The sequence below is a fragment of the Kribbella koreensis genome (genome assembly GCF_039525325.1).
GTDB lineage: Bacteria > Actinomycetota > Actinomycetes > Propionibacteriales > Kribbellaceae > Kribbella > Kribbella koreensis.
Genome location: NZ_BAAAHK010000002.1, coordinates 1 through 57,671, shown reverse-complemented (window position 1 = coordinate 57,671; position 57,671 = coordinate 1). Strand labels below are relative to the sequence as shown.

Below are 57,671 nucleotides of genomic sequence, written 5' to 3'. Positions count from 1 at the left end.
CGCTCTGCCCGTCCCAGTCGTCGTACGTTCCACCGGCGGCACCCTCGGTCAGGTATTGGGTGTCGGTGAAGTGCGCGATCGAGAAGTCATAGGTCGACGGGTCCTCGAAATGGTCCTTGTCGTTCTGCGCCGAGGCATCCCGGGGCGACAGGTCATCGGCGAAGGGGTCCTCGCCAGTGATCAGCACATGCGCCACGTTGCCGTCGCGGTACTGATCGTCCAACTGCGCAGTCAGTACCGTGCTCTGGCCGGTCTTGCCCCGGGAACTGGTCAGCGCGACCCACTTCTGTGTCGCCTTGTCCCAGACGCGGAGTGCCGCGACGCGGGCCGGGTCGATCGTGCCCTCCCATCTGATGGTGGGGGTCTGTGCGGTGGTACCGAGGTTGAGGTCGTAGCGCTGGAAGACCACGTCCCGCGCGGACTGCGTGTCGATCGTCTTGCCGTCGAGCGGCTTGAGCGAGTCGACCTGCACCGATCCGTCGTGGGTGATGTCGAGCGTGGTCGGTACCGCGCTGGCGATGCCTTGGTACCCGTTGGACGGCAGTACGACATCCGCCTTGGTGAAGGTCGCCTTGAGCGCCACCCCGTCCTCGCCGGGGATCTTGGCAGCGAGGGTCGCAGACGGCGCATTGCGGCCGGCGATCGTCGCCTTCAGATCGGTCGGTACGTCCGGGATGCTCGCGCTGGTGAAGTGCACCTGCCTCGTCGCGGTGTTGCCGAGCGAGTCGGTGGCGGTGACCGCGATCGTGTGCGCACCGGCGGGCAGCCCGTGGCCGATCTGATCGCCTTGCTTGACCGCCTTGCCGTCGAGGGTGATGGCCGGCGTACCGACGATTGCCGAAGCGTCCTTGACCTTGACGGTGAGCGCGACGGTCGAGGTCAGCTTCTGACCCTCGGCCGGAACACTGCTGTCGATCTCCGGCGCGGTGTTGTCGACGGAGAAGCGGCGGGTCGAGGTCTTGTCGCCGACGACGGCCTCGAGCGTGTGGGCGCCGTCCGCGATCGTCTTGGTGTCGACGTCGGCGCGCAGGCCTCGCGCTGACGCCGGGATGCCGTCGGCGGCCGTCACGTCGAAGAGGATCGCCTTGTCCAGCACGGAGTTGAAGCTGTTGCCGCAGGTGCCGTCGCCGATGTAGATGGTGACCGGGGTGCCGACCGGGTAGCTCGCCGAGCCGATCGTGACGGTGGTACCGGCGGTCTGCTTGGTCAGCTGGGTCGCCTTGATCGCTGGTGCCTGGAGGTCCAGGTCTCTGATCGTGAAGTCGTCGTAGTTGTCGCAGCCGCCGGCGTTGGCGCTGCCGTGGTCGCTGCCGGCGACGAACTCGATCGTGTTGACGCCCGGCACGAGCCACTCGTTCGGGAAGGCGAGGTCGGCGGTCTCCTTCTCCCAGATGCCGAGCTTGAGCGGGATGCCGTTGATCAGCACGCGGTTGTCGTAGCCGTTGTCGGAACCGTTGCCGCCGATGAACAGCTTCAGGTGGGCGTCGCCACCACTGCCCAGCGTCTCGATCGTGCGCGTCGTCGGCGCATCGGCGATCGTGAAGTGGAACTCGGCCTCCTTGTTCGGGCCGCAAGTGCCATCGCCCAGCGCGAGCGATGCGTCCGTGGTCGGCGTCTTGGTGACCGTCGATCCGGTCGTGGTGACCAGGTACGTCGTACCGGGGGCGACCGTGCCTGCGGTGCTCAGCGCGAGCGCTGCGGAGGTACGGGTGAGCTTGAAGTCGTCGTGGTTCGCACAGGTCGCGCCGGCCGATGTGCCGTTGTAGTCGCCGGTCTTGACCTGGACCGTGTTGTCGCCGGGCTTGAGGAAGCGCTGCGGGAGCTTGAGACTGATCGCTTCCGCGCCATTGACGCCGTAGTCGCCACCGAGGTCGACACGGTTGCCGTTGACCAGCAGATAGTTGTGGTACTTCGCTTCGGCGGAGTTGCCGGCCTCGATCGTGAGGTTGAGGGTTGCAGTCCCCTGGGCCAGGGTCTCCGCGTTCTGGGCCGGCTGGCCGTCGATCGCCAGCGACTCGACCTGGTCCTGGCCGCCGTTCGGGAGGGCGGCGATGATCGGCTGGGTGCTCTTGAGCAGCGCGCCGTCGGCCGGGGTCAGCTCGGCGGCGCCGGCCGGGGAGTTGTTGACCTCGATGCTGACGGTCTGAGCCTTGCCCGACTTGCTGGTCGCCGTGACGGTATGGGTGCCGTTGGCAAGCGTCGTGGTGTCGAGATCCTTGCTCAGGCCGGCTGTGCCGCCCGGTTCCCCGGAGAGTACGAAGGTGAGGTCCTGGGTGAGGAGGTGCTTCGAGCTGCCGCAGGTACCGTCGCCGAAGCTGTAGCTGAACGCGTTCTGCTCGCCGTCGATGACCACGCCGAGCAGGCTCAGGCTGAGGCTCGTCAACGGGAAGTCGTCGTAGTTGGGGCAGCGCGCGCCTTCACCGTTCGGCAGTACTTCGTACCCGACCGCGGCGGTGTTCGTCGTGTCGACCCAGTTCGCGCCGGCGTGGACAGTGACCGTGTTGACGCCGTTCTTCAGCCAGTCGCCTGGCAGGTCGAGCGTGCCTGCGCGACCGCCGGGGATGTCGGGGAAGAAGATGCGGTCGGCGTCGGAGGTGTGGCCGTTGACGGTGATGTAGTTGTGGTACCGGGCCTCGGTGCCGTTGCCGCCCATGTCGAAGCTGAGGTGCGCCGTGCCGGCTGTCTTGTCGGCGTCGAGCAAAGTGTCGTCGATGGTGATCGAGTCGACCGAGTCGTTCTCGGTGGCCGGCTCGGCCTGGACCTTGACCGTGCCTTCCAGCGTTTGGCCGGCGCGCAGGTTGAGGGTCGGGGCGGTAGTACTGGGTGGCGCATCCTCGGCACCTGCGGTGGACGGGACGATCGCGGCACCGGAGCCGGCTATCAGCGCTGTCGCTGCCAGTGCGATCAGGACACGTGTTCGCCGGCCTGGGCGCAGTCGGGGTGTCATGTTTGTTCGGTGTCTCCTTCAGAGGACAGCGGTGAGGTGGAGAGCAGCTAGGACGGTCATGCCTAGTCCGGCGATCGTTAGGCCGGCGGCGGCTAGTACGGGGGCTACGCGGGTGGCGAGGCGTAGTACTGACTGGGTCTGGGCGCCGCGGACGACGACGGTGCTGCCGGCGATGGCGAGCAGCCCTACGCCGAAGAGCACAACGGCCATACCGACGCCGAAGCTGATCACGAGCAGCAGCGCGAAGCCGGCCCGCCCGATGAACAACCCAGCCACCAGCACGAGAAACGCTGCAGGGGAAGGGGTGAGGCCGCCGGAGATCCCCAACATCAGCAGCCCTGGTCGCTTTGCTTCCCCATGCCCATGGCCGTGCCCGTGACCGTGTCCATGTCCGTGGGTCGCGGATCGGAAGTGGCGGCGTGCCAGGTACAGCCCGGTGGCGGAAACCAATATCCCGGCGATCAACTGCAAGGCTGTCGTGAGCTGCTGCATCTGCACCACCTCGGCCAGCGACAGAAAGGTCCAGGCCAAGGCAATGACCAACACAGAAACCGTGTGCATCACAGCCACCGACCCACCCAGCCAGGCAGCGTCCTTGACCTTCCCCTGGGAGCCGACAAGATAGGCGGCCGCAAGACTCTTCCCATGCCCCGGCATCACCGCATGCCCAGCCCCCGCCAGAAACGCCAGCCCAAACGCAACCGGCGGCACCCCAGGCGAGTTGACAAAGTTCTGCAACTGATCGGACATTGCCAGCGCGATCACGCGGCGACCTCCTGCCGCCGCGCACGTACTCGTCGTACTACGACCAGACCTACTGCCGCGACGAGTGCTACTCCCCCGACCACCACCGAAAGCTGGATCGCCGCACTCCGCCCGGCACGCTTTTGTGTGACTGCCGTTCCGCTACCGAACGACCAGTCGTAGGTGTCTTTGTCGGTGGAGTAGACCGTGCGGTCGCCGTTGGGGCCGGTGGCCAGGGTTCGGTAGGCGGGGTTGAGGTCGGTCAGCGTGCGGACGGTGATATCGGCCTTCGCGATCGGCTCCGGACAGGTGAACGCGACGGCGACGCCGGTCTTGGCCAGTTCCTTCGGCGGCTCGACGACCCCGGCGCACTCGTGCCCGTTGGCGCGTACCTTGATCTGCCGCAACAAGTAGGCACTGAACTTCGCCGACGGACCGACCGCCATCGCATCCGCCGGCTCGAAGAAGGCGGCTCCATCGAGCATCACCCGGCTCTGCGGCAGTACCCCGAGCGCGACACCGAGCAGCGTCAGATCGTCAAGCCCGCCGACCTTCCAGCGCACCCGGACCACATCGGCCCGCCCCGCATCGAGGCTGATCGCAGCGGTCTGCGGATCCCCGAACGGATGCGCCTGCGCCGGCGCAGCTGTGACCCCCGCTCCCAACCCAACCGCGGCAAGCACGCCAACGACGGCGAGCGTACGCAGTACCGGCTGGCGCACGTGCGGCCCGCCCAGCTCCCGCCGGACCAGCCGGCCCCGCGCCGGCAGCCGGACTGGGCGCAGCAAATGAAGCACCAACGCCCCCACCCCTCAGCCCCGAGCGCGTCGATCAACGCAACCCCCGGACTTTCCCGCCGCAGCGAAAACACCAATGCGTCTCTTGGTGATCCCCAAGAGACGCATTGGTGAACGATTAACAGCAAGCTTCTAGCGATGGTGAGCAACAAACCCCGAAGGGTGACGGCCTCGCGGCCGAACGAGCGGCGACCTCAGAGGCTGAAGGCGATCGACCGCACGATCAGCGCCGCCACGAACACGATCGTGAACGCCAGATCGAACGCGATCCCGCCCGCGCGCACCGGCCGCACGCGACGCCGTACCGGCTCGAGCACCGGCTCCGTCCAGGCGTGCGTCAACGTCCGCGCCTTCACGGCCCAGGCCGGCCCGCGACCGACCACACCGCCCCAGTCCAGCAACATCCGGGCAATCAGTACCAGCAGAAACGCTGACAACGCGTACCCGACAAGGGCTCCAAGCAAGCTCATGACCAACTCCTTTGTTCCATCCTGCCAGGAACAACGAAGCAGCCAACCCTGAAATGTCCCCCATTCAGACTTCTTAGCTGACTATCAGTTACAGCCCGAAGACCCGTTGGGCGTTGCGGCCGAGGAACAGGTCGGTCGCTTCCTCGTCGAGCTGGAGGCTTGCGAGGTCCTGCAACGCCTTGGCCGGGCTGATCATCGGGTAGTTCGAGCCGAAGAGGACCTTGCGGCGGCCGTGGGCGCGCAGGTACTCGACCAGCGCGGCCGGGTAGCGCTTCGTGGTGTACGCCGAGGTGTCGATGAAGACGTTCTCGTGCTTGGTGGCGACCGCGATCGCCTCGTCCGTCCACGGGTAGCCGAGGTGGCCGCCGACGATCTTCAACTCCGGGAAGTCGAGCGCGACCTGGTCGAGGTAGATCGGGCGGCCGACCTCGGACGGCATCAGCGGACCGGTGTGGCCGATCTGGGTACAGAACGGGACATCAGCTTCGCAACAGGCGACATACACCGGATAGAACCTGCGATCCGTCGGCGGCACCTCCCACAGCCACGGCAGCACCCGGATCCCCTTGAACCCAAGCTCTTCCACGCACCTGCGGATCTCCCTGACCGCCTCCATCGGCTTCCTGATGTCGACCGACCCAACCCCCACCAACCGACCGGCCGCCTGCTCGACAAACCCGGCAACCTCATCGTTGGAGATCATCACGTTCCCCGGCGCAACCCAGGCCGAGATCAGCGACTTGTCAATCCCGGCCTCGTCCATCGCCTCAACCGTCGTTCTGACCGGCTGCTCCTCCAGCGGAATCCCCGGCTGCCACCGCCGCAACGAATCCAGCATCGGATCAGCCAAGTGCCTGGTCGTCGAATGCTGTGCCCAAGCGTCGATGATCATTTCTACTCCTGGTTCTCCAGCGCGATGGTGGTCAGCAGGGTGTTGAACTTCTTGGCTTCTTCGAAGGGCATGAAGTGGGCCGAGTTCTCGAACCAGTGCAGTTGTTTGGACGGTGCTTCGATCGCCTCGAAGTACTCGACCGCCTGCTCGGCGGGGGTGACCTGGTCGTACCGGCCGACGACGAGGTGGACGGGGATCTCGAACCTGCGATTGGTCTGCAGCAGGTCGGTCTCGAAGGTCTCCGGCATCAGGTGCCGGAACGAGAACTCCTGGGCGATGTCCCGGAGCGTACCGAAGTACTCCCGCAGCAGGGCCGGCTCGATCCGCGCGAACAACGCCTCATGACTGCCGTTCACCGTGCCGCCGAAGTACTGGACCCAAGCACGATGGACGACCGCGTTGGCGAACGTCGGCCCTCCGTCGGCAGCCGACTGCTGCATCTCTTGGAGAGCGCTGACGGCCTCGTCGTGCTGCTGCTCGGTCGCCTTCCGCAAAGCGAACTCGTACGCCGTCCGCGCCGCCCGCCGCCCGGACACCAACTGGCCGGCCCCGACGTACGCGTGCACCTTCTCCGGATACTCGCCAGCGATCATCGCGCCAAGCAACGTCCCCCACGAGTGCGCAACCAGATAAACCTTCTTCTGCCCGAACTCCCCGGTCAGCAGCTCAATCAACTCGACCGCGTCGGCAACAAACTGCCGCAACGTCATCGACTCAGCCGGGATCCCAGCGTCGTACGACCGCCCCGCGCCCCGCTGATCCCAATGCGCCACCAGAAAGTGCCGCTCCAGCTCGGAGTTGTACGCCGCAAACAACGGCATCTCAGCCAACCCCGGCCCACCATGCAGCACAAGCAACAACGGATTGCCCGAGTCATCCCCCCGAACAGAAACCTCCTGCCCAAACCCCCCAAGCACCACCCGCCGCCGAAACTCCACTCCCTCAGCCACCCACCGACTCTAACCGGACGCAGGGCGCCAAAAGCCCACTCGCCCGTTTTGAACGCTCCCTCCGTCGCGCGTCTCGCCAGAGCGTCGGCGGCCGACCACACCAGGTAGACACCAAACAACCGAGTTGTCGCCGACCCGCGAGCTCCGCCGAGGAGTCGGCCGAGCCCAGCCCTGTCCACTCCCACCCGGGTCCAGCAGTTCACAGAACCCCCAAGCGAACTGACCCTACGATCGACCTCCAAGGGGGCCTCCTGCAACTCCTCTACATACCCGAATGCTCACTCTCGCGACTAGCCGACCATGGCGAATACGGCTCCGCCCCCTCAACCCCAGGCCAGTCGCAATCCCCACTGGCATACCTTCCGGCGCCGCACGCGTAGTCATCACCGGCAGCACCCGCTAGCCGCCTCCATATACGGCTCCCCCAGTTCACTACGAAATGACCACCCATCAACGGCCAACTGCGGGACTAAGATCTTCGTCTGGACGGTTCTTGCGTTCATCAAGGTCCCCGAATCCGAGGAGTTCGGGGTCGATCCGACCGCGGCGCACTGCAACGTTCCTCGCCGTGCGGCGACGTCCTTAGGAAACACCGACCGTGGCTTCGAGCGGTCGGCCCCCTCCTGCGGCACCAAGAAGTCAGTAGATGACGAAGTCCACGGCTACGCGTTCCAAACACATGGGCGCCGCCTCAGGCGAGACAGCCCAGACATCAACTCGAGCACCAGATCAGCGGACACCTTAACTCAATTGGTCACATCGGGGAACCGAGACCACCAGTTCGGAAAATCCGCGCAATTTGGCGACTGCACACCTCTGAAGATCGTCATCACACAATCCCCATAGCCGAAGAATGCTTGGGTATCAAAGGGTCTCCACATGCCAGGCCGGCCATCGACATGCCACGGTGTCCGGCCAAGGTTCTACCGCCGTAACGAACCGGCAGACAAGTTGCGCGACCGCTGCTGAGCCGCACTCGCAGCCAAGGCCTCATCTCTACACAACAGCCGACCTGTCAGCTACCCTCTGCATGTGCCGCGGCTATCAGGAGGCTCTGCAGAGCACCACCCAGCCATCTTCATTTCGTGCGCCTTCCCTCCCGGAGGCCTGGCACAACTGACGGCACAGATGGCATCCGCTCTCGGCTTTGACCCGATCTTCGCGGACAAAGAAGCCCCCGCAAACCCGCGGGACAAAGTCCTCGAACTGATGCGCCGCTGCCAAGCAACGATTTTCGTCGCCGATCTAGACAAAGAGCCACCGAGTTCATGGCAAAGCGCAGAGCTCGGCTACGCACTGTCACTAAGCCACCATATAGCATTCATATACGCCTCAGCGGGCGAACTGGATACCGATCTTCATTTGCCGGCACGCGACATTGAGCCTCTTCGTTTAACTAAAAACCCCACATCCACCGAAAACCACATCGCCATTGCATCATACTTGTCATCTTTAAAGGATAGCATTCTACGCCACCCTGCACCCGAGCGTAAAGATCTCGCCCCACTACGCTACGACTCAGTTGTGTGGAGTGTCCATGTGGATGCGATGGGCCACTTTAAGTACAATTGCCGCTTCGAATGCGTTGCGCAAGCAGACAATGTCGGCGACCTTGACCACTGGATGAACAGAAACCCGCGCCTACCCGACCCGATCGAACCCAAACCACGTTCGGTCGAACTTATCCCCACTAGCGACCAAGGACGAGTGTTAACCTTGCGGTCGCCTAGTGGCGATGACCGCGTCTTCCGATTTGGATGGGAAATAGATCCACCGCTCAAGTACGGCGACCGACTGTCTTACGTCTATCAAGTCAGCCCGAACAACGGCCCCATAACTAGAGAGTGGTGGAATACAAGGCAATATCCAATCATGCACATGTACAACGTCACCCTACCAATGCACTCGCTACGCATAGCTGTCACGTCGGATCTCGGCGTTGGGTTCTCAGTCGTGGACGCGAAGGCATATGTAGGGCAACGCATGGACAATTGGACAGAGAACAGGCGAGAATCCGCTCGCACACGAGAGGGAATATATCAACTCTTTGCAGGCGACAGCGCAGTGGCAAGTATCGATGTAAATCAGCCTCTAATGGGTCACACTTATGCTCTCGAGTGGGGACCGGACTGGAGTTAGCTATGCGTATACCGACTAGTACACTACATGAAGCGCTTGTTGATCTACTGACATCAGCGGGCGCCGACGTTCCACGTGCGACGGCCGTCGCAGACGAGATAACATATGCCGAGGCTTGCGGCATCAAATCGCATGGTCTTCCCATGCTCGACGCCATGCTCGGACGCGCTATGAACGATGCCGAGCCAACAGTGAAAAAGAACACGGGAACAATAACCACCGTCGTCGGCAACGGTACCCTAGGTCCTTATGCGGCCAAGATCGCCATGGACGCCGCTATAGGCTCTGCTCGCTCTCATGGTCTCGGTATGGCAACCCTGCTTAACGCCTCAACTTTCCTAACTACTGGATATAGCCCGTGGAGGGCGGCCAATGCCGGCCTCATTGGCTTCTGCACATCAGCGGCGGCTGCAAAGGTGGCGCCCTATGGTTCCATTGATCCGATCTTCGGCACAAATCCGCTGGCTATGGGCTTCCCTACTGCTGATGGACCGATCGTCGTAGATATGGCAATTACAAACCTACCCGCAGCCGAAGTCCGCGAAGCCGCCGCAACTGGAGAGTCCCTGCCCGCCGGCGTCGCCATCACACGCGATGGGCAGCCAACTCGGGACCCTAGCGAAGCTCTCGCGGGAGCAATGTTGACTTTCGGCGGCTACAAAGGATCCGCTCTGGCATTCATGATCGAATGCCTGTCTGGTGCACTAATAACTGGCGCCAAATATGGGATTCACGACGCCGACCGCGGCATGCTCTTCCTCGCGATCGACCCAAGTACCTTCGGCGATGGGGAAGCGTTAGCTGAACGAATCGCCGAAGTTGCCAGCAATATCGCAAACTCCAGACCAACTATTGCAGGCGAGTCACCGAGGGCGCCGGGCGTACAGGCCCGTAACAATTGGGAGCGGGCTCAAAGTTTTGGCGTCGAAGTCAGCGAATCTTTTGCATCACGTCTCGGGATCGCATGAGGAGTTACGATCTCTGACAGCGCCCCTCCAATACCCGATGAGTTGCGCGATATTGGCGGCGCCGACCAGGCAAAGAGAATTCGAAACCTTCCATGGTTTTTGCGGGAGGCCTACTACCGTTATCTTGCAGTAAAGATATCACTCGACGAGGACCATAAAATGTCTCGTAGCGTTGGTCACCTCGCACGACAAACATTCCTAGGGATACTGTATGCCCACTCTTCTCGGGACGAGCTATATCAGGGCACCACCCGAGGACTCACGCGCCCCAGCAACAAGATCGGCCATTACTTGGAATACGCGCGACGGTTCGAGTATCGCGAGCTCTGTAGCTCTCCCGAGGCTCTCTCACTGCTTGACAATAAGCTCCGAACCAAACAAGTGGCAGATCTGGCTCGTATACCGACTACTCGCCTGGTCGGTGTATCCAGTCTTGGCCGCCTTTGGAACGTCGATAGCGGTACATTCGCCGAAATCCGACGCCCGACCGAATTCTTACAGCACGTTCCCGCAAGCTCAAGCCTGTTATCCAAGCCGATCAACTCTAGATGGGGTCAAGGCGTTCAGATCAGCAGCCGCGACACGCTAAGGCAGAATGCGACTCAAGCAGCGAGCGCATCTCCTACGATGATCGAGGTCCGCGAGAAGTCAGCATTCTCTCGGACCTTCCCCGGGCCAGTTCCGACACTCAGAGTAATGACCTACAGTCCACGATCCACTACCGCAGCCGATGTCGAGGTTCTCGGCTGTGTCCTGCGCTTCGGTCGGCAAGATGCCATTGTGGATAACATGTCATCTGGTGGAGCGGTCTTCCATGTCAACCGGCAAACGGGCATGATCACAGGAGGAATAGACGCGAACATGCAGCCAACGAACATATCTGCGCCGGCCCGCATTCCTCCCGACCTGATTGCGGAGGCGATCAGCATGAGTATATCGATGCATATGAGGGTGCCCGGCTTAGGCAGCGCAGGGTGGGATGTCGGGCTAACTACACGGGGGCCTCTTCTGATCGAAGGCAATGGAGATTGGGGAATCGAGCTACTACAGGCGGTCGAGAAACGCAGCATGCGCCTAACGATGAGGCCAGCTCGGCGGCTTCCGTGATATCAATCTTGCGCCACGACCTTTCCGATGTTGTCTATCGTTTGGCCGACGATGTTGCCTCGCTCGAGGTCCACCGTGACGGAGTCAGCAAACATGTAGCCCTATGGATAGACGAACCCAGCACTCGTAACAGGGTCTCGGTAGCTCGCGCATGCTCGGACCTCAACTTTAAAATACTTGATAGCTCGCCGTCCTCCGGTCTCTCAATCGCGAAGGGTGAATCGCTCCAGGATACCTTTATGGTGCTGAGCAGATATACTGACCTATTCGCAATCCGAACACGAGTTGTTTCACTGCCACTGCGGATCTACGCGTGGACCGGCCTTCCGGTCCTAAATCTCGGAGACGGCTGGAACGAGCACCCTTCTCAGGCGCTTTCGACGCTCATCGCCATGCACCAATCTGACATTGCGTCCGATAAGGCGACAGTAGCAATATATGGAGACTTTGACCGCTCCAGAACTGTTCGTTCGGTTGCGCTCGGCGTTGCTTCACTGGGCGGCACGGTGATCCTTGTGGATCCAGCCTTTGTCAACGCTCCGCGTTTGGCCAGTCTGCCATCCGAGCTCGGACTCCCAGGCTCGATCTCCGTGGCCGCGGACATAAGCAAGGTAGAAGCCGATATGCTTTACGTATGCCGGCCCCAGAGAGAGCGATGGAACTCTAGCCAAGCATCTCCGCCACCATTGCGGGTTCAAGAAGTCGCGCGTTTTAAGATGGTTCTTCATCCGCTGCCACGGGGCGAGGAGTTGAGTACTGACGCATGGGAGTTCATACGCGAACAAGCACTGAACCATGTCACTCGCTCCTATTTAACGAGAAGAGCGCTGCTAGCCGCGCTGATGTCTGGAGCCTTGGCCAGCTCTGATGAGGAGCGATATCAACCTAATCTGCCTACCAACGCGCGTTGTTCCGCCGATGACTGCACTTTTCGAGATGGCTGCCTTGCTACACTGAGACTCGCCAGTGGCACGCTCTGCTGCTCAGGATGCTTTGCACCCTGTGCATAAACATCTCATAGTCATGCTGGACCGATAGTGTTGCACGACAGGAGGCACTCCATGCCCGATGAGAAGTGGTCCACGGACGAAGCTATAGACCGAGCATACGACGATTTCATTTCACGGGTGCCAGATTTCGTGGAGCCGTACGCCCATGGAATAGGTCTGATACGGCCTTCGTCTGCAGCATGGTTTCCGCTCGTAAATGTCGCCGAGCAGATGCTGCCGGCCATAGTGGTTTCGTCGATCGTAGCTCATTCTAAGGGAACAGAAGCAATTTTGATCACACCGACGCAACTGATCGAAGCCATTTCAGCGCTTAGCCCGGCGGAGTCTCATCCAACTCTCAAGCACGTCAACCTTGCGGCATGGCGCAGACTCGTTGCAGTTGCTCAGGAGTCGGACTGCGAATTGCGGGCAGTTTTCCTGGATCAAGAAGAAGATACTTTGCCAGAATATTTAAGTACAGCATTCATGTGCGCGCTCGCCAGGCGCCGGGAAGAAAAGAATGCCACCAGTGCGTGCGAGGGCTAAAGTACCGTATTGCATCCAAAGCCGGCACGCAGTCCAAGCACCGTCCCTGCGAGCAGACCCGCGCCACCAGGATAGTTCTCGCTGAAGATTCCACCAACTGCTTCTCCAGCTGCGAATAGCCCGGGAATTTTCTGACCGTCTTCGTCCAGTATATTCGCTTGTCGATCGACCTGCAGGCCTCCGAATGTAAACGTCAAGCCGCACGCTACCTTCAGACCGAGGAAAGGCGGCATTGTTGAGCCATAAGAAAGTCCCCAGTGTTTCAACGACGCACTTTCCTGGATCGCGTCCGCAAAGGCACGGGTTAGAGAATAGCGCGGTAAACCAAACGAAGCCTCCAAGTCCTCCAATGAGTCACCATGGACGACAGTAGAGTCTTTTCGGTAGCCCTCATGAAGCTTACCGATTTCATTTCCGGCAAATACTTGCAGAGCCCATTTGCCGGGCTGTTCCAAAATGCTGCGGCCAAGTTTGGCATAGGTCAAATTCCCTACCGCCGACCTTTCATCCACGAACCGCTGTCCATTCCGGTTCACCATAACTCCAAGCGGGTACATATAGCGCGTAGCCGCCTGAGCCTCCGCGATCTGCCCGGGCAGCCGATATGGTGGTGCGTCATAGGCATAAGGCACCGCGTGGCATCCCGTCCAGTTTCCAGCTTTCGCTGCGCCTATTGCGTGGACTGAGCGCGACACTGTTCCGTCGTTATACCGTACTCCTCTCAAGCGCACTCCCTCCCAGGAGGACCCAAGAGCCCGAGAAATTTCCTGCTGATTCGCCTGAAAGCCACCGCTAGCAATGACGACCGCGTTGAATCTCCGGGAGGTGCGCCCCCTGGCGACAGTCCAGCCGGCGGCTGATCGTCTGAGCGTTTCGATCTTCGTCGCGTACCTGAACTCGATGCCAAGTTTCTCGGCAATGGTGAAATTATGATGTTGCATCGCCGCCCCGCCGCCATGTAGGTCGAGCGGCAGAGCACCTTCAAGACAGCTTGAGGTGGGAGTCCACTGATGACCTATGCGTCGCAGCCAACGCATGGCCTTGTCGCCGTCCGAGATGATTGAAGAGACAAGCGCTTCGTCTACTCCGTCCCCTGAGATTCCCAACCAGTCTCTCAAGTACTGCTCTTTCGTGTATGGGGCGGCGCGTCTTACTAACTCTGGGTCCTTACGTTCAGCTTGACCTAGATAGTAGAACAGTTCGACGGAGTCCGAGTAGGGAAAGCGGATATTCTTTGTAAGGGAACTATTGCCGCCTCGTAGGCCTTTGGGAGCCGCTTCGAAGACCGTTACTTGCGCTCCTTGGAGCCTCGCGGATATTGCCGCCGTCATACCTGCATGGCCTCCGCCTATAATCGCGACACTGATGTTCTTCATGATTGGCCTACTGTAGCCCAAGAAAATACTCGCAGCTCACCTGATCTTCCTTTATTGTCGATCGAGCCAGTGATCAGTGGCTCGATCGACAAGGGTGCAGAGTCGAGCCACTCCTTTACTCTTCGTATCTCCGGATCCGCAGGTCCGGAGATAAAGAGGACTGGCTGGGCGAACTTATGCCACCAGGGGAGATTGCGATCGTCTTTTATCACTGACCACCCGTCGGCCGTATTAATTAGACGCATCATCTTCTCCTGATCCCCTTGCTCGACCCGCACCGGCGCCGTGCTATCTGCCACACTGCCGCCTCCGACGGAATACAAATTGGTTCTCGATAGCAGATGTTCAGGGATAGACAGGGCACCTATGCGGACGCACTGATTCTTGTAGACCGACTCCAGGTCCCATACGGTCGCGCCTCGTCGATCTCCGGGCGAGGATTGGCGCCTCGCCGCCTCGCGAGCGAAGGCCAGGTCCAGGTCATGAAATGTTGAGTTGGGTACGCTCGGGTCAGCCAGTGGATCAATTAGACCTGCAGCGAGGTGGGGAGGTACCCAAGAGCGAGGGCGAGTGCCAAATGTTAATTGATGGGCAATGGCCGCTGGCGCAACCGATCTTCCAGGAACATGAACCTCGGTAATTTTCGGCTCACGGCCGTCGAGGAACATGAAGTCAATTGCAACCAGGAAGGTGTGTTTGGTCCGCGACGGCAGTGCGATGCTCTCCAGTTCCAAGAAGCCGCGTAACGCCATAAAACAGGAATTTGCATAATCCAAAGATACTTTCGGCGTTTCGAGTTCGGTGTCGGTGTCAACTAGCACCTCGTAATGCTCGATGCCCGACTGTTTCGTCGACTCTCGCGCCTCACCAATTGATACATCGCATCCTCGAACATCGCTCCACCAGTCCAAGGGTTCGTGTGACGCCTCACGGGAATAGCGAAGCTGGACGGGCGCAACCCCTCCCTTGCGGCCCGTATGGTGACCTAAGTGGAGACTCAAGATTAGGGACCGCGCATACCGCAGTTGCCTATGGGTGGACGAGTTGTCCGGGCGATTTGCTAGTTCCAGATGATGGCCGGCGGGCCTCTTGGTCAGGTCATCTAGAACCAAGCAAATTGGAGGCCTTTCTTGCAGGAAGGATCTGACGGCCACTTTCCATCGGTCTGGTTCGCCAAATGTCGACAGAGGTAAGCTCGCATATCGTTGAGTAGAGAATCGCCACGAGGCCTTGTCTGAAATCTGCAGTTCTATCAACTTTATCTATTCTCCATTTCAGAGCCTCGATCTTGCATTTGGTCGCTGCGATGGGCTTGATTTGCGCCTCCTCTGTCTGCCCGTCAGACCTCTTCGTGGCTTACCATCTATAGCCAGCAGGGATGCCTGCCCGTGACCAGCATTGGCGGTAAGCCAAACGCTTGATATGCGGGCGCTTGCGCCTTGGCTTCTGCGCTGCAGGCTAGTCGTTGCCCTATATTGTCTCATTCAGCACACAATCAGAAGGGGTCATGCATTTCTACGGCCGACGTCTCATACGCCTGATCTACATCCCGTTCGACACTCGGGACGGACAGAGATCGAAATTGCTAGAAGAGGCCGGAGGGTGTCACCATCGAGATCAACAGAACCAGAGTCCCGTAAGACACACGGAGGCTTCCGGCTCAGCGTAGCCTCCGAGTTCTTCCTCCGGGCCGTGGATTTCCCCTTACGCTCCGGTCGGCCGCGGGCACAAGGTCCGGGCCCACTGACGTCAAGCGTTGTCTAGACCGGTACGGGTCGGAGGCTCACCGTCGGTTTCCCAGCGATTACCAGGAGGGCCGTCCCCGAACAGCCAGGGCGAAGGAGATCTCACCCACTGCTTCGGCTGTCCGCTATCTGACATAGTTCGTCGACCAGATGAACTATGAGTGGGTGGACTTCGGCAAGAGTTATCCGGACCACGACTACCTGATGACTGGGCGATTGGCCGACCGATGCCCTCAAAAGACGAGGGCCGCTCAGATCGGTAGCCTGCGACTGGGCGACCGAGGGATAGTTCTTTCGCAGGCGGAAGAGGGATCATCGCGGCGCCATAAGTTGCGGCCTGACTTTAGTGCCCGACGCTCTGGGGCTTCGCGACGGATGCACCAACGCCCGGACAGCGGATGGGAACAGGCTCTGAGTGGGGCGAGGCACGGGCTGAGCCTGTTGTCAGCGTTGGGCGGTTGCATTGGTCAGGCCGGTGGCGAGGAGCGGTGACGGGCAATTGGAGGTGGTTGCGAGCTAGGGCGCTCGCCGATCAGGGGCTCTCGCAGCAGCGCGATGAGGGAAGCGGATACCACGGGGTGGGCGGGAACCTGCGACGCAGTAGCGAGCGAGCTGCAGGCGCCACGAAAGACAGGGCCTACGCGAACGAAGGCCCGGACCAATGGTCCGGGCCTTCTATCAGTAGCGGGGGCAGGATTTGAACCTGCGACCTCTGGGTTATGAGCCCAGCGAGCTACCGAGCTGCTCCACCCCGCGCCGCTGTCTTACGAGTACAAGTCTAGGTCATGGCTGTTGAGGGTCCAAATCGGGGTGCCGGTCTGCAGGCGGGCCGCGAGCTTGGCGGGTGGTGCCGTGAGGGGCAGCTTGGGTAGATCGTGAATGACGAAGGCCCTCCGGATGAGTTGCCTCGTCCGAAGGGCCTTCTTTGGTAGCGGGGGCAGGATTTGAACCTGCGACCTCTGGGTTATGAGCCCAGCGAGCTACCGAGCTGCTCCACCCCGCGCCGCCTTGCTGTGTTCAGATTAGGGGATCTGGGCTGAGAGTCCAAATCGGGGGCGGGGAAGGAAAAGGTGTGTCGTGGACGGTGGGGTGCGGCGTAGCGTTTCGGTATGAGCAATGGGGTGGTTCGGGAGTTCCAGAGTGGGGATCTGGGGGCGGCTGCGCGGTTGCTGGCTGAGCGGCAAGGCCGGCATCGGGTCCGGCATCCGTTGTTGCCGGCGGAGTATGAGGATCCGAAGGTTGCGCTGGTCGAGGTGACTGCCGCCTGGGAGACCGAGGGTGCGTCGGGAGCCGTGCTGGTGGAGGGCGGGGAGGTCACCGGATATTTGCTGGGGGCCCCTAAGAGTTCGCCGGTATGGGGCGAGAACGTTTGGGTGGAGCGGGCGGGGCATGCGGTAAGGGAACCCGAGAAGGTTCGGGATCTCTACGCTGTCGCGGCAACGAAGTGGGTGGCGGACGGGAAGACAGCTCAGTACGCGTTGGTGCCTGATGATCCGGAGTTGGTGGATGCCTGGTTCCGGTTGGGGTTCGGGGGGCAGCATGCGCATGCGGTGATGCCGGCGCCGAGCGAGCCGTTGCCGCCGCGGCCGGGGGTGACGGTGCGGCGGGCTGGGCGTGGGGATATCCGGGTGCTGGCTGAGCTGGATCTTGTATTGCCTCGGCATCAGGGGTTGGCGCCGACGTTCAGTTCCGGGGAGATGCCGACGCTCGAGGAGGCGCTTGCGGACTGGGAGGAGTCGATCGACGACCAGGACTACGCCACCTTTGTTGCTGAGAGCAACGGGAAGGTGATCGGGTCGTCGATCGGGTGCTCGCTGGAGAAGTCGAGTGCGCACAGCGGACTGGCGCAGCCTGACAACGCAGGTTTCCTTGCCTATGCGGCAGTGTTCCCGGAGGCTCGTGGCGCGGGGGCCGGAAGGGCGCTGGGCGAGGCAGTGATCAACTGGGCTGCGGGAGTCGGCTACACCTCCGTGGTGACGGACTGGCGGGTGACGAATCTGCTCTCGTCCAGGGCCTGGCCGCGGCTCGGATTCGCGCAGACATTCCATCGTCTGCATCGGCTGATCGGGCACTGATCAAGCCATCGTTTGCATCGCGCAACGACAGCCGCCTAATCAAACGCTCTGTACACAAGGGCTTACGGTGAGCTATTGCCAATCGCTGATTGCGCATGTTTGCATTCCCCCAGTAATCGTTCCTAAGGATCGTTTCCTTAAAGGGGGGAATCCGATGCCACGTCCGTCTTTGCTTGCCCGCCTCCTAGCATGTGTGTTGATGCTGGCGGGGGCCCTCACGATCATCCAGCCCGCGAACGCCGCCGTCCCGGACCGCAAGGCCTGGGTGCTGTGGAACCAGACCGCGAGCACCGTCATCCCGACCGGCACCTGGCCTGCGCCCAGCAGCGTCATCCCGGTGGCCTTCGGCCGGTACCAACTCAAGTTCCCCGGACAGGGTGCGCCCGGTGGGGTCGTGCACGTCACGGCGATCAACAACGCGCCGCACTGGTGCCAGGCCGAGAACTGGTTCCAGTCCGGGCCGGACGAGATCGTCAACATCCGCTGCTACCGCGTCGGCGGTGCGCTCGACGTGACGAGCTTCAGCGCGTTCTTCGTCAGTGCGTCCGGCGGCCCGGCGCCAGGTCTGTTCGGGTACGTCGATTCGCAACCGAACGGCGCACTCGTCAGCACGTACAACTCCGCCGGTGCTCCGAATACCTCGACGCCGCTCGGTGTCGGGCAATGGCAGGTGAAGTTCCCCGGGCTGGTGGCCGGCGGGACTCTCGACGGCAGTCTGCAAGCCACTGCCGTCAACCCGCAGCAAGGCGCGCGCTGCAAGGTCCGCGTCTGGAGCTCCAGCGGTGCGGGTCAGGACGTGAGGGTGCTCTGCTTCGACGCCGGCGGCGCCTTGCTGAACACGCGGTTCACGCTCACCTACCAGTACAAGGCCTCCCTGTACGGAGCTGCCGTCCCGCCGAAGTACTTCGGCTTCTTCCTCAACCAGCCGCCGGCCGGTCCGCCGAGCACCAACATGAACTCGGTCCTCGGGCTCGGTGCGAACACGATCCTGCCGGCTGGTGTCGGATTGTCGATGGTGACGTTCCCGAAGATCGCCTTCACCCAGAACACGGTTCAGGTGACCGCGTACGGGTCCAACTCGAACTTCTGCGGGTTGAACACGTTCTGGACCAACAGCACCTCGGGTCCGGACCTGATCGTGCGGGACGTCAACTGCTTCACCAACGCCGGAGCACTGGTGAACACCGGCTTCACGGTCAGCGCGAACTCGATCCTGTGAGCTGACAACAGCCGCTGACGCGAGGGCTGTGGGCCCACACCGGCAACGCTCGGTGTGGGCCCTGTGCCCTGTCAGGCGGTGTCCTCCGGGTGGAAGCCCATTGCTGTGGCGAGCAGGTCGTCGTCGGTGAAACGGGTGCGGTCGATCGAGACCTCGGCGGCGATTCCTGGCGAGACGAAGAAGAAGACCTGGTCATCGGCGCGGTAGCCGCCGTAGCCGGCGACGTCGATCGCGGTCAGCTCCCAGGTTGCCGGGTCGTGCTCGTGGTACTCGGTCAGGAAGGTGCGCAGGGACTCGAGGTCGATGATTTTCTCGCCGCGGATGGTCTTGACGGTGAGGTCGACCTTGGTGGCGCCCTCGGGGTCCGGGCCGGTCTCCCAGACCCGGCTGTGGAAGACGACCTCCTCCCACTCGTACTCGAAGTCGCTCGGCGTGCCGATGCCGCCGGGCAGGTGGTCGATGGCGAATCCGTCCAAGATGCACGCCCTCTGCTGGGTCGATGGGGTCGTCCGGTGCAGGCCGGACGGTGTCGCTGGTGCCACTGCGTTGGCCGCGGCGGTCGGGAGCAGAACAGTCACTGCGGCCGCGCCGCCGATCACGATACGGCGGGTGGCGGGGCGGACGGCGGACCAGGACAACGAAAACGACATAGCTGCCTCCTCAGACGAAGTGCGGGGTTCCTTGTCAGAGAAGGTGCCGCGGGTTTGGCCGGAAGCCGGAGTGAGTTTGTTGCCTGTGGAAAAGCAGATCCGGCCGGCGACACCTTGGGTGTCGCCGGCCGGATCAAGAAACGCGGGGAGTCAGCCCGTTGGAGAACTCGGTGGGCTGGTCGGGGTCGTGGGGGTTGAAGGAGTGCCTGACGGTGGGACTGTCGGGTTGGTGACCGGGGCGTTGCCGGCGGCTACCGCTCTGTCGAGGGCGGCCTTCACGAGGTCGAGTTGCTTCTGGTACTCGCCCAGGTTTCCGGTCTTCAGGGCTGCCTGGGCCGCGTTCCACGCGGTCTGGGCCTCCGCCAGTGCCTGCTTCACCGTCTGGTTGGCCGGTGGGGTCGTCGGCGTCTCGCCCGGCGGTTTCTCGCCGGTGTCGACGTTGGCGTTGAAGACCTTGTCGAGGGCTTCCTTCAGAGTCGTGCCGTAGGCGACCCGGTCACCGAAGCCGACCAGCACGTACCGGAGGACCGGATAGCTGCCCTGACCGCTCGTCCGCGACGAGTAGACCGGCTGCACATAGAGCAGACCACCACCCAGTGGCAGCGTCAGCAGGTTGCCGAACTGGGCTCTGGCGCCGCTGGACGGCTGGTTGATCGGCAGCAGCGCCAACCGGATGCTCTCGTCGGTCTGGAACTTGTTCGAGACCTGCCCAGGTCCGGGTATCTGTACGTTGCCAGGCAGCTTCAAGATCCGGAACTGCCCGTAGTCCGGCGACGAGGCCTCGGAATCGACCGCCAGGAAGCCGGTCAGGTTCTCCCGGTTCGCGTTCGGCACGTAGACCGAGGTCAGCGAGAACTTCGTGTCGGTCTGGTCCGGCATCCGCAGCGACAGGTAGAACGGCGGCTGGTCCGGCGTCGGCGAGTCCGAACCGCCGGGGCTGACGGTCGGGTCGGCCGGCACCCGCCACAGGTCGCTGTTCTGGTACCAGGTCGTCGAGTCGGTGACGTGGTACTTCGCGAGCAGGTCGCGCTGCACCTTGAACATGTCCTCGGGGTAGCGCAGGTGCGACATCAGCGCGGGCGAGATGTCCGAGCGCGGCTTGACCGTGTTCGGGAAGGCCTTCATCCAGGTCTTCAGCAGCGGGTCGCTCTCGTCCCACGCGTACAGGTCGACCGAACCGTCATAAGCGTTGACGACGGCCTTGACCGAGTTGCGGATGTAGTTGATCTCCTCGCTCGGCTGCGAAGCGACCGTGCCACGACCGGTGGTGGTGTCACGGGTGCTGTCGTCCAGCGCGACCTTCTGCGAGTACGGGTAGTTGCCCGAGGTGGTGTAGCCGTCGACGATCCAGACCACCTGGCCGTCGACGATGGCCGGGTACGGGTCGCCGTCCAGGGTCAGCCACGGAGCGGCCTTCTGGACCCGCTCGCGCGGGCCGCGGTCGTACAGGATCTTGGAGTCGCTGTTCACCCGGCTGGACAGCAGGATGTTCGCGTCGCGGAACTTGGTGGCGTAGAGCAACTTGTTGCCGAACGAGCCGAGCGAGACGCCGCCCTTGCCCTCGTACGTGTTCAGCGTGGGCGGGCCACCGTCCTTGCCCTCCGGCGTGTCCAGCTCGACCGCGGAGGAGCCCTTCGGGCCACCGACGATCGAGTAGTTCGGGGACTGCTCGCCGAAGTAGATCCGCGGCTCGTAGTCGCCCAGCTGTCCCTCGGGCGGCAGGTCCTGCTCGGACCAGACCGGCGTACCGTCCGACTTGCGCTGGTTGCCGTTCGCGGCGACGACGCCGTAGCCGTGGGTGTAGACCGTGTGGTCGTTGTTCCAGTTGCGCTGGCCGGCCGGCAGCCGGTCGATCTCGACCTCGCGGACCGCGATGACGGTGTCGCGGACCTCCTTGCCGATCTTGTACCGGTCGACGTCCAGGTCCGTCGGGAAGGCGTAGAAACCACGGACCTGCTGGAGCTGCTCGAAGGTCGGCCCGACGACGCTCGGGTCGATCAGCCGGATGCCCGGCAGGACACCGGCGTCAGCGACCAGCTGCTCCGACGTCGCCTGGGTCTTGGCCTCGTAGTTGATGACCTTGGTCTTCTCCAGGCCGTAGGCCGCTCGGGTCGCCTCGATGTTCTTGGTGATGTACGACGCTTCCTTCACCGGCTCGCTCGGACGCACCCGCAACTGCTGCAGGGCAGCCGGCCAGAGCGCACCGAGCAGGATCGCCGACAGCACCAGTACTACGGTGCCGACGCCCGGCAGCAGCCAGGTCTTGCGGACCACATTGGCGAAGAAGAGCCCGGCACAGATCACCGCGATGACGGCCAGGATCTCCTTGCTGGGCAGGACCGCGTTGTCCCCGGTGTAGGAGATACCGGTGAAGAGTCTGCTGTCGGAGGTCGCGAGCCCGAAGCGGTCGAGCCAGTAGCTGAACGCCTTCAGCAGGACCAGCAGGCCGAGCAGCACCGAGAACTGCACCTGCGCGGCACCGGAGGCCTTCTGCCCCTTCGCCGACGGGCGGAAGCCGCCGTACAGGTAGTGCGTGATGATCGCGGCGACGAGCGACAGCAGGACGATCGAGTAGCCGAAGCCGAGCAGGACGCGCAGCCACGGGTAGTCGAAGACGAAGAACGAGATGTCCTTGCCGAAGTGCTTGTCGGCGACACCGAACGGGGTCCGGTTGCGCCAGGCCAGGAAGACCTTCCACTCCCCCGACGCGGCTGAGCCGCCGAAGACCAGCATCAGGGTGGCGAGCACGCCGATGGCGATCTTGCCGCGTTGCTGCAGCAGGTCGCCGTACCGCTCGAAGCCCGGGCTGGGCGACGGCGCGAGGGCGACCCGCGGCCGGGTCCGGAAGGCGACGATCACGTTCGCCACCACGGCGGCGGCCATCAGCAGGCCGACCACGACGAACAACAGCACCCGGGTGCCGAGCACGGTGCCGAACACCGACCCGAGGTCGAGAGACCGGTACCAGAGTCGCTGGGTCCACACGTCGGTGAAGACGCTGAACAGGATGAGCAGCACGATCAGGGTGGCGATCGTGGGCAGCAGAGCCCGCGGGCGCTGGCCGGGCGTACGCCGCGACCGCCTCGGCTCCTCCGGCATGTCGTAGACGCCGTCACTCATGGCAGCTTCTCCTCGTTGTCACTCGTACCGCCGAGCACAGAGCCGGGACCGCCCGCGGTCGTCGGCTCGAATGTCAATGACAGTACTTGGCAAAGCGTAGGGACCAAGTCGACGCCGGTGAGTACCGCGCTGTCCTCGTCGTGAGTACGCAACCGGACGGCGCCGAACCGGTCCCCGTCCCGCAGGACCGCGGCCACCATCCGTACTTCGTGACGCCGCGGATCCGATCCCGCCAGGCGGGCCAGTTCGGCATCGGTGTCAGCGCCCGTCTCGGCCGACGCCGGCAACACGATCCGCTCGACCGCGACGGCGCAACCACTGACGCCGTCCGGCCACTCGATCCGGGCCAGCGCGTCGGCAAGGTGCTCGTCGTCGCCACCGGGCAGCTCGCCTTGAGCGACCGGGGTGAGCGGCTGGGACGCGTCGTCCGCACCCAGCTCGGCGGCCAGCTGCGGCTCAGCCGCGAGCAGCTCGGCGGTCGGGACCAACGCGAACAGCTGCGCCGGCTGATCCCAGCCCGCGCTGCTGACGTGCCGCTCGATCTCGATCACCGCCCGGCCGAGCGCGTCCGAAGGGATGGTGCTGTCAGGGCCTACTTCGTGCATGCCGGGACGTCTCCAGTTCCACTGGCCAGTGCTTTCAATGCGCCGATCGCCTCGTGCAGGGTGGTGATCTTCACCAGGCGGATGCCGTCCACGCCTGCGTGCAGGGCGGCTTCACAGTTCGGTTCGGGGACCAGGAAGACGGTGGCGCCGTCGTTCTTGGCGCCGGCGATCTTCTGCTGGATGCCGCCGATCGCGCCGACCTGGCCGAGTGCGTCGATGGTGCCGGTTCCCGCGACGTGCTTGCCTGCCAGCAGGTCGCCGTCGGTCAGCTTGTCGTAGATGGCCAGCGCGAACGCAGTACCGGCGCTCGGCCCGCCGATGTCCTGGCCGAGGTTCACCGTCACCTTGACCGGCGACTCGACGCCGATCGTGATGCCGACCATCGGCCGGGTCTTGTCGCCCGGGGTCGCGGCGGTCTTCAGGACGACCGTCTGCTCCTTGCCACCGCGGCTGATCAGGAAGCTGACGTCCTCGCCGACCTTGTGCTTGCGGACCAGCTCGCCGACCTGCGGGACCTGGGTCGGCGTGGTGCCGTCGACCTTCAGCACGATGTCGCCGGGCTTGAGCTTGCCGTCGGCGGGGCTCTTCTCCGAGACCGTCGAGACCTTCGGCTTGAACGGCACGCCGGCCTCTTGCAGGGCGGCCGCGACGGCGCTGTCCTGCGAGCCGGTCATCTCGGCGGTGTTCTGCTGCTCGACCTCGTCGGCGCTCTGCTCCGGCGGGTAGATGATGTCGCGCGGGAACAGGTCGTGGTGCGGGTCGAGCCAGTTGCGCATCGCCTGCGGCAGGGTCAGCTCACGGTCCGGCGAGGTGACGCTGACCGTGGTGAGGTCCAGCTCGCCGGTGGTCGGGAAGGTCTCGTGGCCGGTGATCTCGATCACCGGCTTGCCCTTCGCCTCGCCCAGGGTGTTCTTCACCGGCCCCGGGCTGAAGGACACGAACGGCACCGGGAAGACGGTGACCAGCCCGAGAGTGAGGAGGAGCACGACGATCGAGGTGACCAGCGTGGCGGTACGACGTGTCACGAACCCTGCCCTGCGATCTTGAGTTTCCGGAAGAGACCGCGCAGCCCACGGCGCGGCTCGGGGGTGGATCGAGGACTGGGTGCTGCCACCGCCTCGTTGAAGCGGCGGAAGTCCTCCACCGACGCGAAGGCGCCCGAGGACCGGCGGGGGCCGCGACTCCGCCCGCGCCAAGCCGCCCAGCACATCGCCAGGGCGGTGGCGACCAGCGGGAACGCCAGCCACGCCAAGACCTTCATCCGGCCACCTTCATGCGCCCAGCGTACGGGTCAGCAAGCGCCGACCCACTCGCTCGCACCGTCTGCGAAGCGCTGCTGTTTCCAAATCGGGACCTCAGCCTTGAGCTCGTCGATCAGCTGACGGCAGGCGGCGAAGGCGACATCGCGGTGTGCCGCGGCCACGGCGACGATGACAGCGATGTCCCCGACGGCCAGTACGCCGGTGCGGTGCACGGCGGCCAGGGCGGTCACGGCCGGGTTCTCGCAGACCCGTTCGGCGACCACGCGGAGGTGCTTGAGCGCTTCCGGGTGGGCCTCGTAGGTCAGCTCCTCGACCGCGAGATTGTGGTCGTGGTTGCGGACGGTACCGAGGAACAGCGCCGTACCGCCGGCTGTGGGGTCGGCGATCGCGGCCAGCACCTCGTCGCTGGACAGCGCGGTGTCGCGGATGTCCAGCAGCCTGATGGTCTCGGTCATGATCGGTCCTTACTCTCTGCGCGCACCATACTGTCTACATCGTCGCACCAGCGCGTGCCGCCGCGTGACCAAGGTAATCCGTTCGCCTACGGAGGAACGGAACCGGGGAACCAGTACGTTGGAGTAGTACGCCCCACCTGCACAGGAAGGCCCACTCCGATGAGCGACGAACCGGACAACCCGTTCAAGGGAACTCCGTTCGAGGCCATGTTCCAGCAGTTCTCCGGTGCGGCCGGCCCTGGCGGCGCTGACGGCGTAGACCTGAACGCGATCTTCGCGCAGGTCCAGCAGCTGCTCAGCGGTTCGGGCGACGGCAAGCCGGTGAACTGGGACCTGGCCAAGGACATCGCCCGCAAGACCGTTTCTGCAGCCGGCGACCGCTCGGTCACCCCGGCGGACAACGAGCGGGTCGCGGACGCAGTACGGCTGGCAGAGCACTGGCTGGACCCAGCGACCACGCTGCCCGAGGCATCGGCCACGTCAGCGGCCTGGAGCCGGGCGGAGTGGGTGGAGAACACCCTGCCGGTCTGGCAGACCGTCGTGGACCCAGTCGCCGAGCACGTTGCCGGTGCGATGGGCGGCGCGCTTCCCGCGGAGGCCCAGCAGATGGCCGGGCCGATGGGCGGCATGCTCCGACAGCTGGGCGGCTCGATCTTCGGTGCCCAGGTCGGGCAGGCACTGGGTGAGCTCGCCGGCGAGGTGGTCAGCTCCTCCGACATCGGCCTGCCGCTAGGCCCGGCCGGCCAGGCAGTACTGATCCCGGACAACGTGGCGAAGTTCGCCGAGGGGCTGGGGCTCACCGACGAGGACGTACGCCTGTACCTAGCCCTGCGCGAGTGCGCGCACCAGCGGCTGTTCGCCGGGGTGCCGTGGCTGCGCCAGCACCTGTTCGCCGCGGTCGGCGACTACGCGTCGGGGATCGAGGTCGACAGCGGCAAGATCGAGCGCGCGATGTCCGAGATCGACCCGCAGAACCCCGAGGCGATCCAGGAGGCTCTCCAGGGTGGCCTGTTCGAGCCCGAGGACTCCGAGGCGCAGAAGGCGGCACTGGTCCGGCTCGAGACGGCGCTAGCGCTGGTCGAGGGCTGGGTCGACGATGTCGTCCGCGAGGCGACGAAGGACCGGATGCCTTCCGCAGTGCAGCTTGCCGAGACCGTACGCCGCCGTCGCGCGGCCGGGGGTCCGGCGGAGCAGACCTTCGCCACCCTGGTCGGGCTGCAGCTCCGGCCGCGGCGACTGCGGGACGCAGCGAACCTGTGGGCCGCAGTGCGGGATGCCCGCGGAGTGGATGGGCGCGACGAGTTGTGGTCGCACCCGGACCTGCTGCCGAGCGCTTCCGACCTGGACGATCCGATCGGGTTCGCCCAGCACGCGGGCGAGCTGGCCGACATCGACATCTCCGACTTCCTGGGCGAGGAGGACGGCGGGGCTCCTCAGGACAAGGGCGGCTCGGGTCCCGACGACAAGTGAGCTTGCACGCTGATGCGACCGCAGTACTGACCGGCTGGGATCCACCGGATGCCGAGCAGGCGGAGCTGCGGGAGCACTATCTGAAGTACCTGGCCGGGCATGAGGACGGGATGTGGCGCTCGTCGCGTCCGGAGCACCTGACGGCAAGCGCGCTGGTCGTGGACGCTGCCGCGCCCAGGGTGTTGCTGACGTTGCACGGGCTGGTGAACCGGTGGCTGCAGCTCGGCGGGCACTGCGAGCCGGGCGACACGACGCTGGCAGGCGCTGCGTTGCGTGAAGCAACCGAGGAGTCCGGCCTGACCGGGTTGCGGATCGATCCGCGACCGCTGCAGTTGTCACGCCACGAGATCACGGCCGGCGGCTGCCGGGGGACGTTCCACCTGGACGTTCAGTTCCGGGTGACTGCTGCGGCGGGCACGGCGTACGTGGTGAGCGACGAGTCGCACGATCTGGCCTGGTTCGCGGCCGGCGAGCTGCCGGGCGGAATCGACCAGACCGTTTCCGACTTGGTCGCGCGGGCCTACCCGATCAGCTAGCTGCCTGCGGACCGACGCTGCCCGAAACCGCCAGTGGTGGGCTCGGACACCTAACGGCGACCGTGAACACGTAATAGCGTGTTCACGCCCGCCACAAGGTGTTCAAGGTCCCGGCGATTGGCTGGCTGGCGGCCGGGCGCTCGTTGGCCACATTTCCTGGTAGCGAGGTGACGCGAAGCGTCACGAGCCGGACGAGCGCCGGCCTGGCTGGGGTGAATCCCCGGCGTGCGGTTGAGCGAGGGTGTGCGGGCCGGTCCCTGTAGGCCGGCCCGCACACGTCTGTCTGGGTGTGGGCCGTCGTCGCTCCCCCCTCCCCCGGCTGCCGGTAGCACCGCCCCTGAACGGCACCGACAGTCGGTTGCGACGACGGCCACTAGGTCCCCGTGGAAATCCCCCATGTCCCCGCTGCCTGGGAAAACGAGCCAATCGTCAGAAGGTGACGGCTCAAGCACCTCGGAGTAGAGATCTGGTCGCGTCCCAGCCTTCGAGGCCCGGATCCAGTCGCGCTAAGTCAGCATTCGATCGCAGACGGTGCCAGCCTGGGCCGACGCCGATCGCGTGGCGGCGGGGTTTGATGCTCTCCAGTTCCGCCAGTGGGGTGTCGAAGGTCGGCGCGGCCTCCGTGACCCAGGAGGCGGTCGGGATATTGACACCGATCGCGGCGAGCGAGCCGTCCTCTGCAGGCGTGACGGCCAAGTCGGCCGAGCCGAGTGCCCGGAACAGTTTGCCGATCAGGAGCCCGGGGAGATCCGGTACGTCGAAGCTGACGGCTACCACCGCCGCTGCAGGGCCGGCCTGCTCCACCGCGTCCAGCACGGGCCGCGTGGGGTCGACGGAGTACACGGGAGTACCAGGCCAAGTGAGCGCAGCCACCCCAGCCAGCGCAGAGTCATCGCCGCCCACAACAGCCACTGCGACGTCTACGCGATCAAGGGAAGCCAGTACTTCGTACGTGTCCTCCGCCAGCGCCAACCGCCAAGCGTCGGCCGTGCGTCCCGGCGGCGCCCAGGTGCCGGCTGCCGGAACGACTAATACGACTACGCGCCGGTCATCCACCGGCTGAGAGTAGCTCTCCGGGGCTACGACGACTCGAGCAGGCCGAGCTTCAGGGCGCGCATGATCGCCTGGGCCCGGTTGGAGGCTTCGAGCTTCTCGTAGAGCCGCGCCACGTAGGTCTTGGCCGTCGAGAGGCTGACGCAAAGGGACGTGGCTATCGCACGGACCGAGAGCCCCTGGCCGAGTAGTGAGAGCACCTCAGCCTCTCGGGGGCTCAGTAGCGGCGGTGCTGGGGGTTGGTCGCGCCTGGCCATCGCTGGACCCAGACCGGTCGCGGTGAAGCTGGTGGCGGCCACTGCCGCATGGCGGATCGCTGCGAGCACTTCCTCGATCGGTGCCGTGTTGGTGACGAAAGCGGAGACTCCTGATTCGAGCGCTTGGAAGAGGACGGCGTCCTGACCGTCGGAGGCGAGCAGGACGATGCCGAGCTCGGAGTACTGATCACGGATCTCGCGAGCGACCTGGAGGCCGTCGACGTCCGGTAGTACCGAGTCGAGAACCAGCACGTCGGGCCTGGTGGTCGCCACGATCGCCATCGCCTCCGCGCCGAGGCCGGACGCGCCGACGATCTCCAGGTCCGGCTCCTGCCCGGCCAGCCCGGTCAGGCCGAACCTGACCAGCGTGTGGCCGTCCACGACGACGACCTTGACCTGCTCACTCATTGCTTCTTCTCCCCCGGCCACCGATTGCACCCACGACTGCGTCTGAACTCCCATCAGCCGGGCCGCCACCAGCCGAGCACGGTCACCTTCCGCCGCCCGGCATCGGGCGACGAGGGATCGGCGTCGACGAGCCCGATCTTGGCTTGTAGTGCCGGTCGCCCGCTCGGCACGCAGACCAGCGCGCCCGGGCAGAGATAGACGGACAGGTGCAGCCCGAAGGTGAACCCGGGTGAAACGTCCGGCAAATCGATCGCCACACCACTGAGACTTCCCGTAATCGAAACCCGCAAAGCACGAATCACCACACCGGCTTCGATCAGTGGCCGATTTCCGCCGGTGGAGGTGAGGTCGAGCGCGGCTTCCGGGGCGTAGACGGTGCCGTTCACGGCAACGTTGCCGGAGATCAGGGCGCAGCCGGTGGCCGGGTACGGGCCGTCCGTCACGCAGCCGTTTCCCTTGCGGAACGAGGGTTCTCGGTAGTTGAGCTCGATCCGGATGGCATCGATGTCTTCGGTGTCGTCCTTGGCGGTGAGGCCGACGGTGAGCGCGATCGAGGCGCCGGTGAACGTTCCACCGTAGATCGCGCGCGCCAATTGGCCGGTCCGGGAGGCGTCGAGTGGAATCGTTGTCACCCCGTACGCCGATCCGCCTGGCCGGCCGGTCATCGATGCGGTGATCGGCGCGCCGGGGCCGACGTCGACCGAGAGGTCGAGTTTGTCGGTCGTCAGCGGGTCGCTGTGCCGATGGGTGATCTTCAAGTCGGCGGATTCGAGCACGGAGCCGACTGGGATCGCGCCGGCCTGGTTGTAGCCGCTCAAGGTCAGCCCAGCGCTCTCGCTCGCCACCGTGCTCTTCCAGCTGGCGGCGACACCGTCCTCCGTGCCCAGGCGCCCAGGGGTCGCCGACAAGCCGAACTTACTGAGCAAGCTGACCGCAGTCGGCTTCAGCACGTCGCTGCTGACGGTCTCCGAACCGCTGGTGAGTCCGTAAACAGCTATCGGTGGCCTACTGGCCGAGTAGGTGCCGCAGAGTTCGGCCTTCCCACCGTCGACTGCCAGTCGGCTGTTGCCGCCAAAGATGAACTGCACGCCGGCGGCTGCGCTGCCGGCGGAGGTGGGAGAGGCACAGGCACCGGGGATTGGGGCGGGGACCGGCGGGGCCGGGATGGCTGCTCCAGCTGCATTCACCGGGGCGCCGGCTACGAGGGTGCCGGCTGCCATCGTCCAGGTGTTGGTGCCGGTGAGCAGTGGGTTGGTGGTGTTGTGGAAGTCGAAGTAGTACGTGCCTGGCTTGAACCACCAGGTGCTGCCATGGCACGGGCTGGTGGTGGCCATCATCTGGGTCAGGGCGTCGGCGTCGTCGTAGTAGCCCGGGGTGAAGGTAACCAGCGAGTCGGGTGTGGTGCAGGGCGGTAACGAGCGGTGGGCGGGGACAGTGGTCACCGCGACGTCGTAGATCGGTGCCGATTGGATGGCGCCTCCTAGGCCGCAGAGGGGAGCTAGGACACCGGCCGAGCACAGGCCCCGAGCTGAGAGGGTGCCGCTGGCTGACAGGCTGCCGGCGGTGACGTCGATGCTGGAGTTGGAGAAGACCTTGCCGTGGATGCGGAAGGTGGAGGCGGCCGGCTGAGCTACAGAGATCGCTGCCTCGCCGGGGATGGTGCTGAGGGCGAGGATGGCGTTGTCCGGGCGGTTGCAGTCGGAGTCGGTCTGGCATTGGACCACTGCTTGCTTGGGATCCGGTTGGCACTTCACGGCAACAGGGTTGAGGCCGTCGAAGGCCAGCAGCGACAGCGTGTCCGAGAGCCCGAAGCAGTGCTGGCCTGCGTCGCCGTTGTAGGTGCTGTTGCGCAGGTTGTTGATCGCCGCCTGCATAGCGCCGTCAGCCGTGTACGACGAGGCTGCCTCCTTCCGCAGGCTCTCTGTCACCTTCTGCGCCGCGTCCGACCTCGTCAGGAGCGCAGACAACGCCAGTGCCACCACAGTGATCACCACGAGCACCATGAGCAGAGAGGAACCGCGCTCATCGCGGCGCCTCATGACTGTCTCCGTAGGCCGCTCAAGACGACGACCTGGTCGCCACTGGACGGTTTGGTCGCGGTGTACCGCAGGGTCACCGACAGCGGTGCGACTACCGCAGTACACGGTGTCGAGCAGCTCACGGACACGCTCCCGGGTTTGACGCTCTGGGACAGCCGGACATCCGACGACGGAGTGCTGGAGCCGACACACCTCGCTCGGTGCAGCTCGAGCACCCCGTCGACGGGCTGGAGGTAGTACGCGACCACGGCGGTACGGCGTACTGGTGGGACGACGGACAAGTCCCAGTCATCCGAGAGCAGGCGCAGGGCCGAGACGGGGGCCGGGCCGCAGGTCGTGCCGCCGGCGTCGTCGGCCGCGTCCAGCTGGATCGACGGCTTGAACGGCAGGGATCCCCCGCCGATCGCCGCACCGTAGTCCCGCACTCCGAACGCCGCAACGTCTCGCGCGAAGTAGACCGCGCCGAGCTGCTCGTCCTGCGACACGTCGAGCCGGTCCGAGGTCGCGCTCATCTCCTTGAGCGCGCTGATGACAAGGTCGGACAGCGCGAGGCCGACCACCCCCATCAACGTGATCGTGATCAACACCTCGATCAACGTGAAGCCCCGCTCGTCACGCTTCAGGAGCACGGCGGATCATCCACCCCACAAGACTTCCGGAGTACCACGTCCAGGTACTCCGAGGCGCGGCCGTCCGTACTGTCCACCTTGACCCGTAGCTTCTGAACCCCACGATCGGGAAGGCAAAGTGGCAGCCAGAGCGCGCCCGTCCAGTACAGGACCGACCCGGGAACGATCCGCGCGGTGAAACCAGTCGGCGGCGCGAAGCCCGGTACCACGTAGGACCCCGCGTTCGCGCACGCGACATAGTGGCCATCAGCAACGAACTGCTGGAGCGCCTCGGCGTAGTTGCGCACCGTGGACGACGCCGTCGCCTCCTTGCGCTGGACGTCGGACAGCAGCACGGTCGTGGTCAGCCCGGACATCACCGCCACGATCGCCACCCCCATCAACGCGATCGCGATCACCAGCTCGAGCAGGCTCTCGCCCCGTTGCCCACGCATCAGCCCTGCACCTGCCGGAAGACGCCGTACATCGCCGACACCAAGGCGATCGCCACGAATCCGACGACGACGCCCATCACGATGATCACCACCGGCTCGAACAGCCCGATCAGCTTCTTCAGCTTGTAGTCGAGCTCGCCCTCGTAGTACTGCGCCGTCACCTCCAGCTGCCGGTCGAGTGTCCCCGTCTCCTCCCCCACCCGCAGCATCTGAGCGGCCGTACCAGGGAACAAACCCGTCGCAGCCAACGGCCGCGCGAGCCCGTCCCCCGCGAGCATCGACGCCATCACCCCGGCCAAAGCACGCCGGAACACCCGGTTGGGCAGCGACCCGGTTGCGATCCGCAAGGCCTGCGGAAGTTGCACGCCGGCAGCAACCATCGACGACAGAATGCGGCAGAACCGCTCCACCAAAGCGAACCGAACCGTTGCCCCGATCACCGGCAACGCCAGGAACAACCGATCCCGCAGATACCGGCCGGGCGGCGTGCTCAGCACATAGACCAGCGTCAGAACCACCAGCCCGGTACCGATCATCAGCGCCCACCACCAGGCAGTGAGGAAGTCCGTCATCCCGAGCAGGATCCGTGTCGGCAGCGGCAACTCGGCGCCCAGGCTGTTGAAGAACTCCTTGAACCGGGGCAGCACGAAGCCGGCCAGCACCACCATCGTCACCAGCGACATCCCGGCCACCACCGACGGATAGATCAAGGCTTGCTTGATCCGCCGCCGCGCCTCCAGATCACGCTCCATGTAGCGCGCGAGCTGGGCCAGGACGGTATCGAGCCGGCCACTCAACTCGGCCGAGCGCAGGATCCCGCGGTAGTACTCCGGAAAGATCCGCGGATGCCGGTCGAAGCAGTCCGACAGCTTCTCGCCGTCGCGCAGCCCGTCCTCGACCTCGTACATCATCCGCCGCACGGTCAGGTTGTCCGACTCGCGCCCGAGGCTGTGCACCGATTCCGTCAACGGCATCCCGGCCGACACGAACGCGCCGAGCTGCCGGGTCAGGTGCATCACCTCCTCGCGTTTGACCCGCTTGGCGGTGAGCTCGATCTTCAGCAACCCGGGCTTCTCGGTCAGCCGGATGTTGCGCAGCTCGCGCTCGTAGAGGGCCAGCTCGGCGTCCTCGCGGGTGTCGGCGCGGGTAGTACCGTGCTTGGTCTTGCCGCTCGGCTGGATCGCGACGTAGGAGTATCGCGTCATTGCATCCCCACCGTGTAGATCGAGCGGACCACCTCGGCGACGGTCGTGACGCCGGCCTGGACCAGCCGCGCGCCTTCCTCCTGAAGCGTCCGCATCCCTTCGTAGCAAGCGGTTTTGCGGATCTCGGCGAGCGGCGCGCGTTCGACCACGAGCTCGCGGATCGCGTCGGTGACCGGCATCAGCTCGTACACGCCGGTACGTTCCAGGTAGCCGGTCCCGGCGCACTGCTCGCAGCCGACACCACGGACGAGGCCGCCCAACGGCACGGCAACCCCGGTCGTCCGCAGAAACGCGACCTCGGGCGGCGGCGGTTCGTAGTACGAGCGGCAGTTGAGGCAGATCCGCCGGATCAACCGCTGCGAGATCACCGCACTGACCGAGGAAGCGACCAGGAACGTCTCGATCCCCATGTCCAGCAGGCGATGCAGCGCCGTCGCGGTGTCGGTCGCGTGCACCGACGACAGCACGAAGTGCCCGGTCAGCGCGGACTGGACGGCGATCCGGGCCGTCTCGGCGTCGCGCATCTCGCCGACCAGGATCACGTCGGGGTCCTGCCGCAGGATCGACTTCAGCCCGGTGGCGAAGGTGATCCCGGCGGCCTCGTTGATCTGGATCTGGTTGATCGAGGCGTAGGAGTACTCGACCGGATCCTCGATCGTCATGATGTTGCGCTCAGGGGTGTCGATCTCGCTCAGCGAGCCGTACAGCGTCGTCGTCTTGCCACTCCCGGTCGGCCCGGCACAGATGACCATCCCGTACGGCGTACGCAGCAGCGTCGAGTAGCGCTCGGCCAGATCCGGCGGCATCCCCAGTTGCTCCAGCCGGAACAGCGGCCGGCTCTTGTCGAGCAACCGCAGTACCGCCTTCTCGCCACCGACCACGGCCGTCGTGGAGACGCGGATGTCGACGTCGCGCTCCTCGATCCGCATCCGGATCTGCCCGTCCTGCGACCGGCGGCGCTCGATGATGTTGAGATCGGCGAGCACCTTGATCCGGCTGACCACGGCCGGCCCGATCGCGCCCGGCAGCTCGATCTTGTCCCGCAACGCGCCGTCCACCCGGTACCTCACCCGCACCCGGTCGTCGTGCGGCTCGATGTGGATGTCGGAGGCGCGGTCGCGCAGGCCCTGCGTGATGATCAGCTGGACCACCTGGACGACCGGCGCGTCCTCGTTCTCGACAGCGACGTCATCGGGCGTCAGATGTCTTGCCTGGAACGCTTTCACCCGCTCGGCGACGCCGGCGAGCGCGTTCTGCTCCGGATACTGGTTGTCTGCGGCCTGCTGCGCCAGTGGCGCGGTTCCCCGTCCGCGATGTTTCATGGTCTGATTCCCACTCCTGCCCTCGGCCGGACTTCGAGTTCCTTGGGATGCGCGCAGCGCGAGACGGCATCGGCGTACGAGATCTCGCCGGCCTGGAGCAGCGCCGACAGCGACTGCTCGAGCGTGATCATGCCCTCGCGGCGGCCGGTGACGAGCGCGTTGCGCAGCTGGTGCGTCTTGCCTTCCTTGATCAGGTTGCGGATGCCCGGGTTGGCGATCATCACCTCGAAGGCGGCGACCATGCCGCCGCTCGTTCGGGGGATCAGGCGCTGGTGCACGACCCCGCTCAACGCGGCACTCAGCTGAACCCGTACCTGGGACTGCTGCTCGGCCGGGAAGACATCGATGATCCGGGCCAGCGACTGCGCGGTGTCGTTGGTGTGCAGGGTGGCGAAGACGAGGTGGCCGGTCTCGGCGATCGTCAGCGCGAACCGGATCGATTCCAGGTCGCGCATCTCGCCCACCAGCAAGACATCAGGGTCCTCCCGCAGCGCCGCGCGGAGGGCGTCCGGGAACGACGCCGTATCACTGCCCACTTCGCGCTGATTGACCGCCGAGCGGCGATGTTCGTGCACGTACTCGATCGGGTCCTCGATGGTGATGATGTGGCAGGCCCGGTCAGTGTTGATCTGGTGGATCACCGAGGCCAGCGTCGTCGACTTGCCCGAGCCGGTCGGGCCGGTGACCAGGACGAGCCCCTGGTGCAACTGGGCGAACTTGCCGATCGCCGCCGGCAGGCCGAGCTCCGACATGGTGGGGATGCTGCGCGGGATGATCCGCAGCGCGAGGGCGGTGTCACCTCGCTGGGTGAAAGCGTTCGCTCTGATCCGGGCGCTCTGCCGCCAGGAGAACGAGAAGTCGTGCTCGTACGTGGTCTGCCAGACGTTCGACCGGTGCGGGTTGAGCATCTCGGCCAGCAGGCTGTCGGTGTCGGTCCGGGTCAGCGGGGTGCGGTCGGCGACCGGGCGCAGTACGCCGTGAACGCGCAGCTGCGGCGCCATCCCCACTGTCAGAAGCAGGTCGGTGCCGCCGGCGTTCCAGAGTTCTTCGAGCAGCAGGTCCACCCGGCTGCCTGGCGCGGGGACTTTCATGGAATCCCTTCCGATCGATCGGGACCGCCCCACCGAGATGGCCTACCGGTTGCGAGGACAACCGGTAGACCGGCGGCGATCCGGTACGACGGTCCGGGTCGCCGGCTTTCTCGGGTGGCGCTGCCCGGTCCCGGGCAGCTTCCTTGGGCGGTACTGCGGTGCGCTCCCTCAACGGGTGGACCGGCCCTCCTCCGAGCCGGTCCACCCGCGCCGCGCCGTGAGGTGCGCGGGAGGGGCGGGGTATCGATCAGGTACAGGCGCCGGAGGCGGTGACCAGGCCGTTGGCGCCGAGGGTGATCGTGTAGCCGGTGCCGGTCGGCCGGTCCCGCAGGAGTTGGTCGACGCCGACGGTGAGCTGGAGCCAGCCGGCGTCACCGGCGGCCGGGTAGGTGCCGTTCTTGGCGTAGAACGCCTCGACGGCGACCAGCGTGGTCTTCTTGTCGGTCCGGCAGGCGGCAGCGTTGCCACGATCCTGGATCCCGCTGACCGCGAACACCACGATGCCGGACAGCACACCGAGGATGACGATCACGATCAGCAGCTCGATCAGGGTGAAGCCGCGCTCGCGAGCGGAGGAGCGGCTGTGGATTCGATGCCAGTGGACCCGGCGGGTCGGGCGGTTCGAGGCGCGGTGGATGGTTCGGGCGGCCAGGACGGTGGCCCGAAGGCGGTCTTTCATGGTGCTTCCTTCGCATTTGCTCCGGCAGGCGACGGAGACAGGGTCTTCCAGGCGCGGCAACCCGCGACGGACCGACCGGCGTACCGGACGTCCGACCCCTGGACCCGATGCGCGAAGCCGTCGATCATCCCCCAGATGCCACTAGCTGCCGCGTCAAACACTCGCCTCTGCAAGGCCCGCGTCACAGCGGGTGAACGCCCGACTGTCCTGGCCACTCACCCGACACGCCGTCGGCCGTTCAGCCGACAGCGCGCTGGTCAGGCAGGTACCGAAAGGTTCTGCTCGATCAGGCCCTGCCGCAACGCGGACATGATGGCCTGGGCACGGTTGCAGGCGCCGAGCTTCTCGTAGAGCCGCGCCACATAGGTCTTGGCGGTCGACGGGCTGACATACATCGACCGTGCGATGGCGGGCACGGACAGCCCGTCCACCAGCAAATTCAGCACCTCACGCTCGCGCGGGCTGAGCACCAGCCCGGCATGCCGGGTCGCACGGCGGCCCAGGGCCAGCGCGAGACCGGTGGCCGTGAAGGACGACGCCGCCACCGAGGCGTGCCGGATCGCGGCGAGAACCTCCGCATTGGGCGCGGTCTTGCAGACGAACGCGGAGACGCCTGTTTCCAGGGCACGGAAGAGGACGTCGTCCTCCGTGTTGGAGGTGAGCAGCACGAGACCGAGTTCGGGATAGCGGTCCCTCAGCTCACGGGCGACCCGCAGCCCGTCGCCGTCCGGCAGGGCGACATCGAGCACGACCACGTCGGGTTCTGTACTCGCGACCAGAGCGGGGGCCTCGGCGGCCGAACCACACTCCCCCACCATCCGGATGTCCTCGGCCGAGCCCACCAGGGCGACCAGCCCGTACCGCGTTAGCGTGTGCCCGTCGATGACGGCAACACCGATTGAGTTTGTCATGCGGTTCCCCCCGCTGAAAATAACGTTCCGTGACAAATAGGCGACAAGTGACGATAAAAATTACCTTCTGTAACCTTGATCGTTGAACGTACACCCATTGTTACGAGGTTGCGAGAGGTGCTTTCAACCGTTTGCCCGGCCGATCATGTGAGCCGCTGACGAAGGAGGTGGACCGGCGATGACCGTCGTGCTCGCCCTGCTGCTGGGGACCGCCGTGGGCTCCTTCCTGAACGTCGTGATCCACCGGGTGCCACGCCACGAGTCCGTCGTCCGGCCGGCCTCACGCTGTCCGCAATGCGGTACTCCGATCCGGTCCCGGCACAACCTCCCGGTCGTCGGCTGGCTGATCCTGCGCGGGCGCTGCGCGGACTGCGGTACGCCGATCAGCGTCCGGTATCCCCTGGTCGAGCTCGCGACGGGCCTGCTGTTCGCCGCGCTGGCCTGGCGTCTCGACCGACTCGACCTGCTGCCGGCGCTCCCGGCGTACCTGTGGTTCGCCGGCGCAGGGGTCGCGCTCGCGCTGATCGACCTCGAGCTCCGGGTCCTGCCGAATGCGATCGTGCTGCCGTCGTACCCGGTGACCGCGGTACTGCTGACAGCCTCAGCAGCCTGGCAACACGACTGGTGGCCGCTGGCAAGGGCCGCCCTCGGAGCGGCGGCCCTGTTCGCGTTCTTCCTGCTCCTGGTACTGATCGCCCCGTCGGGGATGGGCTCGGGCGACGTCAAACTCTCCGGCCTGCTCGGCGGCGTACTCGCCTACCTCTCCTGGTCCACCTTGCTGATCGGCGGCTTCAGCGGCTTCGTCCTCGGCGCCGTCGTCGGTGTGGCAGCAATGGCCGTCGGCCGCGCCGGCCGGAAGACCACCCTCCCGTTCGGCCCGTTCATGATCACCGGCGCCCTACTGGCAATCTTCTTCGCCGGACCGCTGGCAACCGCCTGGCGCCACCTGATGAACTGAGCTCAGGCGCTGACCGGTTCCTTGCGGATCAGCCCGAGCCGGAGGCCGGCGATCAGGGCCTGCGCACGGTTGGAGGCGCCCAGCTTCTGGTACACCCTGGCGACATAGGTCTTGGCCGTCGAGTGGCTGACGAACATCCGGCCCGCGACGGCCTGGATCGACAGTCCTTGGCCCAGCAGCATCAGGACCTCGGCCTCGCGCGGACTCAGGATCGGCCCAGTGGGGGCCGACTGCCTGCGGGCATAGGCCTGGCCGAGCCCGCTCGCGAGAAAGGACCCCGCGGCGGCTGCGGCGTGCCTGATGGCCGCCAGCACCTCGGCGACCGGAGCGGTCTTGCTGACAAAGGCCGACGCCCCGATCTCCAGTGCGCGAAAGAGGACGTCGTCCCCGCCTTTCGACGTCAGCACCACGATGCCGAGACCGACGTACTGATCACGTAGCTCACGAGCAACCCGCAACCCGTCGCCATCCGGCAACACGGTGTCCAGCACAACCACATCAGGCTTCACCGCCGCCACCAGAGCCAGCGCCTCGGCGCCCGACCCGGTATCCCCCACGACCTCGATATCGGCCAGCCCACTCACCAGCCCCGACATCCCGAACCGCGTCAACGTGTGCCCGTCGACCAGAACGATCCGAATCCGATCAGTCATGACCCCACCCCCGTGGGAGTCACACTAGGTACCCCCGCCCAGCCTCAGACAGGGACCTTCGGCCCTATTTTCGTGGGCGATTCGGCCTATCCAGGCCGCGACCAGCTGAGGATCGTCACCTGCCGGGCGCCTGCGTGTGGGGTGGTGGGGTCGCTGTCCACCAACGCAACCTTGGACCGTAGGGCGGGCGTGCCGGTCGGAGTACAGGTCGGTGACTTCGGACAGATGTAGACGGACAGGTACATGCTGAAGACGAAGCCTGGCGAGTCGTCCGGGACCTCGATCACCACGCCCCCGTACGAGAAGCTGCCGGTCTCTCTGACCCACAGGGACCGGGAGATGACCCCGAAGCGGAAGACCTGCTCGGCCGCGTTGTTGAGGGTGATGTCGAGTGCCGCCTTCGGCGCGTACGTCGTGCCCTGGACGTAGAACTGATTGCCGGCGCTGTTGACCGCCGTGACCAGAGAGCAGTTGGCCCCGTCCTGACCGCCGCCCGCATACGGCGTACTGGTGACACAGCCACTGCTAGCCCGAAACGCCGGCGGAACGAAGGTGAGTTCGAGCTGGATCGAGTCGATGTACTCGGTGTCGTCCTTGGGACTGTTGACGAGATTCGTCTTGAGGTCGATGGTCGAGCCGCTGTAGGTTCCGGCGTTCACGGCCTTGGCGAGGGCTCCGGTCCGCGCGGTGTCCAGCGGGATCGTGTCGACCTTCAGGACCCCGCTGCCGAGCTGGCCGGAAGTCGACCCGGTCAGGGCCGGGCCGCCTGCGGTGGTCAAGGAGACATCGAAGGAATCGACATTGGTGATGTCCGTATGCCTGTGCAGGATCTTCACCTCGGCGGACTTCAGCACCGACCCTGCCGGAATCGGCGTGGTCGGCGCGAAGCCGCTCACCTTGAGGATGGTCGAGTCACTCTTCTTCTTGCTGTTCCAGGACGCGACCGGGACATCGCTGCCCGTTGCGAGGTTTGCGGTCGTCGCATTCGTGAAGTCACCCGCAGACGTCACACTGGAGAGCTTCAGCGAGTTGCTGTTGCCGGTCCACGCAACCGGCGCGTCCGCACCTGTGGTCAGGCCGTAGATGGCGACGGGGGCCTTGTCCACCCGGTACGTCCCGCAGATCTCGGCCTGGCCGGACTTGATGGCGAAGCGGCTGTCGGCGCCGAAGATGAACTGCACGCCGACCGCGCTCGCGTTCTTGATCGGGTTGTCGCAGGAGCCGGGGATCGAGGCCGGTACCGGTGGGCTGGCGATGATGGCGCCGGCCGCGTTGACCGGCGTACCGGCGACCAGGTAGCCGTCGTTGACCGTCCAGGTGTTGCCCTCGCTCCCCGGGCTGGGGAGCAGCGGGTTGGCGTTCACTCCGGTGTTGCGGAAGTCGAAGTAGTACACCCCAGGCTTGAACCACCAGGTGCTGTTCTTGCAGGAACTGTTGCCCTTCATCATGTCGTTCAGCCCGACCACGTCGTCGTACGTGCCGGGAAGGAAGGTCACCACCGAGTTGGCCGTCGTGCAGGACGGCACGTTGCGGTGCACCGGCGGATCGGTTGCCGAGGGCGAGTATCCGGGATCGTCGCCGAGGGCGTTCGGCGTACTTCCGTAGTTGCACGACGGTGCCGGAGTGCTCTGGATCGCGCCCGTGCAGGAGGTCCTGGCCCAGGTCGAGGCGTTGGTGTTCAGGGTGCCGTTGACGACGTTGATGTTCGAGTTGGAGAACACGTTGCCGCGGACCCGGAAGGTCGACCCGGTGTTCTGGCGGATGTTGAGACCGTCCTCCCCGCTGACCTTGCCCAGCGTCAGGATCGCGTTGCCCGGCCGGTTGCACTGCGACAGCGACGGGCACTGGATCAAGACTTTCTTCGGGTCCGCGGAGCAGGTCACCGCGGCCGAGTCGGAACCGTAGAAACCGTTCAGCGGCAGGGTGTTCGAGGCCCCGAAGCACTTCTGGCCGGCGGCGTCGTTGTAGGTGCTGTTGCGCAGGTTGTTGATCGACGCCTGCAAGGCGCCGTCGGCGTTGTACGTCGCGGCCGCCTGGTCGCGTAGCCCCACCGTCGTCCGCAGGCCGGTGTCCGATCTGGTCAGCAGCGCGGCCAGTCCGAGCGCGATCACCGTGACAAGGATCATCACCAGAACCAGTGCGGCTCCCTCCTCGGAGCGGGCGCGAGCGAACCGGGATTTCATGACTGCCTCCGCTGACCGTTGAGCGTGATCGGGTAGTCGCCCACCGATGGTTTCGTGGTCACCAGCCGGAGCGTGATCTCGTTCGGCACCGTCGCCGACTCACACGTCGACGAGCACGTCACGGTCACGCTGCCTGCCTTCACGTTGTGCGCGATCGGCACGTCGACAGGGGTGTCGCTGCCCGAGCACTTCAGCCGGTGCAGCTCGATGCCACCGGCAACCGTCTTCAGGTAGTAGGCGACGACGACCGTCTCCGGAGTCGTCATCGAGTCGGCCGGGTCCCACGAATCGGACAGCAGTCGCAGCGCAGCGACCGGAGTACCGGCCCCTCCGCAGGTGTAGCCGCCCTGGTTGTAGGCCGCGTTCCGCTGGACGGACGACTTGAACGGCAAGGAGTTGCCGTTGACGCTGTCGTAGTCACGGATGCCGACGCCGGCCACATCACGGGCGAAGTACGACGAGCTGAGCTGCGCGTCGTGCGACAAGGCCATCCGGTCCTGGGTCGCGCCGGTGTTCTTCAAGGCGCTGACCACCGTGCCGGACAACGGAACCGTGATGATGCCGAGGATGACGATCGCCACCAGCAACTCGACCAGGGTGAACCCGCCTTCGGAGCGGATCCGGTCTCTCAGCTGCATAGGACATCCCCCAGTCCACAAGGCTTTCTCAGTACTACCACCAGCTGCTCGCTCGCGCGGCCATCGGCGCTGGCCACCTTGATGGTCAGCTTCTGCAAGCCCTTGTCCGTGCCACAGGCCGGCTGCCACGCCGTACCGTCCCAGTACCGGATCGACCCGGCGACGACCGAGTGCTGGAAGCCCGCCGGATCCACGAAGGTCCCGAGCGTGTACGGGGCCGGCGCAGCACAGCCGTCGACATAGTTGCCATCGGCGACGTACTTCTGCAGAGCCTCGGCATAGTCGCGGACCGTGGTACCGGCGGTCGCCTGTTTGCGGTGGATGTCCGACATCAGCACGCTCGTGGTCAGGCCGGCCATCAGCGCCACCGCGGCGATGCCCATGATCGCGACTGCCAGCAGCATCTCGACCAGGGTCTCCCCTCGCTCGTCGGCGACCCGGTGCCGGCCGGACATCAGCCCTGGACCTGACGGAAGATGCCGTACATCGCGGACACCAGCGCGACGGCGACGAAGCCGACGACGACCCCCATCACGATGATGACGGCCGGCTCGAACAGGCCGATCAGCTTCTTCAGCTTGTAGTCCAGTTCGCCCTCGTAGTACTCCGCGGTGACCTCGAGCTGGTTGTCGAGCGTTCCGGTGTCCTCACCGACCCGCATCATCTGGGCTGCGGTGGTCGGGAAGAGGCCGGTCGCGGCCAGCGGCCGGGCCAGGCCTTCTCCCTCGAGCAGTGCCTCACCGGCTCCACCGAGCGCACGCCGGAAGACGAGGTTCGGCAACGAGCCGGTCGCCACCCGGAGGGCTTCGGGAAGCTGTACGCCGGCGCCGACCATCGACGAGAGGATCCGGCAGAATCGCTCGACCAGAGCGAACTGAATGGTGCCACCGAGCACGGGAAGCTTGAGGAACAGCTTGTCCCGGGCATAACGACCGCCGTGCGTCCTGGTGACAGCGAACACGAGCAGGCACACCGACGCCGCCCCGATGCCGACTGCCCACCACCAGGCAGTGAGGAAGTCGGTGACCGCGAGCAGCATCCGGGTCGGCAGCGGGAGCGTGGCGTGCAGACTCGCGAAGAACTCCTTGAACCGCGGCAGCACGAACGCGGCCAGCACCACGACGGTGACCAGCGACATCAGCGACACGATGGCCGGGTAGATCATCGCCTGCTTGATCTTGCGCCGCGCCTCCAGGTCACGCTCCAGGTACTTCGCGAGCTGGGACAGCACCGAGTCGAGCTGTCCGCTGAGCTCCGCCGATCGCAGAATGCCGCGGTAGAACTCGGGAAAGATCTTGGGATGCCGGTCGAAGCAGTCGGACAGCTTCTCGCCACCTCGCAGGCCCTCCTCGACCTCGGCCATCATCCGGCGAACGGAGTTGTTGTCGGCCTCCTGGCCGAGACTGTGCACGGCATCGATCAGCGGCAGGCCGGCCTTGATGAACGCGCCGAGCTGGCGGGACAGGTGCATGACCTCCTCGCGCTTGACCCGCCGGGCGGTGATCTCCAGCTGGAGCACGCCTGGCTTCTCGGTCACCCGGATGTCGCGGAGCTCGCGCTCGTACAGAGCCAGCTCGGCCTCCTCGCGGGTGTCCGCCTTGGTGATCCCCTTGGCGCGCTGACCGTCGGGCGCGATCGCGACGTACGCGTACCTGGTCATCTCAGCTCCCGACCACGTAGATGGAACGCACGACCTCGGCGACCGTGGTGACGCCCGCGCCGACCAGCCGGACCGCTTCCTCTTGCAGGGTCCGCATGCCCTCGTACCGTGCCGCCTTGCGGATCTCGTCGTGGGACGCCCGGTCGACGATCAGCTCGCGGATGGTGTCGGACACCGGCATCAGCTCGTAGACCCCGGTCCGCTCGAGGAACCCGGTCTGCGCGCAGAAGTTGCAGCCTGCTCCGCGGACCAGCCCGCCGACCGGGACGCCACCGCCGAAGGTGTCCAGGAACGCGAGCTCCTCGGCGGGCGGCTGGTAGCTCTCGCGGCAGTTGTGGCAGATCCGGCGTACCAGCCGCTGGGAGACCACCGCGCTGATCGAGGAAGCGATCAGGAAGTTCTCGATCCCCATGTCCAGCAGGCGATGCAGCGCCGTCGCCGCGTCGGTCGCGTGCAGCGAGGAGAGCACGAAGTGACCGGTCAGGGCGGACTGGACGGCGATTCGCGCGGTCTCCACGTCGCGGACCTCGCCGACCAGGATCACGTCCGGGTCCTGCCGCAGGATCGACCGCAGGCCGCCGGCGAAGGTGATGCCGGCCGACTCGTTGATCTGGATCTGGTTGATCGAGGAGAACGTGTACTCGACCGGGTCCTCGATGGTCATGATGTTGCGCTCGGGGGTGTTGATCTCGCCCAGCGAGCCGTAGAGCGTGGTGGTCTTGCCACTGCCGGTGGGCCCGGCGCAGATCACCATCCCGTACGGCGACCTGAGCAGGCTGGAGTAGCGCGCGGCCATCTCCGGTGGCATCCCGAGCTGTTCCAGCTTGAACAGCGGACGGCTCTTGTCGAGCAGCCGGAGCACGACCTTCTCGCCACCGACCACGGCCGTCGTGGAGACGCGGATGTCGACCTCGCGGCCTTCGACGTCCATGCTGATCTGGCCGTCCTGCGGCCGGCGCCGCTCGACGATGTTGAGGTCCGCCAGGATCTTGATCCGGCTGACCACCGCGGGGCCGATCGAACCGGGCAGCTCGAGCTGGTCGTGCAGGGCGCCGTCGACGCGGAACCGGATCCGGACCCGGTCGTCGTGCGGTTCGATGTGCACGTCGGAGGCCCGGTCCCGCAGCGCTTGGGTGATGATGAGTTGGACAACCTGGACGACCGGGGCTTCGTCGTTGGCGGAAGCCACCTCGACCCGGCTGGAGTCCTTGCGGATCACGTCCCGCGCCTCGAACATCTTGAGCCGGGAGTCGATCCCGGTCAGGGCCCGGAAGCTGTTGCCGATGGCGGTGAGGATGTCGGTCGGCGCGGCGATCCGTAGTACGACTCTGCCGTCGAGCACTGCCCGCAGATCCGCCTCGACCTCCGGATCGGCCACCGCGACGGTGACGGTGTCCTCGTCGATGGTCAGCGGGACGGCGGTGAGCGCGCGGGCGGTCTGCTCGTCGATCAGCGCCGCTGCCGCGGGATCCGGGGTGACCGTGCGGAGGTCGACCTGAGCGAGTCCGTGCTGTTCGGCGATCTGCCGAGCCCGGTTGCGCTCGATCTGGAGGTCCTCCTGGGTCGCGGCCGGACGGACGTCGGGCCGCGCGGTGAGGGTGACGACGGCCGCGGCCTGGTCACGCTTGCGGTGCCTCATGCCGGCACTCCTGCCCGCAGCCTCGGCCGCGACTCGATGTCCTTGGGATAGAGGCTGCGCGCGGCGGCGTCGTCGTACGAGACCGCGCCGGACTGGACCAGCCCGGACAGCGACTGCTCGAGCGTGAGCATGCCTTCGCGCTGGCCGGTGACGAGGGAGTTGCGCAGCTGGTGCGTCTTGCCTTCTTTGATCAGGTTGCGGATCGCGGAGTTCGCGACCATCACCTCGTACGCCGCGATCAGGCCGCCGCCGACGCGGGGAATCAAGCGCTGGTAGACGACTCCGCTGAGGGCCGCGGCGAGCTGGACCCTGACCTGGGACTGCTGCTCGGGTGGGAAGACGTCGATGATGCGCGCGAGGGACTGCGCGGTGTCGTTGGTGTGCAGGGTGGCGAAGACCAGGTGGCCGGTCTCGGCGATGGTGAGCGCGAAGCGGATCGATTCGAGGTCACGCATCTCGCCGACCAGCAGGACGTCGGGGTCCTCGCGGAGAGCCGAGCGGAGCGCGTCGGGGAAGGACGCGGTGTCACTGCCGACCTCGCGCTGGTTCACCGCGGAACGCTTGTGGTCGTGGACGTACTCGATCGGGTCCTCGATCGTGATGATGTGGCAGGCACGGTCGGTGTTGATCTGGTTGATCACGGCGGCGAGCGTGGTCGACTTGCCGGAACCGGTCGGGCCGGTGACCAGGACGAGGCCCTGATGCTGCTTGGCGAACTGGCCGAGGATCGGCGGCAGGCCGAGCTCGGCCATCGTCGGGATGGTGCGCGGGATCATCCGGAGCGCGATCGTGCTGTCGCCGCGCTGGCTGAACGCGTTGCCGCGGATGCGGGCGTGGTCGCGCCAGGAGAAGGAGAAGTCGAGCTCGAAACTGTTGCACCAGGCATCGGCCTGGGCCGGCGTGAAGAGCTCGGTCAGCAGGTTGTCGGTGTCGTCGTGGGTCAGCGCCGTGGTGCCGTTGACCGCGTGCAGTGCGCCGTGGACGCGGATCTGCGGAGGCATGCCCACGGTGAGCAGCAGGTCGGTGCCGCCGGCGTTCCAAAGCTCCTCCAGCAGCACGTCGACGCGGCTACCGCGAGCAAGACCTTTCATGAGATTCCTCCAGTGAGGCGGTTGGAACACTGCCGGGGAAAGCCCTTGGGGGTCAGCCCTCCCCGGCAGTGGCTTATGGTGGATCGATCAGCTGCAGGCACCGGAGGCGGTCACGACGCCGTTCGCCCCGAGCGTGATCACGTAACCGCCGTTCGCCATGGTGGCCGTCGGGGCGCTGCGCAGGAACTTGTCGGGAGCCGTGGTCAGCTGCAGATATCCGGCGGCGCCGGCGTCTGGATACGCCGTGTTCTTGGCGTAGTAGGCCTCCACCGCGACCTCGACGGTCGAGCGGTCCGACTTGCAGGCGGCGGCGTTGCCGCGGTCCTGGATGCCGGAGACGGCGAAGACGACGATGCCGGAGAGGACGCCGAGGATGACGATGACGATCAGGAGTTCGATCAGGGTGAAGCCGGATTCGGTTTTGCGGGCTTGGCGTAGTTGCTGGAGCATGATGATTCGCTTTCTTGTCAAAGGATTCGAGTGAGTTCGATGGCGTGTACTACGCGGGCGGCGGATCGCGGCTGCACCTCCCGTCGCTGGGGAGGACGGCGGCGGCTAGTTGCCGGATCGCTTGGCTGACCGCGTGGTCGGGTTGGGCGGAGGTGAGTGGTTCGCCCCGGTTGATCGAGGCGGGGACGCCCTCCCAGGTCGGCAGGTGACCGGCGATCGGGCTTCTGAGCAGTTCGTCCAGGAGTCCGGGCGGCAAGGCCGACGAGGCGTCGGAGCGGTTGATCACGATCGAACGGGCGGTCCGGTCGTACGGCAGCAGGTCGAGCATGTCGAGCGTCACCCGGAGGTTCCTCAGCGCGGGCCGCTCCGGCGTCGTGACCAGGATCTGGTGGTCCGCGACGTCGAGCGCCGCCAGGACATGCGGGCCGAACCGGCTGGGCGTGTCCACGACGACGAAGTCGTAGCTGAGTGGAAGGACGGCGAGCAGGCGGCTCACCAGTGAGGCCGGGATCAGCCGATCGTCACCGGGCCGGGTCGGCGCCAGCAGACAGTCGAACCCGGGGAGGTAGTTCGTCATCAGTCCAGCGACGATCTCCGGGGTCAGCTGATCGGCCACCGGGAGCGCGTCGACCATGCTGCGCTCGGACCGCAGGCCGAGCAGGCTGGCGGCGTCGCCGAACTCGAGATCGAGGTCGAGCAGGCAGACTCTGCGGGCGCCACGGTCGTGCAGGACCGTGGCCAGGTTGGTCGCCACCGTGGTCTTGCCGCAGCCACCCTTGGCCGCGAAGACCGTGACGATCCGGCCGTCCGCCATCTCACACCCCCCGCCGTTTGGACGGGATCAGCACTCTGTGTCACTGTCTTCGGCGCTGCTCCCGCCTAAAGAGTGGGCGCGAGGGGCTTGTCCGTTACAGCGGGTGAACGGGTGACAGAGAAGGTGGCGACCGGGTGGGCCATCCGTCCTACGCCTGTCGACCGAATGGCCGACAGACAAAACTGCGATTACGTGGCGTCGGGGAGGGTTGCCAGGAGGTGGAGGGCGACCTGGATGTTCAGGGCGCGGTCGGGGTCCAGCCAGCCCTGGCCGAGGAGGACCGTCACTCTGTCCAGGCGTTGCTGGACGGTGTTGGGGTGGACATGCAGGACCTCTGCGGCGCGGGTAGGGCTCTGGCCGGCCGCGAAGTACGCGCGGAGGGTGCCGAGGAGGTCGGTACCGCGCTGTCCGTCGTACTCGATGACCTTGCCCAGTACATGGTTCACGTGGGTCGCTACGTCGACGTGGGCCGCGCCGACTAGGCCTGCGAGGCCGAGGTCGTCCGGTGCTGCGGCCTGGGCGGTTCTCTGCAGCCTGAGCATGGTCGAAACCAGGCGGCCGGCCTGCTGGTGCGCACTGACCAACTGGTCGCCCCACCGCGCTGGACCGGCCACTGCGATGGTCACGCCGGTACGCCGGGCTACGTCGTCCAGGCGTTGGGCCGCTGTTGTCGCGTTGGGCAGGTCGAGCAGCATGACGAGATCGCCTGCGTAGGCGCCTGACAACGTGAGCCTGTCCTGCAGTGGAGCGTCTAGCCGAGCCAGTACTCCGGTATGGTCGCCGCGGCACACTGCGACGACTACCTGCTTGGGCAGTTCCTTCTTACCCAGCAGGCGAAACCGGTCTGCCAACGCTGTCGAGCCGGTGAGCGCATCACCCAGGATGTCGGCTTGCGCCCGCTCCGCCTGCTCAGCAGCCTGTCGACGGAACAGCAGTACCAACGCTGTCACCACAGCCGCCCGCTCCACAATCCGCTGGTCGGCGCCGGACAGCTCGTCCACTCCCCCGATGACCAGCGCCCCCAGCCGCTCGCCCTTGGCCGTAGCGGCCACCACCCAGCAGTCGCCGGTCCGTGTCAGACGCCCCGAGGCCGGCGACTCCGCCCAAGGCATCGGCCGACCGCCCGCCACTCCCGCAATGGGTTCGGGGGCCACCTCGCCCGCTCGAGCCAGTTCGTTGCCGGTGGCATCGACCAGGACGACCCATACAGCCAGTAGTTCGGCTAGGGCGGCTGCTATGGCGTCCACGTCGCCGCCGGAGAGGACTATTTCGGCGAAGCGGTCGTGGGCGGCGGCTGCGTGTTCGGCGCCGGCGTGGGCGGCTGAGAGTTGCTCCAGCGCGGCGGCGGTCTCAGCGGTGGCCCGGACCTGGACCAGGGTGACCGCGGCCAGGGTTGCCAGCGATCCGAGGAGGGAGACCTCTTCGCGGCTGAACGGGCGCCGGGTGCGGTTGGACGCGAACAGTACGCCGACGAACGCGCCGTCGACGATCAGCGGCGTACCGCAGATCGCGACCAGCCCCTCCTCGCCGACCGCGTGGTCGATCCGGGACGTGTGCTTGAAGCGTTGGTCGCCGGGATAGTCGGCTGTCCAGTACGGCTTGTGGGTCTTCGCGACGAGCCCGCCGAGCCCCGCGCCGAGTGGCAGCCGGAGTTGCTGGAAGGCGGCCGAGACGGACCCGTCGGTGGCCCGCATGAAGGTGTCGCCTTGCGCAGCGTCGTACAGGGTCAGGTACGCGACGTCGGTGCCGATCAGCGTGCGGGCGCGATGAACGATCGTGTCGAGGACGCCGCCGGGGTCGCGGGCGGAGGCGAGCTCGCGGGCGACGTCGACGAGCGCCGACAGTTCCGTCTCGCGCTTCTTGCTCGCGTCCATCCCGGCGCGGATCCGGAGCGCGAGATCGCGGGCGGCCTGGTTGGTCCCGGCCGCCCGCGCTAGCTCGCTTCCTGGCGCGTCATCGGCGAGCAGTCGCAGCAACTCCTCCATCAGCGGATCATGTCATCGCAGCTCACAGCGTGGTGAGATCCCGCTGCCGGGTCTCGCCGTAGCTGAGCACCGCGACGATCGAGATCACCGCGCAGACCGCGACGTACACCGAGATCGCGAAGCCGGAGTCATACGCCTTCAGCAGCGCGATCGCGATGAACGGCGCCAGCCCGCCGGCGATGATCGAGGCGAGTTGGTAGCCGACCGAGACCCCGGAGTACCGGACCCTGGTACCGAACAGCTCGGTGAAGAAGGATGCCTGCGGCCCGTACATCGCGCCGTGCAGCACCAGCCCGATGGTGACCGCGACGACCGCGAGACCGAAGTTCTTCGTGTCGACCAGCGCGATGAAGACGAATCCCCAGACACCGACCCCGATCGCGCCGAACAGATAGACCGGCTTGCGTCCGACCCGGTCCGACAACGCGCCCCACAACGGGATCGCGCAGAAGTGCACCGCGGCGGCGATCAGCACGGCGTTCAGCGCGAACGACTTGCCCAGCCCGAGATGCTCCTTCGCGTACGTCGCGATCACGATGGTGAAGATGTAGTAGCTGACGTTCTCCGCCATCCGCGCGCCCATCGCGGTCAGCACCTCGCGCGGGTAGTTCGTGATCACCTCGACGAACGGCAGCTTGTCGGCCGGCTCCTGCTTGGCCCGCGCCTCGCGGAACACCGGCGACTCCTCGATCCGCAGCCGCACCCAGAGTCCGACCAGGACCAGTACCGCCGACAGCAGGAACGGGATCCGCCAGCCCCACTTGTCGAACGCCGCGTCGCTCTGGAAGGCCGCCAGTCCTGCCAGAACTCCATTGGCGATCAGCTGCCCGGCCGGTGCGCCCGCCTGAGGCCAGGACGACCAGAACCCTCGCCGCTTGGGATCACCGTGCTCCGACACGATCAGTACCGCTCCACCCCACTCGCCGCCGAGCGCGAAGCCCTGGATGAGCCGCAGGACGGTCAGCAGGATCGGCGCCAGCGCACCCACCTGCGCGTACGTCGGAAGCAGGCCGATCGCGAACGTCGCCATGCCCATCATCAGCAGCGACAGCACCAGCAGGTTCTTGCGACCGAGCCGATCACCGAAGTGGCCGAACACGACGCCGCCGATCGGCCGGGCGAAGAAGCCGACGGCGAAGGTGGCGAAGCTCAGCAGCGTACCGGTGAGCTGCTCGCCCTTGGGGAAGAACAGGTCGCCGAAGACGACGGATGCCGCGACGCCGTACAGGAAGAAGTCGTACCACTCGACGGTCGTGCCGATCAGGCTGGCGCCGACGACCCTGGCGATCGGGGTCCTGGTCCGCGTGGGTTCTGTTGATGTTGCCATGTGGGCGGGCTCCTTGTTAGTGGGCGGTCCAGCCGCCGTCGAGGACTAGCGAGCTCCCCGTGAGCGAGGCCGAGGCGGGTCCGCACAGGAGTGCGACCAGCTCAGCCACCTCTTCCGGCTCGATCAGGCGCTTCACGGCGACCGGCTCGAGCAGGACCTTGTCGAGTACTTCGGCCTCGGTCAGGCCGTGGACGAGCGCCTGGTCGGCCAGTTGGGCGGTGACGAGCGGCGTACGGACGTACGCCGGATTGACGCAGTTGCTGGTGACGCCGTGCGGGGCGCCTTCGAGCGCGACGACTTTGCTGAGGCCTTCGAGCCCGTGCTTGGCCGCGACGTACGCCGCCTTGAACGGGCTGCCGCGGAGGCCGTGGACGGACGAGATGTTGACGATCCGGCCCCAGCCACGGCCGTACATGTGCGGGAGGGTCTGCCGGATCAGGCGGAACGGGGACTCCAGCATCAGGCGCAGCAGGTAGCCGAACCGGTCCGGCGGGAACTGCTCGATCGGCGCCACCTGCTGGACCCCGGCGCTGTTCACCAGGATGTCGATGTCGGTCGGCAGGTGTTCGAGGCTGTCCAGCTCGGTCAGATCGGCCGTGATCGTCTCGATGCCGTCGGCCGCCAGGTCGCTGAGCGCTGCGGTGTCGTAGTCGACCGCGACGACCTGTACGCCGTCCGCGGCCAGCCGGTGGACGCAGGCGGCGCCGATGCCGGACGCGGCTCCGGTGACGAGGGCTCGACGGGTCTCCATGGCCGAGGACTCTAGAAATCCGCGCCGCCGCGCACTATGGGGTGACCTCACACAGTGCGGGGTTCGGTCATGGTGCCGCACCCCATCCAGCCACACCGTGACCTATCAAACCTGCTTGTGGTGATAGGACGATTTACAGTTGAACCCATGGTCGACATCGAACAGCCGAAGAAGAAGGCCGCCGGCGTCCCCGCCGTGCTCTCGTCGTTCAAGTTCGGGCTGCGGGAGATGGGGGCGGCCCGGACCGGCAAGGTGTTCCTCAAGATGAACCAGGACCGCGGCTTCGACTGCCCGTCCTGCGCCTGGCCGGACCCCGACAGCAAGCGCAAACACGCGGCCGAGTTCTGCGAGAACGGCGCCAAGGCGGTCGCCTGGGAGGCGACCCGCAAGCGGGTGCCGCGGTCCTTCTTCGCCGGGCACTCGATCGATGACCTGGGCAAGATCTCCGAGTTCGAGCTGGGCAAGCTCGGCCGGATCACCGAGCCGATGCTGCTGCGGGCCGGCGCGACCCACTACGAGCCGGTCGGCTGGGACGAGGCGTTCCACGTGGTGGCCCGGCACCTCAAGGCGCTCGTCGACCCGAACGACGCCGTCTTCTACACGTCCGGCCGGACCAGCAACGAGGCCGCCTTCCTGTACCAGACCTTCGTACGGGCGTACGGCACGAACAACCTGCCCGACTGCTCCAACATGTGCCACGAATCCTCCGGTACTGCGCTGTCGCGGGTGATCGGCAGCGGCAAGGGCGCCGTGACGCTGGACATGCTCGAGGAGGCCGAGCTGATCGTCGTGGTCGGCCAGAACCCTGGTACCAACGCGCCGCGGATGCTCAGCCATCTGGAGATCGCGAAGAAGAAGGGCGCCGACATCGTCTCGGTGAACCCGCTGCCCGAGCCGGGGCTGATGAACTTCAAGAACCCGCAGCGCCCGTCCGGCTGGGTGGGCAAGGGGACGGCGCTGGCCGACCAGCACCTGCAGATCCGGATCGGTGGCGACCAGGCGCTCTTCCTTGCCGTCGGCCACTTGCTGCTGGAGGCCGAGGCGGCTGCGCCGGGGACGGTGCTGGACAAGTCGTTCATCGAGAGCCACACCAGCGGGTACGAGTTGTATGCGAAGCACAATTCGGAGCTGGACTGGGCTGCCGTCGAGCAGGCGACCGGGCTGACCCGGGCCGAGATCGAGGAGTTCACGCAGCGGTTCGTCAAGTCGAAGGCGACGGTGATCTGCTGGGCGATGGGGCTGACCCAGCATCGCGAGGCGGTCGCCACGATCACGGAGATCGTGAACGTGTTGCTGCTGCAGGGCAATATCGGCAAGCCGGGCGCCGGGCCTTGCCCTGTTCGGGGGCATTCGAACGTACAGGGCGATCGATCGATGGGCATCTGGGAGAAGATGCCGGACGCGTTCCTGGATCGGCTGGATCACGAGTTCTCGTTCACGTCGCCGCGGGAGCACGGGATCGATGCTGCCGAGACCGTGCATCGGTTGCGGGACGGCGCGGTGCGGGTGTTCTTCGCGATGGGTGGGAACTTCGCTTCGGCTACGCCGGATACGGAGGTCGTGGCCGAGGGGTTGCGGCGGTGTGATCTGACGGTGCACGTGTCGACGAAGCTGAATCGGTCGCACACGATCGTCGGACGGGAGGCGTTGATCCTGCCGACGCTGGGGCGGACGGATCATGACCACACTCCTGCCGGGCCGCAGTCGGTGACGGTCGAGGACTCGCAGGGTGCTGTGCACCTGTCGACGGGGAACTTGTTGCCTCCGGCACCTGAGTTGAAGTCGGAGGTGGCGATCGTCTGCGGGATCGCTTCGCTGGTGGTGCCGGAGATCGGGGAGATTCCGTGGGCGGACTTCGCTGACGACTACAGCTTGATCCGGCAGCGGATCGGGCGGGTCTGCGATGGGTACGAGGACTTCGAGCAGCGGTTGCAGGCGACGGGTGGGTTCTTGCTCGCGCACGCGGCACGGGACAAGCGGGTCTTCAAGACGTCGGACGCGCGGGCGCAGTTCAGCGCCAACGAGTTGTCTTGGTTGCCTACTGAGCCGGGGCGGCTGCTGTTGCAGACGATGCGGAGTCACGACCAGTTCAACACGACGATCTACGGGTTGGAGGATCGGTACCGCGGTGTGCACGGGACGCGGGAGGTCGTCTTCGTCAACCCGTCGGACCTTGCGGAACTCGGGCTGGAGGACGGGCAGCGGGTCGACATCGTCAGCGAGTTCCGGGGTGTCGAGCGGCGGGCTTCGGGTTTCCGGCTGGTCTCGTATCCGACCGCGCGCGGCTGCGTAGCGGCGTACTATCCCGAAACCAACGTCCTGATGTCGGCCGACGACGTCGCCAAAGGCAGCAACACCCCCGTGGCCAAGGGCCTGACCGTCCGCCTGGAGCGCACCAACTAGTCTTGCGCGGCGACTGGTGGGTCAGGACTGCCAGTCGCCGATGTTGTTCCAGGTGTTCTGCAGCGTGAGGACTTCCTGCGGGATCCAGTCGGCGGCCAGCTCGTACGCGTCGCGCATCGCCTCGATACCGCCGGCCTCGTTGAGGATCTCCCCGATCGCGCGGGCCCGGCGGTCCCCCGCAGTACCTTCCCGGAACGACGTCGCCTGCCCGAGCCCGACCAGTTCGCGAACCAGCGGCGGCAGATCCTCCAGCGGAATACGCCGCGCCCGCCGGAGCTGCTCTTCCTTCTCGTTGTACGCCCGCAGGAGCTTGAGGTCCCGGAGATCCTTCTTGCTCAGCCCCGGCCCACGCCGCCATCGCTCGAACATCCAGCCTCCTCGAATTGTCCGACCCGATGACTAGTGTCCCGTAAGCGATGTGGCTTGAACGATAGCGGTGTCCAGGTGCGTGCATCGTGGTGCTTGAGCAGTGGCCTCGATGCGGAGCATCGTGGGCGCTGGGCAAGTGCCGCGAGGTGCGTGCCTGGGCGCCGATAGCGTCGAGCCACATCGCTTACGGGGCGCTAGCATCCCGCATCGTGAAGGCATCTCGCATCGAGCAACCTACCGATCTCGACACGGTCCGCGCCTCGTACGACCGTGTGGCCGACAACTACGTCGCGATGAACCTCGGCGACATCACCGCCTACCCCTGGCTCCGCACCGCAATCGACGGCTTCGCAACCGCAGTACAGGGTGTCGGCCCGGTACTGGACGTGGGCTGCGGCCCGGGCGACGTGACCGCCTACCTGGCTGACCGCGGCCTCGACGTCTCCGGCGTCGACCTGTCGCCCCGGATGATCGACCATGCCCGCCGTCGGTACCCCGGCCGGCAGTTCTCCGTAGCCTCAGCCACCGACCTGAACCTCGCGGACTCATCACTCGGCGGAATCCTCGGCTGGTGGTCGCTCTTCAACCTCCCCCGCCACGTCCTCCCCCAGGTCCTGAACTCCTTCGCCCGAGCCCTGGTCCCCGCCGGCCACCTCATCATCGGCACCCACCAAGGCGACGACGACCTGGTACGAACGCAGGCGTACGGCGCAGTCCCGGTCACCTGGACCACCCATCTCTGGCAACCCGAACAGCTCTGGCAACTCCTCACGTCGGCCGGCCTCTCCCCAGTAGCCGACCTACGCCTGTCCGAAAGCGTCGCCGGCGTCCCCTCGCTGGTCCTCGTCGCCCAACGCCCCACCACCTGACCCCTCAACCAGTGGGCACAGGCGGCCTGCTCAACCGGTTTGGGGAGGTTCTTGTCCGAGCCTGGGGAGCAAATTGCCCCCGATCCGGGCCATTTGTCTCCCCACTCCCCCTTCTCCTGAAGAGGTCCCGCTCACGGGTTCGTGAGCGGGACCTCTTGGCTTGGGAGTGTCAGCCGACTGGGGTCAGTTCTCGGTCGGGTTCGGGGGTGGGGGTGGTGGCGTGCTTGGGCTGGCGGCCTCGGAGCCACTTGGGGGCCCACCAGTTGGCGTCGCCCAGGAGGGTCATGATGGCGGGGAGGACTACGGCTCGGATGATGGTGGCGTCGATGAGGATTGCCACCGCGAGGCCTACGCCCAGCTGCTTCATGTCCAAGGTGCTCAGGGTGGCGAAGACTGCGAAGACGCCGATCATGACGGCGGCTGCGCTCGTCACCACGCCTGCGGAGCCGGTGATGCCTTCGGCGACTGCTTGCTTGGTGGGGACGCCCCGGAGTACCGCCTCGCGGATCCGGCTGACCACGAACACGTGGTAGTCCATCGACAGGCCGAAGAGGACTACGAAGAGGAACAGTGGGAGCCACGAGACGACTGCTCCGTTGGAGCGGAAGTCGAGCAGACCCTCGGCCCAGGTGTTCTGGAAGACCGCTGTCACCACCCCGTACGCCGCACCCGCACTGAGCAGGTTGAGCCCGATAGCCGTGACGGCGACGACGACCGAGCGGAAGGTCACCATCATCACGATCATCGTGAGCAGCAGGACGAAGCCGATCACCAGCGGGAGTTTCGCCCGGGTGTGGGCGGCGTAGTCGACATCCGCCGCCACGAACCCACCGACCGCGTACTCGACCCCCGGCACCTTGCCGAACGTTTCCGGCATGAGCTCCTTGCGCAGCTTCGTCAGCGAGTCACGCGCCTCCTGGCTGCCACCCTCGTACGGCGTAGCGACCTCGAACACCGTCACCCGACCATCGGCCGAGACCTTCGGCTCCTCCAGACCGTCCTGCGCAAACACCTTGTCCGACTGCGTCCGCTTGATCAGGTCGGCGAACGCGGCCTTCACCGCAGGCTGCTGGTTGGCAGGCGCCCGTACTGCGACCTCGTGGCTGGTCCCCGTGCTCGGGAAGGCCGCGGTCAACCGGTCGTACGCCTTCATCACCGCGGTATCGCGCGGCAGATCCTCCGTACCAGGGAACTTCAGCGTCATACCGAGCGCAGGCGAGGCCACCGCGAGCAGCGCGGTCACGGACACCAGCAGGGTGGCGACCGGGTGCTTCAGGGCCGGCTTGAGCACGGTCGGCCAGAAGCGGGGCTGCGACTTGTTCGCCGTCAGGCGCCACAGCAGCGGGATGCGGGGACGGTCGACCCAGCGGCCCAGCTTGGCGAGGATCGCCGGGAGCACGGTCAGCGAGCCGACCACCGCGACGGCGACCACGAGGATCGAGCCGACGGCGAAGGACGAGAAGACGGCGTCGCGGGCGAGGAAGAGTCCTGCCATCGAGATGATGACCGCGGTACCGGAGACGACGACCGCGTGCCCGGAGGTTGCCGCGGCGATCTCGACCGCGTCGACGTGGCCGCGGCCCTTGGCGCGTTCCTCTCGTTCGCGGCGCAGGTAGAAGAGTGAGTAGTCGACGCCGACCGCCATACCGATCAGCAGGATGACGCTGTTGACCGCGTCGACCGCTGGTACGAGCTGTGATGCGGCTGCGGCTAATCCGATCGCGGCGGCGACGGCTGACAGTGCGAGCAGCAGCGGCACGGCGGCGGCGATCAGTGCGCCGAAGGCGATCAGCAAGATGATCAGGGTCACCGGCAGGCTGAAGATCTCGGCGCGCTGGAAGTCCTTGCCGAGCGTCTCGTTCAGCGCCTTGTCGATGGACTCGCCACCGACCTCCTCGACCCGCAGGCCCGGGAAGTCCTGCTGGACCTTGGCTGTCGTGTCGAGCAGCGGCTGGACCCGGTTCTCGTCGTCGCCGTCCTTCAGCGTGACCTGGACGATCAGCGCGTCCTTCTTCGGCGACAAGGTGGGCTTGGCGACCTCCGCGACCCCACCGAGGGCGCGCATCCGCTCAGTCACCACGCCGGCGACCTTGGTGGCCTCCGCCTGGTCGAGTTGACCCGAGCGCGGCGTGATCAGCACGCTCTCGATGTCGTGGTCGGGGAAGTTGCCGGACTTGACGATGTTGTCGGCGCGGGTGACCTCGCCGATGTCGCCCTCGTTGCTGGACTCCTTGGTCCCCGTCATATTGCCGAGCGCGAAACACGCCACGACTACGACCACCCACATGGCGATCGCGCGCCACGGATGGGTGGCACTCCAGCGTGCGGCCCGCACCGTGAGTTGTCCCCTGGAAGTGGACATGGTGGTTCCTACCCCTCTGCGCCCGCCTCTGGACGCACCCTCCCAGCCCGGCCCGACGCCGACTGCTGGCTACGTGTCTCAGCATTCGTTAAGCCGGGCACCGCCCACCATGCAGGAAGCCACCGACTCCACCCTGGCGCCAGCCCCACCCCACCCTGGGGGAACCCACAGCCCAGAACTTTCCCGTACTACGTACGAGCAGCGACCCGCCCCGTCCCACCTGACGGAACGCACCGGTAACCAAACCCACCGTGCCCCCACCCGCTCACCCACTCCCCCACCAGCCGGATCCACCCCCGGCCAACCCCTGGGGGTCATCCCCGAGTACTACGCGGCACAGGCGCCCCGCGACGCCGGACCGGGCAGGGGCAGGGGCTGGGGCCGGGCAGGGCCGGCCGCTGGGCTGGGCTGGGCCGGGCCGGGCGCTGG

At 65.8% G+C, this 57,671-nt stretch carries 49 protein-coding genes and 2 tRNA genes (1 of these 51 running past the window's edge); 11 read left to right on the top strand and 40 right to left on the bottom strand.

Annotation, left to right across the window (positions count from 1 at the left end; translation table 11 throughout):
* The 6 genes from ABD116_RS02510 to ABD116_RS02485 all read right to left on the bottom strand — a co-directional run.
* Positions 1 to 2,947, bottom strand: the 5' portion of a protein-coding gene (locus tag ABD116_RS02510) for an Ig-like domain repeat protein (protein ID WP_343964334.1). 1,880 nt of this gene lie to the left of the window's left edge; only the first 2,947 of its 4,827 coding nucleotides appear in the window; the start codon lies at positions 2,945 to 2,947; its stop codon lies off the left edge, out of view.
* A gap of 18 nt (positions 2,948 to 2,965) precedes the next feature.
* The gene (locus tag ABD116_RS02505; protein ID WP_343964332.1) at positions 2,966 to 3,712 is read right to left on the bottom strand and encodes a cobalt transporter; all 747 of its coding nucleotides are present in this window, start codon (positions 3,710 to 3,712) and stop codon (positions 2,966 to 2,968) included.
* Complete coding sequence (locus ABD116_RS02500) at positions 3,709 to 4,491, bottom strand: hypothetical protein (protein ID WP_343964330.1); 783 nt, start codon at positions 4,489 to 4,491, stop codon at positions 3,709 to 3,711. Before ABD116_RS02500 ends, ABD116_RS02505 begins: the two co-directional genes overlap by 4 nt.
* Positions 4,492 to 4,682: 191 nt before the next feature.
* On the bottom strand, positions 4,683 to 4,958 hold the full coding sequence (locus ABD116_RS02495; protein ID WP_343964328.1) for a YggT family protein: 276 nt from the start codon (positions 4,956 to 4,958) through the stop codon (positions 4,683 to 4,685).
* Positions 4,959 to 5,046: 88 nt separating this feature from the next.
* A complete protein-coding gene (locus ABD116_RS02490) occupies positions 5,047 to 5,850 on the bottom strand; it encodes an amidohydrolase family protein (RefSeq protein ID WP_343964326.1) in 804 nt (267 codons plus the stop codon).
* 2 nt (positions 5,851 to 5,852) lie between these two features.
* Positions 5,853 to 6,800 (bottom strand): alpha/beta fold hydrolase, encoded by a 948-nt coding sequence (locus ABD116_RS02485; protein ID WP_343964324.1) that lies wholly within the window; start codon positions 6,798 to 6,800, stop codon positions 5,853 to 5,855.
* A 2,141-nt stretch (positions 6,801 to 8,941) separates the two neighbouring features.
* On the opposite strand from ABD116_RS02485, the gene ABD116_RS02480 reads away from it, so the two are divergent.
* From ABD116_RS02480 to ABD116_RS02475, 4 genes are all read left to right on the top strand, one after another.
* Positions 8,942 to 9,907, top strand: a complete 966-nt coding sequence (locus tag ABD116_RS02480; protein ID WP_343964322.1) for an Ldh family oxidoreductase — start codon at positions 8,942 to 8,944, stop codon at positions 9,905 to 9,907.
* Positions 9,908 to 10,066: 159 nt separating this feature from the next.
* A complete protein-coding gene (locus tag ABD116_RS41765; protein WP_425552049.1) occupies positions 10,067 to 11,014 on the top strand; it encodes a sugar-transfer associated ATP-grasp domain-containing protein in 948 nt (315 codons plus the stop codon).
* Positions 11,011 to 12,024 (top strand): hypothetical protein, encoded by a 1,014-nt coding sequence (locus ABD116_RS41760; RefSeq protein ID WP_425552045.1) that lies wholly within the window; start codon positions 11,011 to 11,013, stop codon positions 12,022 to 12,024. The genes ABD116_RS41765 and ABD116_RS41760 overlap by 4 nt, the downstream gene beginning before the upstream one ends.
* A gap of 51 nt (positions 12,025 to 12,075) precedes the next feature.
* The gene (locus tag ABD116_RS02475; protein ID WP_343964320.1) at positions 12,076 to 12,549 is read left to right on the top strand and encodes a hypothetical protein; all 474 of its coding nucleotides are present in this window, start codon (positions 12,076 to 12,078) and stop codon (positions 12,547 to 12,549) included.
* Here the strand turns inward: ABD116_RS02475 and ABD116_RS02470 are convergent.
* From ABD116_RS02470 to ABD116_RS02455, 4 genes are all read right to left on the bottom strand, one after another.
* Positions 12,546 to 13,925: an FAD-dependent oxidoreductase gene (locus ABD116_RS02470; protein ID WP_343964318.1), complete on the bottom strand. Its 1,380-nt coding sequence runs from the start codon at positions 13,923 to 13,925 to the stop codon at positions 12,546 to 12,548. The genes ABD116_RS02475 and ABD116_RS02470 overlap by 4 nt on opposite strands.
* Positions 13,922 to 14,746: a hypothetical protein gene (locus tag ABD116_RS02465; protein WP_343964316.1), complete on the bottom strand. Its 825-nt coding sequence runs from the start codon at positions 14,744 to 14,746 to the stop codon at positions 13,922 to 13,924. The genes ABD116_RS02470 and ABD116_RS02465 overlap by 4 nt, the downstream gene beginning before the upstream one ends.
* A 1,606-nt stretch (positions 14,747 to 16,352) precedes the next feature.
* A tRNA-Met gene (locus ABD116_RS02460) sits at positions 16,353 to 16,426 on the bottom strand.
* Positions 16,427 to 16,596: 170 nt separating this feature from the next.
* Positions 16,597 to 16,673 (bottom strand) — tRNA-Met (locus ABD116_RS02455).
* Between the two features lie 106 nt (positions 16,674 to 16,779).
* Between ABD116_RS02455 and ABD116_RS02450 the strand changes: the two genes are divergently transcribed.
* Positions 16,780 to 17,745 carry a GNAT family N-acetyltransferase gene (locus ABD116_RS02450; protein ID WP_343964314.1) on the top strand — a complete coding sequence of 322 codons (966 nt, stop codon included), beginning with the start codon at positions 16,780 to 16,782 and terminating at the stop codon, positions 17,743 to 17,745.
* Between the two features lie 199 nt (positions 17,746 to 17,944).
* Positions 17,945 to 18,964, top strand: a complete 1,020-nt coding sequence (locus ABD116_RS02445) for a hypothetical protein (RefSeq protein WP_343964312.1) — start codon at positions 17,945 to 17,947, stop codon at positions 18,962 to 18,964.
* A 71-nt stretch (positions 18,965 to 19,035) separates the two neighbouring features.
* Here ABD116_RS02445 and ABD116_RS02440 read toward each other — a convergent pair whose 3' ends face one another.
* From ABD116_RS02440 to ABD116_RS02415, 6 genes are all read right to left on the bottom strand, one after another.
* Complete coding sequence (locus ABD116_RS02440) at positions 19,036 to 19,614, bottom strand: hypothetical protein (protein ID WP_343964310.1); 579 nt, start codon at positions 19,612 to 19,614, stop codon at positions 19,036 to 19,038.
* Between the two features lie 150 nt (positions 19,615 to 19,764).
* Complete coding sequence (locus ABD116_RS02435; protein ID WP_343964308.1) at positions 19,765 to 22,734, bottom strand: UPF0182 family membrane protein; 2,970 nt, start codon at positions 22,732 to 22,734, stop codon at positions 19,765 to 19,767.
* Positions 22,731 to 23,339, bottom strand: coding sequence for a PPA1309 family protein (locus tag ABD116_RS02430; RefSeq protein WP_343964306.1), 609 nt, complete (start codon positions 23,337 to 23,339; stop codon positions 22,731 to 22,733). Before ABD116_RS02430 ends, ABD116_RS02435 begins: the two co-directional genes overlap by 4 nt.
* Positions 23,327 to 24,364 carry a YlbL family protein gene (locus ABD116_RS02425; RefSeq protein ID WP_343964304.1) on the bottom strand — a complete coding sequence of 346 codons (1,038 nt, stop codon included), beginning with the start codon at positions 24,362 to 24,364 and terminating at the stop codon, positions 23,327 to 23,329. Before ABD116_RS02425 ends, ABD116_RS02430 begins: the two co-directional genes overlap by 13 nt.
* Positions 24,361 to 24,600 (bottom strand): hypothetical protein, encoded by a 240-nt coding sequence (locus tag ABD116_RS02420; RefSeq protein ID WP_328327667.1) that lies wholly within the window; start codon positions 24,598 to 24,600, stop codon positions 24,361 to 24,363. Before ABD116_RS02420 ends, ABD116_RS02425 begins: the two co-directional genes overlap by 4 nt.
* A gap of 30 nt (positions 24,601 to 24,630) precedes the next feature.
* On the bottom strand, positions 24,631 to 25,056 hold the full coding sequence (locus ABD116_RS02415; protein ID WP_343964301.1) for a molybdenum cofactor biosynthesis protein MoaE: 426 nt from the start codon (positions 25,054 to 25,056) through the stop codon (positions 24,631 to 24,633).
* 159 nt (positions 25,057 to 25,215) lie between these two features.
* Here ABD116_RS02415 and ABD116_RS02410 point away from each other — a divergent pair, with 159 nt between their 5' ends.
* Positions 25,216 to 26,526 carry a zinc-dependent metalloprotease gene (locus tag ABD116_RS02410; RefSeq protein ID WP_343964299.1) on the top strand — a complete coding sequence of 437 codons (1,311 nt, stop codon included), beginning with the start codon at positions 25,216 to 25,218 and terminating at the stop codon, positions 26,524 to 26,526.
* Positions 26,523 to 27,062, top strand: a complete 540-nt coding sequence (locus ABD116_RS02405; protein ID WP_343964297.1) for an NUDIX hydrolase — start codon at positions 26,523 to 26,525, stop codon at positions 27,060 to 27,062. The genes ABD116_RS02410 and ABD116_RS02405 overlap by 4 nt, the downstream gene beginning before the upstream one ends.
* 444 nt (positions 27,063 to 27,506) lie before the next feature.
* On the opposite strand, the gene ABD116_RS02400 is transcribed toward ABD116_RS02405, so the two are convergent.
* The 10 genes from ABD116_RS02400 to ABD116_RS02355 all read right to left on the bottom strand — a co-directional run bounded on the left by ABD116_RS02400 (position 27,507) and on the right by ABD116_RS02355 (position 37,090).
* A complete protein-coding gene (locus ABD116_RS02400) occupies positions 27,507 to 28,118 on the bottom strand; it encodes a DUF2064 domain-containing protein (RefSeq protein ID WP_343964295.1) in 612 nt (203 codons plus the stop codon).
* A 23-nt stretch (positions 28,119 to 28,141) separates the two neighbouring features.
* On the bottom strand, positions 28,142 to 28,780 hold the full coding sequence (locus tag ABD116_RS02395) for a response regulator transcription factor (RefSeq protein WP_343964293.1): 639 nt from the start codon (positions 28,778 to 28,780) through the stop codon (positions 28,142 to 28,144).
* A 53-nt stretch (positions 28,781 to 28,833) separates the two neighbouring features.
* Positions 28,834 to 30,819 (bottom strand): hypothetical protein, encoded by a 1,986-nt coding sequence (locus ABD116_RS02390; protein WP_343964291.1) that lies wholly within the window; start codon positions 30,817 to 30,819, stop codon positions 28,834 to 28,836.
* Entirely contained in the window at positions 30,816 to 31,448 is a 633-nt protein-coding gene (locus ABD116_RS02385) for a PulJ/GspJ family protein (protein WP_343964289.1), read from the bottom strand. Before ABD116_RS02385 ends, ABD116_RS02390 begins: the two co-directional genes overlap by 4 nt.
* A complete protein-coding gene (locus tag ABD116_RS02380) occupies positions 31,439 to 31,882 on the bottom strand; it encodes a type IV pilus modification PilV family protein (protein ID WP_343964287.1) in 444 nt (147 codons plus the stop codon). Before ABD116_RS02380 ends, ABD116_RS02385 begins: the two co-directional genes overlap by 10 nt.
* On the bottom strand, positions 31,882 to 33,087 hold the full coding sequence (locus ABD116_RS02375) for a type II secretion system F family protein (protein ID WP_343964285.1): 1,206 nt from the start codon (positions 33,085 to 33,087) through the stop codon (positions 31,882 to 31,884). Before ABD116_RS02375 ends, ABD116_RS02380 begins: the two co-directional genes overlap by 1 nt.
* Complete coding sequence (locus ABD116_RS02370) at positions 33,084 to 34,409, bottom strand: GspE/PulE family protein (RefSeq protein WP_343964283.1); 1,326 nt, start codon at positions 34,407 to 34,409, stop codon at positions 33,084 to 33,086. The genes ABD116_RS02375 and ABD116_RS02370 overlap by 4 nt, the downstream gene beginning before the upstream one ends.
* Positions 34,406 to 35,500 (bottom strand): type IV pilus twitching motility protein PilT, encoded by a 1,095-nt coding sequence (locus ABD116_RS02365; protein WP_343964281.1) that lies wholly within the window; start codon positions 35,498 to 35,500, stop codon positions 34,406 to 34,408. The genes ABD116_RS02370 and ABD116_RS02365 overlap by 4 nt, the downstream gene beginning before the upstream one ends.
* Before the next feature lie 247 nt (positions 35,501 to 35,747).
* Positions 35,748 to 36,179: a type II secretion system protein gene (locus ABD116_RS02360; protein WP_343964279.1), complete on the bottom strand. Its 432-nt coding sequence runs from the start codon at positions 36,177 to 36,179 to the stop codon at positions 35,748 to 35,750.
* A gap of 257 nt (positions 36,180 to 36,436) precedes the next feature.
* Complete coding sequence (locus ABD116_RS02355) at positions 36,437 to 37,090, bottom strand: response regulator (protein WP_343964277.1); 654 nt, start codon at positions 37,088 to 37,090, stop codon at positions 36,437 to 36,439.
* Between the two features lie 178 nt (positions 37,091 to 37,268).
* Between ABD116_RS02355 and ABD116_RS02350 the strand changes: the two genes are divergently transcribed.
* Positions 37,269 to 38,048 (top strand): prepilin peptidase, encoded by a 780-nt coding sequence (locus ABD116_RS02350; protein WP_343964275.1) that lies wholly within the window; start codon positions 37,269 to 37,271, stop codon positions 38,046 to 38,048.
* Between the two features lie 2 nt (positions 38,049 to 38,050).
* On the opposite strand, the gene ABD116_RS02345 is transcribed toward ABD116_RS02350, so the two are convergent.
* From ABD116_RS02345 to ABD116_RS02290, 12 genes are all read right to left on the bottom strand, one after another.
* On the bottom strand, positions 38,051 to 38,701 hold the full coding sequence (locus tag ABD116_RS02345) for a response regulator transcription factor (protein WP_343964273.1): 651 nt from the start codon (positions 38,699 to 38,701) through the stop codon (positions 38,051 to 38,053).
* An 86-nt stretch (positions 38,702 to 38,787) separates the two neighbouring features.
* On the bottom strand, positions 38,788 to 40,884 hold the full coding sequence (locus tag ABD116_RS02340) for a pilus assembly PilX family protein (protein ID WP_343964271.1): 2,097 nt from the start codon (positions 40,882 to 40,884) through the stop codon (positions 38,788 to 38,790).
* Positions 40,881 to 41,522 carry a PulJ/GspJ family protein gene (locus ABD116_RS02335; RefSeq protein ID WP_343964269.1) on the bottom strand — a complete coding sequence of 214 codons (642 nt, stop codon included), beginning with the start codon at positions 41,520 to 41,522 and terminating at the stop codon, positions 40,881 to 40,883. Before ABD116_RS02335 ends, ABD116_RS02340 begins: the two co-directional genes overlap by 4 nt.
* Positions 41,513 to 41,977 carry a type II secretion system protein gene (locus ABD116_RS02330; protein WP_343964267.1) on the bottom strand — a complete coding sequence of 155 codons (465 nt, stop codon included), beginning with the start codon at positions 41,975 to 41,977 and terminating at the stop codon, positions 41,513 to 41,515. Before ABD116_RS02330 ends, ABD116_RS02335 begins: the two co-directional genes overlap by 10 nt.
* A complete protein-coding gene (locus ABD116_RS02325) occupies positions 41,977 to 43,182 on the bottom strand; it encodes a type II secretion system F family protein (RefSeq protein WP_343964266.1) in 1,206 nt (401 codons plus the stop codon). Before ABD116_RS02325 ends, ABD116_RS02330 begins: the two co-directional genes overlap by 1 nt.
* Before the next feature lies 1 nt (position 43,183).
* Positions 43,184 to 44,821: a GspE/PulE family protein gene (locus ABD116_RS02320; protein ID WP_343964264.1), complete on the bottom strand. Its 1,638-nt coding sequence runs from the start codon at positions 44,819 to 44,821 to the stop codon at positions 43,184 to 43,186.
* A complete protein-coding gene (locus ABD116_RS02315; RefSeq protein WP_343964262.1) occupies positions 44,818 to 45,912 on the bottom strand; it encodes a type IV pilus twitching motility protein PilT in 1,095 nt (364 codons plus the stop codon). Before ABD116_RS02315 ends, ABD116_RS02320 begins: the two co-directional genes overlap by 4 nt.
* Positions 45,913 to 45,999: 87 nt before the next feature.
* The gene (locus tag ABD116_RS02310) at positions 46,000 to 46,383 is read right to left on the bottom strand and encodes a type II secretion system protein (protein ID WP_343964260.1); all 384 of its coding nucleotides are present in this window, start codon (positions 46,381 to 46,383) and stop codon (positions 46,000 to 46,002) included.
* A gap of 28 nt (positions 46,384 to 46,411) precedes the next feature.
* Positions 46,412 to 47,176 carry a CpaE/TadZ family protein gene (locus tag ABD116_RS02305; RefSeq protein WP_343964258.1) on the bottom strand — a complete coding sequence of 255 codons (765 nt, stop codon included), beginning with the start codon at positions 47,174 to 47,176 and terminating at the stop codon, positions 46,412 to 46,414.
* Between the two features lie 188 nt (positions 47,177 to 47,364).
* On the bottom strand, positions 47,365 to 49,161 hold the full coding sequence (locus ABD116_RS02300) for a helix-turn-helix domain-containing protein (protein ID WP_343964256.1): 1,797 nt from the start codon (positions 49,159 to 49,161) through the stop codon (positions 47,365 to 47,367).
* 22 nt (positions 49,162 to 49,183) lie between these two features.
* Positions 49,184 to 50,488: an MFS transporter gene (locus ABD116_RS02295; RefSeq protein WP_343964254.1), complete on the bottom strand. Its 1,305-nt coding sequence runs from the start codon at positions 50,486 to 50,488 to the stop codon at positions 49,184 to 49,186.
* Between the two features lie 16 nt (positions 50,489 to 50,504).
* Positions 50,505 to 51,239 carry an SDR family NAD(P)-dependent oxidoreductase gene (locus ABD116_RS02290; protein ID WP_343964252.1) on the bottom strand — a complete coding sequence of 245 codons (735 nt, stop codon included), beginning with the start codon at positions 51,237 to 51,239 and terminating at the stop codon, positions 50,505 to 50,507.
* Between the two features lie 147 nt (positions 51,240 to 51,386).
* Between ABD116_RS02290 and ABD116_RS02285 the strand changes: the two genes are divergently transcribed.
* Entirely contained in the window at positions 51,387 to 53,642 is a 2,256-nt protein-coding gene (locus ABD116_RS02285; protein ID WP_343964250.1) for an FdhF/YdeP family oxidoreductase, read from the top strand.
* Positions 53,643 to 53,663: 21 nt separating this feature from the next.
* Here the strand turns inward: ABD116_RS02285 and ABD116_RS02280 are convergent, their stop codons facing one another.
* Complete coding sequence (locus ABD116_RS02280; RefSeq protein ID WP_343964248.1) at positions 53,664 to 54,011, bottom strand: hypothetical protein; 348 nt, start codon at positions 54,009 to 54,011, stop codon at positions 53,664 to 53,666.
* Between the two features lie 209 nt (positions 54,012 to 54,220).
* Here ABD116_RS02280 and ABD116_RS02275 point away from each other — a divergent pair, with 209 nt between their 5' ends.
* Positions 54,221 to 54,880: a class I SAM-dependent DNA methyltransferase gene (locus tag ABD116_RS02275; RefSeq protein ID WP_343964246.1), complete on the top strand. Its 660-nt coding sequence runs from the start codon at positions 54,221 to 54,223 to the stop codon at positions 54,878 to 54,880.
* Positions 54,881 to 55,049: 169 nt separating this feature from the next.
* Here ABD116_RS02275 and ABD116_RS02270 read toward each other — a convergent pair whose 3' ends face one another.
* Complete coding sequence (locus tag ABD116_RS02270) at positions 55,050 to 57,242, bottom strand: MMPL family transporter (RefSeq protein WP_343964244.1); 2,193 nt, start codon at positions 57,240 to 57,242, stop codon at positions 55,050 to 55,052.
* Positions 57,243 to 57,671: the final 429 nt, after the last annotated feature.

Coding starts and splice junctions, on each gene's coding strand:
- ABD116_RS02470 (WP_343964318.1), bottom strand. CDS start 13,925: ATGAAGAACATCAGTGTCGCGATTATAGGCGGAGGCCATGCAGGTATG.
- ABD116_RS02490 (WP_343964326.1), bottom strand. CDS start 5,850: ATGATCATCGACGCTTGGGCACAGCATTCGACGACCAGGCACTTGGCT.
- ABD116_RS02375 (WP_343964285.1), bottom strand. CDS start 33,087: ATGACGCGATACTCCTACGTCGCGATCCAGCCGAGCGGCAAGACCAAG.
- ABD116_RS02420 (WP_328327667.1), bottom strand. CDS start 24,600: ATGAAGGTCTTGGCGTGGCTGGCGTTCCCGCTGGTCGCCACCGCCCTG.
- ABD116_RS02495 (WP_343964328.1), bottom strand. CDS start 4,958: ATGAGCTTGCTTGGAGCCCTTGTCGGGTACGCGTTGTCAGCGTTTCTG.
- ABD116_RS02285 (WP_343964250.1), top strand. CDS start 51,387: ATGGTCGACATCGAACAGCCGAAGAAGAAGGCCGCCGGCGTCCCCGCC.
- ABD116_RS41765 (WP_425552049.1), top strand. CDS start 10,067: ATGTCTCGTAGCGTTGGTCACCTCGCACGACAAACATTCCTAGGGATA.
- ABD116_RS02345 (WP_343964273.1), bottom strand. CDS start 38,701: ATGACTGATCGGATTCGGATCGTTCTGGTCGACGGGCACACGTTGACG.
- ABD116_RS02330 (WP_343964267.1), bottom strand. CDS start 41,977: ATGTCCGGCCGGCACCGGGTCGCCGACGAGCGAGGGGAGACCCTGGTC.
- ABD116_RS02450 (WP_343964314.1), top strand. CDS start 16,780: ATGAGCAATGGGGTGGTTCGGGAGTTCCAGAGTGGGGATCTGGGGGCG.
- ABD116_RS02355 (WP_343964277.1), bottom strand. CDS start 37,090: ATGACAAACTCAATCGGTGTTGCCGTCATCGACGGGCACACGCTAACG.
- ABD116_RS02340 (WP_343964271.1), bottom strand. CDS start 40,884: ATGAAATCCCGGTTCGCTCGCGCCCGCTCCGAGGAGGGAGCCGCACTG.
- ABD116_RS02390 (WP_343964291.1), bottom strand. CDS start 30,819: ATGAGGCGCCGCGATGAGCGCGGTTCCTCTCTGCTCATGGTGCTCGTG.
- ABD116_RS02305 (WP_343964258.1), bottom strand. CDS start 47,176: ATGGCGGACGGCCGGATCGTCACGGTCTTCGCGGCCAAGGGTGGCTGC.
- ABD116_RS02475 (WP_343964320.1), top strand. CDS start 12,076: ATGCCCGATGAGAAGTGGTCCACGGACGAAGCTATAGACCGAGCATAC.
- ABD116_RS02370 (WP_343964283.1), bottom strand. CDS start 34,409: ATGAAACATCGCGGACGGGGAACCGCGCCACTGGCGCAGCAGGCCGCA.
- ABD116_RS02325 (WP_343964266.1), bottom strand. CDS start 43,182: ATGACCAGGTACGCGTACGTCGCGATCGCGCCCGACGGTCAGCGCGCC.
- ABD116_RS02290 (WP_343964252.1), bottom strand. CDS start 51,239: ATGGAGACCCGTCGAGCCCTCGTCACCGGAGCCGCGTCCGGCATCGGC.
- ABD116_RS02300 (WP_343964256.1), bottom strand. CDS start 49,161: ATGGAGGAGTTGCTGCGACTGCTCGCCGATGACGCGCCAGGAAGCGAG.
- ABD116_RS02295 (WP_343964254.1), bottom strand. CDS start 50,488: ATGGCAACATCAACAGAACCCACGCGGACCAGGACCCCGATCGCCAGG.
- ABD116_RS02320 (WP_343964264.1), bottom strand. CDS start 44,821: ATGAGGCACCGCAAGCGTGACCAGGCCGCGGCCGTCGTCACCCTCACC.
- ABD116_RS02395 (WP_343964293.1), bottom strand. CDS start 28,780: ATGAGTGAGCAGGTCAAGGTCGTCGTCGTGGACGGCCACACGCTGGTC.
- ABD116_RS02435 (WP_343964308.1), bottom strand. CDS start 22,734: ATGAGTGACGGCGTCTACGACATGCCGGAGGAGCCGAGGCGGTCGCGG.
- ABD116_RS02430 (WP_343964306.1), bottom strand. CDS start 23,339: ATGCACGAAGTAGGCCCTGACAGCACCATCCCTTCGGACGCGCTCGGC.
- ABD116_RS02365 (WP_343964281.1), bottom strand. CDS start 35,500: ATGAAAGTCCCCGCGCCAGGCAGCCGGGTGGACCTGCTGCTCGAAGAA.
- ABD116_RS02270 (WP_343964244.1), bottom strand. CDS start 57,242: ATGTCCACTTCCAGGGGACAACTCACGGTGCGGGCCGCACGCTGGAGT.
- ABD116_RS02480 (WP_343964322.1), top strand. CDS start 8,942: ATGCGTATACCGACTAGTACACTACATGAAGCGCTTGTTGATCTACTG.
- ABD116_RS02415 (WP_343964301.1), bottom strand. CDS start 25,056: ATGACCGAGACCATCAGGCTGCTGGACATCCGCGACACCGCGCTGTCC.
- ABD116_RS02280 (WP_343964248.1), bottom strand. CDS start 54,011: ATGTTCGAGCGATGGCGGCGTGGGCCGGGGCTGAGCAAGAAGGATCTC.
- ABD116_RS02445 (WP_343964312.1), top strand. CDS start 17,945: ATGCTGGCGGGGGCCCTCACGATCATCCAGCCCGCGAACGCCGCCGTC.
- ABD116_RS02350 (WP_343964275.1), top strand. CDS start 37,269: ATGACCGTCGTGCTCGCCCTGCTGCTGGGGACCGCCGTGGGCTCCTTC.
- ABD116_RS02335 (WP_343964269.1), bottom strand. CDS start 41,522: ATGCAGCTGAGAGACCGGATCCGCTCCGAAGGCGGGTTCACCCTGGTC.
- ABD116_RS02360 (WP_343964279.1), bottom strand. CDS start 36,179: ATGAAAGACCGCCTTCGGGCCACCGTCCTGGCCGCCCGAACCATCCAC.
- ABD116_RS02380 (WP_343964287.1), bottom strand. CDS start 31,882: ATGCGTGGGCAACGGGGCGAGAGCCTGCTCGAGCTGGTGATCGCGATC.
- ABD116_RS02440 (WP_343964310.1), bottom strand. CDS start 19,614: ATGTCGTTTTCGTTGTCCTGGTCCGCCGTCCGCCCCGCCACCCGCCGT.
- ABD116_RS02315 (WP_343964262.1), bottom strand. CDS start 45,912: ATGAAAGGTCTTGCTCGCGGTAGCCGCGTCGACGTGCTGCTGGAGGAG.
- ABD116_RS02410 (WP_343964299.1), top strand. CDS start 25,216: ATGAGCGACGAACCGGACAACCCGTTCAAGGGAACTCCGTTCGAGGCC.